This is a genomic window from Rhizobium skierniewicense Ch11, from assembly GCF_023757665.1.
In the GTDB taxonomy this organism is placed as follows: Bacteria; Pseudomonadota; Alphaproteobacteria; order Rhizobiales; family Rhizobiaceae; genus Agrobacterium; species Agrobacterium skierniewicense.
Map to the genome: position 1 here is coordinate 1 of NZ_RXPG01000030.1, position 57671 is coordinate 57671.

At 56.9% G+C, this 57671-nt stretch carries 46 protein-coding genes, 1 tRNA gene and 4 pseudogenes (1 of these 51 running past the window's edge); 26 read left to right on the forward strand and 25 right to left on the reverse strand.

What is annotated here, in order from left to right; translation table 11 throughout:
- From EKM04_RS19965 to EKM04_RS19975, 3 genes and pseudogenes are all read right to left on the reverse strand, one after another.
- Nucleotides 1–826: pseudogene (locus EKM04_RS19965) on the reverse strand (IS3 family transposase); the annotation flags it as partial.
- 528 nt (nt 827–1354) lie between these two features.
- Nucleotides 1355–2359, reverse strand: coding sequence for a substrate-binding domain-containing protein (locus EKM04_RS19970; RefSeq protein WP_183892963.1), 1005 nt, complete (start codon nt 2357–2359; stop codon nt 1355–1357).
- Between the two features lie 9 nt (nt 2360–2368).
- A complete protein-coding gene (locus EKM04_RS19975; RefSeq protein ID WP_183892964.1) occupies nt 2369–3724 on the reverse strand; it encodes an ROK family protein in 1356 nt (451 codons plus the stop codon).
- 188 nt (nt 3725–3912) lie between these two features.
- Here EKM04_RS19975 and EKM04_RS19980 point away from each other — a divergent pair, with 188 nt between their 5' ends.
- The 8 genes and pseudogenes from EKM04_RS19980 to EKM04_RS20015 all read left to right on the forward strand — a co-directional run.
- Entirely contained in the window at nt 3913–4740 is an 828-nt protein-coding gene (locus tag EKM04_RS19980) for a sugar phosphate isomerase/epimerase family protein (protein WP_183892966.1), read from the forward strand.
- A gap of 38 nt (nt 4741–4778) precedes the next feature.
- Nucleotides 4779–5900 (forward strand): substrate-binding domain-containing protein, encoded by a 1122-nt coding sequence (locus EKM04_RS19985; protein WP_183892968.1) that lies wholly within the window; start codon nt 4779–4781, stop codon nt 5898–5900.
- A gap of 121 nt (nt 5901–6021) precedes the next feature.
- A complete protein-coding gene (locus EKM04_RS19990) occupies nt 6022–7188 on the forward strand; it encodes a levoglucosan dehydrogenase (protein WP_183892970.1) in 1167 nt (388 codons plus the stop codon).
- Nucleotides 7185–8759 (forward strand): sugar ABC transporter ATP-binding protein, encoded by a 1575-nt coding sequence (locus EKM04_RS19995; protein ID WP_183892972.1) that lies wholly within the window; start codon nt 7185–7187, stop codon nt 8757–8759. The genes EKM04_RS19990 and EKM04_RS19995 overlap by 4 nt, the downstream gene beginning before the upstream one ends.
- Complete coding sequence (locus tag EKM04_RS20000) at nt 8752–9693, forward strand: ABC transporter permease (RefSeq protein ID WP_112953155.1); 942 nt, start codon at nt 8752–8754, stop codon at nt 9691–9693. The genes EKM04_RS19995 and EKM04_RS20000 overlap by 8 nt, the downstream gene beginning before the upstream one ends.
- Nucleotides 9690–9992, forward strand: coding sequence for a putative quinol monooxygenase (locus EKM04_RS20005; RefSeq protein ID WP_183892974.1), 303 nt, complete (start codon nt 9690–9692; stop codon nt 9990–9992). Before EKM04_RS20000 ends, EKM04_RS20005 begins: the two co-directional genes overlap by 4 nt.
- A gap of 936 nt (nt 9993–10928) precedes the next feature.
- Nucleotides 10929–11663 carry a hypothetical protein gene (locus tag EKM04_RS20010; RefSeq protein ID WP_183892976.1) on the forward strand — a complete coding sequence of 245 codons (735 nt, stop codon included), beginning with the start codon at nt 10929–10931 and terminating at the stop codon, nt 11661–11663.
- A gap of 662 nt (nt 11664–12325) precedes the next feature.
- Nucleotides 12326–13516, forward strand: a pseudogene (locus tag EKM04_RS20015) (hypothetical protein); the annotation flags it as partial.
- 19 nt (nt 13517–13535) lie between these two features.
- Here the strand turns inward: EKM04_RS20015 and EKM04_RS20020 are convergent.
- Nucleotides 13536–15419, reverse strand: coding sequence for a site-specific integrase (locus EKM04_RS20020; RefSeq protein ID WP_252094091.1), 1884 nt, complete (start codon nt 15417–15419; stop codon nt 13536–13538).
- Nucleotides 15420–15934: 515 nt separating this feature from the next.
- On the opposite strand from EKM04_RS20020, the gene EKM04_RS20025 reads away from it, so the two are divergent.
- Both EKM04_RS20025 and EKM04_RS20030 read left to right on the forward strand, forming a co-directional pair.
- A complete protein-coding gene (locus EKM04_RS20025) occupies nt 15935–17302 on the forward strand; it encodes a DUF6538 domain-containing protein (RefSeq protein WP_327786281.1) in 1368 nt (455 codons plus the stop codon).
- 19 nt (nt 17303–17321) lie between these two features.
- A pseudogene (locus EKM04_RS20030) lies at nt 17322–17566 on the forward strand (integrase core domain-containing protein); the annotation flags it as partial.
- A gap of 39 nt (nt 17567–17605) precedes the next feature.
- Here the strand turns inward: EKM04_RS20030 and EKM04_RS20035 are convergent.
- The 4 genes and pseudogenes from EKM04_RS20035 to EKM04_RS20050 form a co-directional block, all read right to left on the reverse strand.
- Nucleotides 17606–19345: an ADP-ribosylglycohydrolase family protein gene (locus EKM04_RS20035; RefSeq protein WP_183892982.1), complete on the reverse strand. Its 1740-nt coding sequence runs from the start codon at nt 19343–19345 to the stop codon at nt 17606–17608.
- Between the two features lie 20 nt (nt 19346–19365).
- The gene (locus EKM04_RS20040; protein ID WP_183892983.1) at nt 19366–20052 is read right to left on the reverse strand and encodes a DarT ssDNA thymidine ADP-ribosyltransferase family protein; all 687 of its coding nucleotides are present in this window, start codon (nt 20050–20052) and stop codon (nt 19366–19368) included.
- On the reverse strand, nt 20049–21440 hold the full coding sequence (locus tag EKM04_RS23090) for a 3'-5' exonuclease (RefSeq protein ID WP_183892985.1): 1392 nt from the start codon (nt 21438–21440) through the stop codon (nt 20049–20051). Before EKM04_RS23090 ends, EKM04_RS20040 begins: the two co-directional genes overlap by 4 nt.
- Nucleotides 21441–21613: 173 nt before the next feature.
- A pseudogene (locus EKM04_RS20050) lies at nt 21614–22173 on the reverse strand (recombinase family protein).
- Nucleotides 22174–22360: 187 nt separating this feature from the next.
- Between EKM04_RS20050 and EKM04_RS20055 the strand changes: the two are divergent.
- Nucleotides 22361–22903: a hypothetical protein gene (locus EKM04_RS20055; RefSeq protein ID WP_183892987.1), complete on the forward strand. Its 543-nt coding sequence runs from the start codon at nt 22361–22363 to the stop codon at nt 22901–22903.
- Here the strand turns inward: EKM04_RS20055 and EKM04_RS20060 are convergent.
- The 8 genes from EKM04_RS20060 to EKM04_RS20095 form a co-directional block, all read right to left on the reverse strand.
- Complete coding sequence (locus EKM04_RS20060) at nt 22897–23259, reverse strand: MarR family winged helix-turn-helix transcriptional regulator (protein WP_183892988.1); 363 nt, start codon at nt 23257–23259, stop codon at nt 22897–22899. The two genes, EKM04_RS20055 and EKM04_RS20060, sit on opposite strands and share 7 nt — an antisense overlap.
- 289 nt (nt 23260–23548) lie before the next feature.
- A complete protein-coding gene (locus EKM04_RS20065) occupies nt 23549–23857 on the reverse strand; it encodes a hypothetical protein (RefSeq protein WP_183892990.1) in 309 nt (102 codons plus the stop codon).
- 58 nt (nt 23858–23915) lie between these two features.
- Nucleotides 23916–24461, reverse strand: coding sequence for a virion core protein, T7 gp14 family (locus tag EKM04_RS20070; RefSeq protein ID WP_183892992.1), 546 nt, complete (start codon nt 24459–24461; stop codon nt 23916–23918).
- A complete protein-coding gene (locus tag EKM04_RS20075) occupies nt 24461–24826 on the reverse strand; it encodes a hypothetical protein (protein WP_183892994.1) in 366 nt (121 codons plus the stop codon). The genes EKM04_RS20070 and EKM04_RS20075 overlap by 1 nt, the downstream gene beginning before the upstream one ends.
- Before the next feature lie 499 nt (nt 24827–25325).
- On the reverse strand, nt 25326–25682 hold the full coding sequence (locus tag EKM04_RS20080) for a hypothetical protein (RefSeq protein WP_183892996.1): 357 nt from the start codon (nt 25680–25682) through the stop codon (nt 25326–25328).
- 731 nt (nt 25683–26413) lie between these two features.
- Nucleotides 26414–26767 carry a Rha family transcriptional regulator gene (locus EKM04_RS20085; RefSeq protein WP_183892998.1) on the reverse strand — a complete coding sequence of 118 codons (354 nt, stop codon included), beginning with the start codon at nt 26765–26767 and terminating at the stop codon, nt 26414–26416.
- 53 nt (nt 26768–26820) lie between these two features.
- Nucleotides 26821–27984: an SH3 domain-containing protein gene (locus EKM04_RS20090; RefSeq protein WP_183893000.1), complete on the reverse strand. Its 1164-nt coding sequence runs from the start codon at nt 27982–27984 to the stop codon at nt 26821–26823.
- 612 nt (nt 27985–28596) lie between these two features.
- Nucleotides 28597–28670 (reverse strand) — tRNA-Gln (locus EKM04_RS20095).
- A gap of 667 nt (nt 28671–29337) precedes the next feature.
- Between EKM04_RS20095 and EKM04_RS20100 the strand changes: the two genes are divergently transcribed.
- Genes EKM04_RS20100 through EKM04_RS20110 form a run of 3 tightly spaced genes read left to right on the forward strand, consistent with a single transcriptional unit; the run spans nt 29338 to nt 34288 of the window.
- Nucleotides 29338–29976 (forward strand): TetR/AcrR family transcriptional regulator, encoded by a 639-nt coding sequence (locus EKM04_RS20100; RefSeq protein ID WP_183893002.1) that lies wholly within the window; start codon nt 29338–29340, stop codon nt 29974–29976.
- 27 nt (nt 29977–30003) lie between these two features.
- Nucleotides 30004–31134: an efflux RND transporter periplasmic adaptor subunit gene (locus tag EKM04_RS20105; RefSeq protein WP_183893004.1), complete on the forward strand. Its 1131-nt coding sequence runs from the start codon at nt 30004–30006 to the stop codon at nt 31132–31134.
- Between the two features lie 22 nt (nt 31135–31156).
- Nucleotides 31157–34288: an efflux RND transporter permease subunit gene (locus tag EKM04_RS20110; protein ID WP_183893006.1), complete on the forward strand. Its 3132-nt coding sequence runs from the start codon at nt 31157–31159 to the stop codon at nt 34286–34288.
- 253 nt (nt 34289–34541) lie between these two features.
- On the opposite strand, the gene EKM04_RS20115 is transcribed toward EKM04_RS20110, so the two are convergent.
- Nucleotides 34542–35075 carry a lipocalin family protein gene (locus EKM04_RS20115; protein WP_183893007.1) on the reverse strand — a complete coding sequence of 178 codons (534 nt, stop codon included), beginning with the start codon at nt 35073–35075 and terminating at the stop codon, nt 34542–34544.
- Between the two features lie 366 nt (nt 35076–35441).
- Between EKM04_RS20115 and EKM04_RS20120 the strand changes: the two genes are divergently transcribed.
- Both EKM04_RS20120 and EKM04_RS20125 read left to right on the forward strand, forming a co-directional pair.
- Nucleotides 35442–36473 carry a GlxA family transcriptional regulator gene (locus EKM04_RS20120; protein WP_183893009.1) on the forward strand — a complete coding sequence of 344 codons (1032 nt, stop codon included), beginning with the start codon at nt 35442–35444 and terminating at the stop codon, nt 36471–36473.
- 168 nt (nt 36474–36641) lie between these two features.
- A complete protein-coding gene (locus EKM04_RS20125) occupies nt 36642–39131 on the forward strand; it encodes a methyl-accepting chemotaxis protein (protein WP_234910828.1) in 2490 nt (829 codons plus the stop codon).
- 53 nt (nt 39132–39184) lie between these two features.
- Here EKM04_RS20125 and EKM04_RS20130 read toward each other — a convergent pair whose 3' ends face one another.
- Both EKM04_RS20130 and EKM04_RS20135 read right to left on the reverse strand, forming a co-directional pair.
- Nucleotides 39185–40195 (reverse strand): Gfo/Idh/MocA family protein, encoded by a 1011-nt coding sequence (locus EKM04_RS20130; protein WP_183893011.1) that lies wholly within the window; start codon nt 40193–40195, stop codon nt 39185–39187.
- On the reverse strand, nt 40188–41240 hold the full coding sequence (locus tag EKM04_RS20135; RefSeq protein WP_183893013.1) for a Gfo/Idh/MocA family protein: 1053 nt from the start codon (nt 41238–41240) through the stop codon (nt 40188–40190). Before EKM04_RS20135 ends, EKM04_RS20130 begins: the two co-directional genes overlap by 8 nt.
- Before the next feature lie 188 nt (nt 41241–41428).
- Here EKM04_RS20135 and EKM04_RS20140 point away from each other — a divergent pair, with 188 nt between their 5' ends.
- On the forward strand, nt 41429–42292 hold the full coding sequence (locus EKM04_RS20140; RefSeq protein WP_183893015.1) for an SDR family oxidoreductase: 864 nt from the start codon (nt 41429–41431) through the stop codon (nt 42290–42292).
- Between the two features lie 68 nt (nt 42293–42360).
- Here EKM04_RS20140 and EKM04_RS20145 read toward each other — a convergent pair whose 3' ends face one another.
- From EKM04_RS20145 to EKM04_RS20165, 5 genes are all read right to left on the reverse strand, one after another.
- Entirely contained in the window at nt 42361–42693 is a 333-nt protein-coding gene (locus EKM04_RS20145; RefSeq protein WP_183893017.1) for a hypothetical protein, read from the reverse strand.
- Nucleotides 42690–43577, reverse strand: coding sequence for an NAD(P)-dependent oxidoreductase (locus EKM04_RS20150; RefSeq protein ID WP_183893019.1), 888 nt, complete (start codon nt 43575–43577; stop codon nt 42690–42692). Before EKM04_RS20150 ends, EKM04_RS20145 begins: the two co-directional genes overlap by 4 nt.
- Nucleotides 43578–43647: 70 nt before the next feature.
- On the reverse strand, nt 43648–44403 hold the full coding sequence (locus EKM04_RS20155) for an SDR family oxidoreductase (RefSeq protein ID WP_183893021.1): 756 nt from the start codon (nt 44401–44403) through the stop codon (nt 43648–43650).
- A 32-nt stretch (nt 44404–44435) separates the two neighbouring features.
- Nucleotides 44436–45467, reverse strand: coding sequence for an L-idonate 5-dehydrogenase (locus tag EKM04_RS20160; RefSeq protein ID WP_183893023.1), 1032 nt, complete (start codon nt 45465–45467; stop codon nt 44436–44438).
- A 10-nt stretch (nt 45468–45477) separates the two neighbouring features.
- A complete protein-coding gene (locus EKM04_RS20165) occupies nt 45478–46425 on the reverse strand; it encodes a 2-hydroxyacid dehydrogenase (protein ID WP_183893025.1) in 948 nt (315 codons plus the stop codon).
- A 187-nt stretch (nt 46426–46612) separates the two neighbouring features.
- Here EKM04_RS20165 and EKM04_RS20170 point away from each other — a divergent pair, with 187 nt between their 5' ends.
- The 5 genes from EKM04_RS20170 to EKM04_RS20190 all read left to right on the forward strand — a co-directional run bounded on the left by EKM04_RS20170 (nt 46613) and on the right by EKM04_RS20190 (nt 52386).
- A complete protein-coding gene (locus EKM04_RS20170; protein WP_183893743.1) occupies nt 46613–48109 on the forward strand; it encodes a sugar ABC transporter ATP-binding protein in 1497 nt (498 codons plus the stop codon).
- 17 nt (nt 48110–48126) lie between these two features.
- The gene (locus tag EKM04_RS20175; protein WP_174155792.1) at nt 48127–49194 is read left to right on the forward strand and encodes an ABC transporter permease; all 1068 of its coding nucleotides are present in this window, start codon (nt 48127–48129) and stop codon (nt 49192–49194) included.
- A 45-nt stretch (nt 49195–49239) separates the two neighbouring features.
- On the forward strand, nt 49240–50340 hold the full coding sequence (locus tag EKM04_RS20180) for an ABC transporter substrate-binding protein (RefSeq protein ID WP_183893027.1): 1101 nt from the start codon (nt 49240–49242) through the stop codon (nt 50338–50340).
- 91 nt (nt 50341–50431) lie between these two features.
- Complete coding sequence (locus EKM04_RS20185; RefSeq protein WP_183893029.1) at nt 50432–51337, forward strand: SMP-30/gluconolactonase/LRE family protein; 906 nt, start codon at nt 50432–50434, stop codon at nt 51335–51337.
- Between the two features lie 62 nt (nt 51338–51399).
- Nucleotides 51400–52386: a LacI family DNA-binding transcriptional regulator gene (locus EKM04_RS20190; RefSeq protein ID WP_174155840.1), complete on the forward strand. Its 987-nt coding sequence runs from the start codon at nt 51400–51402 to the stop codon at nt 52384–52386.
- Nucleotides 52387–52457: 71 nt separating this feature from the next.
- On the opposite strand, the gene EKM04_RS20195 is transcribed toward EKM04_RS20190, so the two are convergent.
- On the reverse strand, nt 52458–53144 hold the full coding sequence (locus EKM04_RS20195; RefSeq protein WP_183893031.1) for a GntR family transcriptional regulator: 687 nt from the start codon (nt 53142–53144) through the stop codon (nt 52458–52460).
- A gap of 315 nt (nt 53145–53459) precedes the next feature.
- Between EKM04_RS20195 and EKM04_RS20200 the strand changes: the two genes are divergently transcribed.
- The 4 genes in view from EKM04_RS20200 to EKM04_RS20215 are tightly spaced (at most 21 nt apart) and all read left to right on the forward strand, a layout consistent with a single transcriptional unit that may run on beyond the window.
- Nucleotides 53460–54587, forward strand: coding sequence for a BMP family ABC transporter substrate-binding protein (locus EKM04_RS20200; RefSeq protein WP_183893033.1), 1128 nt, complete (start codon nt 53460–53462; stop codon nt 54585–54587).
- A 21-nt stretch (nt 54588–54608) separates the two neighbouring features.
- Nucleotides 54609–55736 carry an ABC transporter permease gene (locus tag EKM04_RS20205; RefSeq protein WP_183893035.1) on the forward strand — a complete coding sequence of 376 codons (1128 nt, stop codon included), beginning with the start codon at nt 54609–54611 and terminating at the stop codon, nt 55734–55736.
- 2 nt (nt 55737–55738) lie between these two features.
- Nucleotides 55739–56665, forward strand: a complete 927-nt coding sequence (locus EKM04_RS20210; RefSeq protein ID WP_174155841.1) for an ABC transporter permease — start codon at nt 55739–55741, stop codon at nt 56663–56665.
- A 13-nt stretch (nt 56666–56678) separates the two neighbouring features.
- Nucleotides 56679–57671: the 5' portion of a formamidase gene (locus tag EKM04_RS20215; RefSeq protein WP_183893037.1), read on the forward strand. The gene runs 24 nt beyond the window's last position; only the first 993 of its 1017 coding nucleotides appear in the window; its start codon is at nt 56679–56681; its stop codon lies off the right edge, out of view.

Genomic DNA, 57671 nt, shown 5'->3' on the forward strand with positions numbered 1-57671 from the left:
TTCGGTTTGCCACGTCTTTCGATGATCCGGTCCAACTCAACGGCAACCCGCAAGCCGGAAAGGGACGTATCGGCGACGCGCCCCAAGCATTCTCTTTTACAATCATCGACGACCGTAAGCACCCGGAACCTGCGGCCATCGGTGAGCAGATCTGACACGAAGTCCAGCGACCAGCGATCATTGGCAGCCGTCGGGATCAACATCGGCGCTCGGGTGCCTATCGCCCGCTTACGCCCGCCACGCTTGCGTACCGTCAGCTTCTCTTACCGATAGAGCCGGAAGAGTTTCTTGTGGTTCACAAGATGCCCCTCGCGCCTAAGCAGCACATGAAGGCGTCGATATCCAAAACGGCGGCGTTCATGCGCCAGCGCCTTCATCCGCTCGCGAAGGTCATGGTCATCGCTGCGCCTGGTTTCGTAACGGATCGCCATACGGCAAAAGCCCATGGCTTTACACGCCCGCCCCTCTCAGCGGTGTAAACACCGCCTGCCGGGCAATGGTTCGCTCATCTGGTGATGATCCATCAGATGAGCGACAGCTTTCCGCCTTGCTGCGGGCGTCACCACTTCTTTCCCAAAAGGTCTTTCAAGGCGGCGTTGTCGAGCATGGCGTCTGCCAAAAGCCGTTTCAGCTTCGCGTTCTCGTCCTCCAGCGTCTTCAGCCGCTTGACTTCGGATACGTCCATGCCGCCGAACTTGGCCTTCCACTTGTAGATGCTCGCATCACTGACACCGTGCTTGCGGCAAAGCTCCGAGACCGGCGCGCCCGCCTCGTGCTCCTTCAGAATGCCGATGATCTGTTCGTCTGTAAAACGGTTACGCTTCATTCCCTGGTCCTCTCAATGGGCCAGAGCTTACTTCAAAATGGATTATTTCGACGGGGCAAGGTCAGCTAGAACAAGGCCGACCAAGTAAGCGGTAGTCACGCTTGGCTAAATGATACGGAAATATGCACCGGAACGTTGTTCCGGTTGGCATTTTTCAGTGTTGCCTAAGTGGCTTATTTTATTGAGAAAGAAAGGCGTGGTTGGGGAACCTGGATTCTCACATGATTTCAATGGCTTAGTGGGTGAGCCTTGAAATTCCCTCTGTTTTCCAATCGCGAGCGACCGTGGATGTCACCTTTGTGCCCTGGCTTTGGGCCTCAGTCAACAGGCGCTAAAGCGGCAATTATTTCCGGATCGATGCGCTGAACTTTACGCGCAAAAGGGTGGGATATCACGCAGCACACCGAAGTTGTGCGTGTGGCGGCACGGAGCCCGTCGCATGAGACCAATCCGGGTTCTGGTCTCATCAGTCCAAATTTTGGACCGACGAAGGATCTCCTCACAACAAAATCGTCAGATGAGCCAAACTCAGCGGAGAAGCTTCTGCTGCCTCAAGACTTCTCGAGGCGCCGGAGACCGCCAGATCGTCTGGAACGATTCCACCACATTTGTGGCAGTTACCGCAACGCCGGGTAGGGCTACCCAGGCTGGCGTAAGGCGACTGAGGAGGGCGGTTACCGTTGTCGAGGCGGCCGTCTGCCCCTGCCGGAATGGCTGCTGGGCAGCAATTGTTACAATTGGCCCGCCGCCCGAGAGGCTGATGGCCGCCTCCTTGCCGAGGTCGACTGTGGCGATTGGAACAGACAGGCCAGCGGAGACGAGAGCCGCGGCCGCCGCGATGGCCGGCGTATCCCAGACCACGAACAGCCCTTTTAGGTTCGGAAGCTTTTTTGCTAACGCCGAAGCCGTCGCGCCCGCCTCCGTGAGGGAAGGGAATCGGGCGACATGCAGGTGGTGGCGCGGTCGGTTGATACGCATCCATTTCACAAAGGCGATCTCGCGCTCGTTGGTCGCGAAGAAATCCGATTCGTATCCGAGCACACCGACCTCGGCTTCCTCGCCGAGATAGGGCGCGAGACCTTCTGCCGCCATCTTACCGAGACCGAAGTTGTCTGCTGAAATCAGCGATACGTAATCCTTGCCCGGCAGTAGACCAGTCGGGACATTATCAAGCAGCACGAGCTTGATTCCGGCGGCGGAAACGCGTGCATGGGCCGCGGCGACCTTGGCATTGGCGACCGGGAGCGAAATGATGGCGTCCGGTGCTTCGCGGATCAGGCGGTCCAGCGCCTCGATCTGCACCTCGGGCGTGAAACCGCAGTCGACGACATCGATAACCGCCACACCGCAGTCGCCGAGCGTTCCGACGATACCGGCCAGTTGCTGCTTGGCCCAGTCGCTCGCCAGCGTATGCAGGACGATGGCAATGCGTAAGCCCGCAGCCCGTGCCCGTGCCTTGTCCTCAGGAAGAAGCAAGACCCGCTCTGGTGCGGATGCGCGTTCGCCATGGGGACCAAGTCCTTCAATCACCATCGACACGCCTCAAGTTTTGGGCGGCGGCATGACCGCTGCAACGGCTGCGGTCTGCGCCTCTAACCGGCCGCGAAGGGCCTCGAATTGTGGATGCGCCTGCGGGCGCCCTGCCATAATCCAGTCGCGGAGTACGGCTGGCGAGAACAGGCTTTCCGTCGCCACGATAGCAGCCCCGACGAGGCCGGAGGAACTGCCCATCTGTGAGCGGATGATCTGTAGGTCGCGACTGACCAGCGGGTGGGATGCGCCATAGATGGCCTCGCGAGCGGCTGCCAGCAGTATATCGTTGCTCTGAGCGATCGACCCGGAGAGCACGATCAGTTCCGGGTTCAACATGTTTGCAAGCGTCGCCACGACCTGGCCGATCATACGCCCGCTTTGCGAGAGGATATCGATGGCCGCCGCGTCGCCCATATGCGCCGCCTGCGCCACTTCGATCGCCGTGATCTCGCCGCCGCGCCGGGCATGCTCGGCGAGGATCGGGCTCAAGCCCTTCTCCGCCTGTATCCGGCCGTCACGAATTATCGACTCCGAGCCGGCCATGGTCTCCAGCGTACCGTGCCTCTCACCCGAACTGACCGGCACGGAGCCGATCAAGCCGACCGCGCCTTGTGCGCCCCGGAACAGCGCACCGTCGCTGACCAGCCCGGCGCCGATGCGTTTACCGATCTTGACGAACAGCATCGCCCGGTGGCCGACGCCAGCTCCGGAGTGAAATTCACCCATGGTCATGGTCTCGACGCTGGACCGCAGCCAGACGGGAACGTCGAATCCCTCGATCAGTTTCTCGACCAGCGGAAAGCTCTCCCATCCCGGCAGCACCGGGGGTGTGCCATTCTGAAAAAAGCTTTCGCCAGCGTCGGTCACGACACCAGGCACGGAGATGGAAATGCCCCATAGCTCACCGGCGTCCGGCTGCATATCGAGGATCCAGCGAAACAGCATGGTGAGCCGGTCGAGCAGCGCAGAGACAGGTTGCGTCAGGTCCGCTGCCTCGTGATGTTCCATCCTCAGATGGCCGCCGAGATCGGCAAGGCCGACGCCAAGCGCAGTCTGGTCGAGGGTGGCGACGAGGATGCTGCCGCGATTTGCGGAAAACCGCACGAGCCGCGGCGCCCGGCCGCCTGAGGCCGTGCCAAGTTCGCTCTCATCGACGAGCCTGAGCTCGGTGAGCGTCCCGAGGCGATCTGCCACCACGGCGCGACCAAGTTCGCTTTCCCGCTCCAGTTCTTGACGGGTCGTGGCCTTTTCCGTGCGCACCAGGTTGAGAATTTCCACAAGGCTGGGCGCAGCCGTTTCCGCCGTGCGCGGACGCCCCTTCCGTCGCGGGTGCATATCGGCGTCCATCTTCGCCGTAGCAGGCATATCTATTCCTTTCACCCGAACCAAGCGGATAAGCCTTGATAAATCCTCGCCTTGAGACGTGCAACAACAAACTTTTGTATTAAAACAGCATAAGTTTGCTGATAAATGCATTTTAAATGTTGACATGAGTGGTTTAAAGGCGCACTCAAGTCGATATAAGGTGGAAATGTCTTTAGGAGGAGACGACCATGGAGCGTTGCAAGCTGGCTTATCATGCCAATTGCTGGGGGGAGCTCGGCGGAAGTGCCGTTGGCGTCACCTCGATTACACAGCTCTCCTACCGAACCTTCGGTGACATGCGGCGTGCCTTCGCCGATATTGCAGCGGCAGGATATGAAGGTGTGGAGCTTTTCGATGGCAACCTGCTCGATTTCTCCACGGCGGATATGCGTGCCCTGCTGTCCGACAATGGTTTGAGCCTTGTCGCCGCATATGCTGGCGGAAACTTCATCTTCGACGATATCCTTCCTGAGGAGTTGGCCCGCGTGACGCGCGCCGCGGAACGGGCCGCCGAACTCGGTGCTCCGCATCTCGTTGTCGGCGGCGGCGCAAAGCGTTTCGACGGAACGCGGGAGGCGGATTTTCACAAGCTCGCGGCAGCGCTTGATCGGGTAGGGGAAATTGCGAGCGCACACGGTTTGCGCGGCCATTATCATCCCCACCTCTCCACAATCGTGGAGGGACCTGAGGAGGTCGCAAAGATCTTCGGCCTGACGGGTATCGATTTCTGCCCGGACACGGCGCATCTCGCAGCAGCAGGTGGCGATCCTGCGCAGCTTATACGCGATCACGCGTCCCGTATTTCCTATGTCCACCTCAAGGGCCTGCAGTGCGAGCCGTTTGCCTTCACGCCTCTTGATCGTGGTGACGTGCCGACCGACGGCATTATTGCCGCCTTGCGCGAGATCGGCTTTGCCGGCTGGATCTGCGCGGAACTCGATGCCTGGACCGATCCGCTGGAGGGCGCTCGTGCCAGTATGACTTATCTAAAATCGGCCGATCTCAAGAAGGATTGAAGGCCACCGGGGCTGTGCCCCATCCACGGGAGGAAACCATGATTACCAGACGCATTCTTTTGTGCTCCGCGGCCATCGCGGCAGTGCTGTCCATCGCGGCCCCGACATTTGCCGCCGATCCCGATACCGCGCTCGCCAAGCTGCAGGAATCGGTGCTGTCGAAGGGACCGTCGGGTGAAGACCCGTCGCCCGCCTCCGGCGTCTCGTTGACCGCTGAGGAACTTGCCAAGGTCAAGGCAATGGGTGCCACGGCTGCCATCGTCATGCATTACGGCGGCAATGACTGGTCTCGCGCCCAAATCAACGGCTTGCAGACGCAGTTCGCGGCCATGGGCATCAAGGTCATTGCGGTCACGGATGCCGGCTTCAAGCCCGAAAAGCAGGTGGCCGACCTCGAAACCATCATGGCGCAGAAGCCGAACATCATCGTTTCCATCCCGACCGATCCGACTGCGACCGCATCGGCCTACAAGGCCGCAGCGGATGCTGGCACCAAGCTGGTGTTCATGGATAACGTGCCTACCGGCTTCAAGGCGGGCAAGGACTACGTCTCCGTCGTCTCCGCTGACAATTACGGCAATGGCGTTGCCTCGGCGCATCTGATGGCCAAGGCACTCGATGGCAAGGGCGAGATCGGCCTAGTGTTCCACGCTGCGGATTTCTTCGTTACCAAGCAGCGCTATGACGCCTTCAAGAAGACCATCGCGTCGGACTATCCCGATATCAAGATCGTTGCCGAGCAGGGCATCGGCGGCCCGGATTTCTCCGGTGACGCAGAAAAGGCCGCCGGCGCAATTCTGACGTCCAACCCGAACGTCAAGGGCATCTGGGCGGTCTGGGACGTGCCCGCCGAAGGCGTCATCGCCGCAGCGCGAAATGCCGGACGGGACGACCTGATCATCACCACGATCGACCTCGGCGAAAACGTGGCGATCTCGATGGCGCAGAACGGTTTCGTCAAGGGCCTCGGCGCCCAGCGGCCCTATGATGCGGGCGTCGTAGAAGCCAAACTTGCTGGCTATGCCCTTCTGGGCAAGACGGCCCCAGCCTTTGTCGCCCTGCCGGCTCTACCTGTCACCCGCGACAGTCTGCTAGATGCGTGGAAGACGGTCTATTCGACCGAAGCGACCGCCAACGTCAAGTCCAGCCTAGGCAACTAAACCGCTTACAGCGCGCGGTGCGGAAAATCCGCGCCGCGCCAGGAGAGCCCCGGTAAGGCGATCGCTGATCCCGCCGGCATGTTAAGCAGCGTATCGCTGCACCAAATTAGGAGATACCTCGATGACGAAAGTGATGAACGTCGCCATGATTGGCGGCGGCTTCATGGGCAAGGCGCATGCCATGGCCTATGCCGCTATGCCGATGTTCTTTTGGCCGGCTCCGGCGATCCCGCACCGCAAGGTGATAGTGGATGTGACCGACGGCATGGCCGAGGACGCCCGCCAACGCTTCGGTTTCGAGGAAGCTTCCTCGGATTGGCGCGCCACGGTCAACCGGCCGGATGTTGACGTTGTCGATATCTGCACGCCGAACAATGTCCATGCTGAGATCGCCATAGAGGCGGCAAAGGCCGGCAAGCATATCATCTGCGAGAAGCCGTTGGCTCGCACCGTGGACGAAGCCCGCGCCATGGCCGAAGCGGTCAAACAAGCTGGCGTGATCAACATGGTGGCCTTCAACTACCGTCGCACCCCAGCCGTTGCTCTGGCGAAGAAGTACATCGATGAGGGTCGGATCGGTCGCATCCTCAATTTCCGTGGCACCTATCTGCAGGACTGGTCGGCGGATCCGGATTCACCGCTTTCCTGGCGCTTCCAGAAGAAGATCGCAGGCTCGGGCGCGGTCGGCGATATCGGCACCCATGTGGTCGATCTTGCGCACTATCTGGTAGGGCCGATTGCGGAGGTCATCGCGCTGACCACGACTTACAACAAGACCCGTCCGCTTCAACAGGGCGGTATCGACAAACTTGGTGCGGCGGAAAAAGCGGCCGACGCTGAACGTGGCGACGTGGATGTGGACGACGAAGTCGTATCGATGCTGAAATTTGCCAATGGTGCGATCGGTAGCCTTGAGGCGACCCGTAATGCCTATGGGCGCAACAATTTCATCACGCTCGAAATCCACGGTACGAAGGGCTCGATCCACTTCAACTACGAACGCCGTGACGAGTTGCAGGTCATGTTTGCGGACGACCCGGCTGATGCGCGCGGCTTCCGTACCGTGTATACCGGTCCGGCGCACCCCTATGGTGGCGGTCTCTGGCCGATCCCCGGCCTCGGCATCGGATATTCGGAAACGAAGATCGTCGAGTGCTACGACTTCTTCCAGGCGATCGCGAAGGGTAAGCAGCCGAGCCCCAATTTTGAAGACGGCCTGCTGACCGAACTTGTCGCGGATGCTTTCATCCGCTCCGGTGAGTCGGGAGTATGGGAGAAGGTGGGATGAACGACAGCGCCGCAGCCGTTCGGATGACAGGCATTTCGAAATCCTTCGGGGGCGTTCGCGCCCTTGAAGGCGTCGATCTCGAGGTGTTGCCCGGCGAGGTTCATGCCCTGTTGGGCGGCAACGGCGCTGGCAAATCCACGATCCTGAAGATACTGAACGGGGTTCATCGACCTGATCAGGGTACGGTCGTCGTCGCCGGACGCGCATTGACGGCTCACACGCCGGAAGAATCGCGTGACGCCGGCATTGCCATGAACTACCAGGAAATGAGCCTTATCCCGACGCTGACGGTGGCGCAGAACGTGTTCCTCACGCGTGAAAGCCGCACCGGCACCGGATTGATCGACGATGCGGACGCGGAGCGCCGCGCCGCTGAACTTTTTGCGCGGCTTGAGGTCTCGGTCGATCCCCGCGCCCTGGTCGGCGATCTCGGTGCTGGCCAGAAGCAGTTGACCGAGATCGCCAAGGCGATTTCGCAGGATGCGAAGGTTCTCGTTTTGGATGAGCCCTCGACGGCGCTCGCGGTCTCCGACGTTGAACGCCTCTTCGTCTTCCTTCAAAAGCTGAAGGTCGAGGGGGTCGCAATCATCTATGTCAGCCACCGCATGGACGAGATCGCCCGCATCGCCGACCGCGCCACCATTCTGCGTGACGGCCGGCACGTCGTCACCGCGCCGCTTTCCGAGCTGCCGATCGACACCATGATCGAGCATATCGTCGGCAAGCGCTCGAAAGGACTCTCGGACGTCGTGCGCGGCGCTTCCGTTAGGGGAAAGGTCCTGCTGGAGGTCAGCAATCTCAGCGGTGCACACAAGCCTGAGCATGTGTCCTTCGCGCTCCACGCCGGCGAAGTCCTCGGCCTGGCTGGGCTTCTGGGTTCTGGACGGTCTTCGCTTGCGCGGCTGCTCGCCGGTATCGATCCTGCTGCAAGCGGCACGATCAGCATCAAGGGCAGGGAGGTCTCGATCCGTAAGCCCGGCGATGCGATCGACAACGGCGTGGCGCTGGTTCCAGAGGCGCGGGCCACCCAGGGCATCATTCCTGCGCATTCGGTGGCATCGAACATGGTGCTCGCGGTCATCGAACGGCTGTCGCGTGCCGGTGTGGTCGACCGCAAGGCCGTGGTCGACCTCACGGACAGGCAGATTGCGCGGCTTTCGATCAAAACGGCGAGCCGCGACCACGCCGTGGCCACGCTATCCGGCGGCAACCAGCAGAAGGTGGTGATCGGCAAGTGGCTGGCCACAGATCCCGACATACTCATTCTCGACGAACCGACAGCCGGAATAGACATCGGCTCGAAGTCGGAGATCATTCGTCTGGTGCGGGATCTTGCCGCCTCCGGCAAGGCCATCATCATGATCTCCTCGGAGCTTTCGGAACTGCTGACCGCTTGCGACCGCATTCTTGTCATGGCGGATGGACTCGTTCACTCGGACCTTCCCCGCGAGGCTTTCGACGATCCGGCAGTGGCGGTGGACGACCCGGCGCATCGCCTGCAGGCAGCGGAGCAAAAGCTCCAGACCGAAATACAGCGGGCGCTCGCAGCCCAGGAGACGATCAATGCTTAAGGCTTTCGCCGCCAACTGGCGCCAGAACATCATCTATATCGGCTTCATCGCCATCTTCGTCGTGTTCGCAGTGACGCTGAACGACAAGGGCTTCCTGACAGCCAACAATCTTCTCAACATCGTGCGCCAGACGGCGATGATCGCCGTCATGGCGATAGCCATCACCTTCGTGCTGTCGGCGGGCGAGATCGATCTCTCGGTCGGCGCGGTGGCAGGCCTGACGACGGTAACCGTCGCCATGGCGATAGCCGTCGGCGGACCTTTTGCAGGCGTGCTGGCAGGGATTGCCACAGGCCTTGCCGTCGGGTCCTTCAACGGCTGGCTGACCACGCGCATCGGTATTCCATCCTTTCTCACGACGCTGGCGATGATGGGCATCGCCAAGGGCGTCGCCATGTGGATTTCCGCGACCGCTGCGGTTCCGATCCTTTCGCCCGGCTATTCGTGGCTGTTCGGCGGTGGCAATCTTGGTCGGATTCCCGTGCTGCTGGTGTGGATGCTCGTGCTTGGCGTCATCGGCCATATGGTGCTGCGGCGCACAGGATTTGGTCGCCGTGTGCTCGCGACCGGCGGCGGCGAAACCGCTGCACGCTATTCCGGCATCGATACCCGCAACATCAAATTCAAGGTTCTGGTAATGTCGTCCTGTGCGGCGGCTCTGGCAGGCATGCTGTATGCAGGGCGTCTGCAATCAGGCCGCTTCCAGCTTGGCGAGGGTGACGAACTCTCGGTCATCGCAGCGGCGGTGCTTGGTGGCACCAGCCTGTTCGGCGGGAAGGGCACCGTGGTCGGTACCATCGTCGGGGCCTTGATGATCGGGCTTATCAACAACGGCCTCATTCTGATGGGTCTGGAATTCAGCCAGCAGTTGATCGCCCGCGGCGGCATCATCATCCTGGCCGTCGCCCTCAGCCAGAAGAAGTCGGCATCATGACCGTCACCATTATCGGAACCGTAACGGCTCGCCCCGAATACCGGGATGAGCTACAGGCTATCCTCAGTCGTCAGGTAGCCCCGACACGGGCGGAAGGCGGCTGCATCAACTACGACCTCCATGTGGATGCGGCAGATGACTGTGTATTCGTTTTCTACGAGAACTGGAGAAGCCAGGAGGATCTCGACCAGCACATGGAAATGCCGCATCTCGTACCGCTTCTATCGCAGATAGACAGACTGCTGGCAAAGCCGGTCGAAATCCGACACCTGCGGATGATCGGCAACCCGGCCACGTGAGCGAGCATTCAGGGCACCGGCCCTCTTGATTAGGCTAAAAGCGGCCTGGTTCTCCTGGCTCCCTTGTCTTCTTCCATAGTGGCAAATGTCGAAACCGACTATATCGGTGAGTACACAGATACGCCCGTCAATTTCCGCGGCGATGTGCCGGAAGGGTTTACGGGGACGGAGAAGTAGCTATCGACATCGGACCAATGTGAGGCACATCATCTGGATAGATGGCAAACGGTCGGCCTCATTGCAAGAAGTCCGCGATGAAGCAGATAGCGGACGACAAGACCTGCTTCAACGTCAGCGTGGTCTTTTTCCAACGCAATATTCGACAGTCAGATCCTGGCCCCGTTGCTTGCGGATCCCCAGCCAATTTTCTGGCCGCCTTAGAATGCGACGGATGCTCCAATGACTGCGGCCGAGATCGCCCAACTCATTGAAAGGAAGCCACTTTTCCGTGCGGGAGATGTGAGCCGATTTAGATCGAAAAATTGGTCAAAAACGACTTTCCTGGGAGGCCTGGATTCTCACACGATTTCAATGGCTTAGTAGGAAAGCCTTGAAATTCCCTTTGTTTCCCATCGCGAGCGACCGTGGATGCCACCTTTGTGCCCTGGCTTTGGGCATCAGTCAACCGGACGGGCGAGCGGCAATAATTTCCGCTCTAGTGGCGAATTCGCGAGCAGGTCACAAACCACATAGACGTCCGCTTTGCGCGAACATTTCTGTCGTTCAAGTCATGCAATTCAGTTATCTTAGCGGTCACCGAAAAGAGCAGGGAGCGTCGGGCCCGTTGTGGGCGTGAGGATGATTTCGAGAGGGAAAGGCATGGACTGTCAGGACCGCAATGTTATCAAATGCCGATACGGGAAATATGTGTGAAAAAATTGGTCGCTCGTTCTGTGGCAGGCATGCAGAGATGTCAGTGTCCCGAGGAGGTTGCCGATGAAGAACAAGAAAATACCCAGTGATATTACTGCTGCCATCAGGCAGTCGGCAATCGATGGCTGGGACGATGATGCCGTTATGGTTGCCCACACTATCGAAACCGAAAAAGCCGCCTATCTTGAGCTTGAAGCGCTGGACTTCGGGACTGCTGCCGGCTTTCGTGAAAGCATCATTGCCGCTGTCTCTGAGATTTCCGAGGGCTGGGACGAGCGTCTGTCCATGGCCAAACTTGAAATCGAAGCTTTTCAAGAACTGCATGCCGCCAGGTTCGACGGTGTGCCCGCCAAAGAAATCTCCCAACTGAAAAATGAAGCCGAGCAGTCATTCCCCGATGACTTCACGGGGCAGCGCGATCATGTCGTGGCAGGCGCCCGGCGATTTATTTACGTCAGGGAACTTCGGGCTAGGATCGAGCCGATCAAGAATCTGCTGATCGATATGGAAGGGATCATCGGAGACGAATGCTACAACGCCAATATCCAGAACTACGGCGCAGGGGGCATCTGGGAAGGTGAAGGGCGGTCGTTCCGATATCCCGTGAAATTCGACAAGGGCGACGAGAGCTTAAAGCGCCGATACGTCCCTGCGGACATCGATCCGGAGGTGCTGATGACGGGACGCTATCAGTTCGGCAGCAACGAGCTGGGCATCTTCCGGGCGCTGGTCAAAGTTGTCGAAATGCTGGAGCGTGACTACGGTCTTCGCATCACGGACGCCAACCGCAACAAGTGAGGCGGGCCTGCGCGGGTTATTCGAGCCGAGGCCAGGCGACGGGGAAAATCGGGTTGAGCGGGTGAAGGCTGGCCGAGCGGCGGGCGGTCACGTTTGAATGGCCGGATCATCGGTTGCTTGAGACGCAGGCCGGGCCCGGATCGTTCGGGTGACGATCAGGAGCTTACCAACGATGAATGCCCCGCTGCCCCCATGCGCTGGTGGATCGAACACAAGAACCAATTCTTCTACAATTGTGATCTTTCCCGGTCTATTTGTACCGTTGAGAACGGTACGGTGTGAAAACGGATAACGCCTTCATCGACGCCACAAATAATTTCGATCCTAGTCTGTGATTTGAATGAATCTTCGCCCAAATGAGCATCGAATTTTTACTTGTCCTGTGACAGATAAAAATGAATTCGTTTCCCTCAACGTGTGCCTTGTTTGCGCGAAGGTCGCGTCTAACAAGCGAGATAACATGACAAGCACACGAGAACTGCGGATTAAAGCATTCAACAACTGGCCGGCTGAAACGGGTTTTCCAGTTCAACAGCAGTATACCGAACTGTTGGCTCGAGCGAACGTGCAAGCCCCTATTGTCCACTGCAATCTAGGGATCATCGACGACAGAGAGTTTCACATTCTCGTTGCTTTTCTCTTGGACGGGCTAGATGCGCTGCCGCATCGGCCATCTGGGTCTGATGTTCGGCGCTTTAGCTGCAGCGCAAGATGGAGAGGTGAAGGGTTTCGGCGTGCCGCTGCGGCAATTGACATTTGGGCTTTTGCTGTTTCCAGGCGTCTGGGATTGGTATCTGCAGTGGCGCGAGAAACGAAGAGGCTTCTTTACCGCATGGGAGGTCGATATGTTGCGGATCGCCTTATCTCTCACCAAAGAAGATACCGGGTGGCTTCGACAGCATCCGGAGCTTCTAGCTAGAGTCCAACCGATCGACGGCCTCGTCTCTCAAAATGAGATCGATTTTGCGAACGAGGACTGGCATGCTGCCTGTGAAAAATTCCACAAGCATGCAGCTCAGCGAGCCAAGGAAATACAGCGGATTGCTCGCGTCCATCGTGATCCTTTCGAACCAATCATGCCGGTTCTCGAGGCGGCGAGTCCTGTTGGTGAGTATCGCAAGATCACCGAGGAGATTATCCGCCTCATGCCAGATGAACATCGCTACCCCCAACCGGCTGCGGAAGCTGTTCGGTCATTCCTGATGCTTAGGCTTGGTTTACATTTAGGGCTGCGGCAGAAGAACCTCAGGCAACTGATGCTCAATCCGAAAGGCTCGATGCCGCGTTCGGAACGCGCGTTGGAGAAGATGAAGCGTGGCGAAATCCGTTGGAGTGATCGCGAAGGCGGTTGGGAAGTTTTCATCCCTGCCATCGCCTTCAAGAACGCGCACTCGTCCTTCTTTGGCGACAAGCCCTTTCGACTGGTGCTTCCAGATCTCTTGGATCTCTACAGGTATATCGAGGCCTATGTTGATCGGCATCGATCGGTGCTGCTGAAATCGGCCGCCGATCCCGGTACATTCTTCGTCAAGACGGTTAAGACGACCAGCACGGACGCAGCGTATGATACGACCAGCTTCTACGAGGCATGGCGTCTGACCATCCAGCGTTATGGGATTTACAATCCCTACACCGGGCGAGGCGCGATCAAAGGTCTTTTACCTCACGGTCCTCATAATGTCCGGGACGTGCTCGCGACCCATATCCTGAAGCAAACTGGCTCGTATGAGCAGGCGAGCTACGCCATCCAGGACACCGCCGACATGGTCGCAAAGCACTATGGGCGCTTCTTGCCCCAGGACAAGGCGGCTCTTGCTGCGCGTATCCTGAACCAGGTCTGGGAGGCTGCTTAACGAGGCGAGACGTCGGAAATCATTTCCGGCGTCTCGCATCATTCTTTGCCTCCCGCGCCCAAGGCGGCGGCAGTCGCTTCTCGATCCATGGCAATAGTTTGATCGGCTTCGGTTCAATGCCGGACGTGATGATCGGATATTTGCTCAGAGCATCGCGCATCAACGGTACGCGGGCAGGATTTGTGTAGCGAAGGCTGGTCTCACTGCCCTGACTGAGCCTTCCCGAGATATCGTCGATGACCAAGGGTGGCACACCTGCCTGTAGGAGAGTATCTGCCATGCCGTGACGCAGCGCGTGGAAAGCGCGATCCCACATTTTCTCTCCTAGCGACTGTTTCATGATGGGAAGGAAGACGTCGTAGAAGCGGTCCCCCGGATCGTTCGTGGTCTTGTCTGAGAATAGGTCAGGAAATACGGCCTCATATCCCAAGTCCTGGAGAGCGGCGCAATACCCCAAGAAGCCTAGGCGAACCAGTTCATCGGGAAGCGGTAGCAGCCTCTCCGATTGCTCAGTCTTTAATCCTCTAAACTTATTGGTACGCAGGATGAGCACCAGGCCATCATCGTCTTCGGCGATGTCGTTCAATGCAAGCCCGGCGAACTCGCTTCGACGCGCACCGAGATAGGAAAACATAACGGGCAGGAAATAGGCTGCATCATGGAAGACATGCGGTCCTGGTTTCTTGCGTCCGCGATCATTATTCAAGGACCCAGTATAGATCGGGCTGGAAAAGATTGGTTTGATTTCGTCCGGTTTCGGCTTGTGCTGCTGTTTGCGAATGGAGCCAAGCTTCGGTTTCTTTGGCCTCAAGCCTTCAAACGTCCAATCTTCAAGTTCAAACCCGTGCCCACGCACATGCTTCAAAAAGTGATTCAGGTTTCCAAAATGCTTACGGATCGTTGCGGCGCTCAAACCCACCGCCGCGACCGCGCCTTCAGTCTCGGCTTGCTCGCGTAGCTTTTGCCCTTCGGCTCGTAATTCGGCGGCGGACATCGCCCTCATTCTGGCGCCCTGCCCCCAACGCGTCGGAATGTCATTGAAGTGCTGACGAAGCTTGCCGATGTGGTACTGGGTAATCCGCCCGGTATGTTCCACACCGTGTTCTTCGAGCACGCCCTTGAAGATGCGAACCAGCGCACGAGCATCACGTGCGGTGGTCTCATCCCAAGAGTCCTTCATGTTCTGCGCGAGCTTTTCGCACTCGGTCTCGAAGTCTGCAACTTGGATCACAGGACGTGTCTTGCCCTCAACCGGCTGATCGATGGCTGCTGCCTGCTGTGATGGAGTACCGTCAAGCTTCTTGATCGGCGGATCTTCCAGCTCGGGCGGCGCGACAATGTCATTGTCGGGAGCTGCAGTCACCGAAGATGATGACGTCGTTTCAAGAAATGTACCTTCGATGAAATTGGGCTGTGGCCTAGATGCCGCACCGCCTGTAAGCTCGCTGAGGTCGCGATCGGCGAGCGGGTGCCTTTCGGCGACGTCAAACAGAGCTGCTGCCCGTCCGTTGAAATAGGCCTTCATGGCCTTTTCCTCGTTGAGCGCGTTTGGATTGATGTCGAACAAGTACATCAATCTGTGAAGCCCCTCCTGAAAGCCGCGCGAGGTCGCCTCTTGACGAAGTTCGAGATAGTTCGAGCGGATTGAGAAGAAGTGAGAGGCTCGGACGCCTTGCTTTCGAAGATAGGCATGGCCGGGGCAATCAGCATCCAGCGTCAGGCGATGGCGATTTCCGAACATTTCAAGAAGGCGATACGCCCATCCATTTTCTAGATCCATCTCCAGCTCTGAAATATCGGCAGGACGGCCGTAGCGCCGCGCCACCATCGAGACGTCGTCCAGATGCATGAGCATCATGTCCCGTTCGTGTTCGCAAAGCTTTTGGAGCTGCGCCTTGGACATGGGTTCCTTCCGCTTCAACTTCAGTTCGGCGACCAGCATGTTCAGCTTGCGGCCGATCGCCTGCGCTTTCTTATGATCAGAACAGTGAAGGCTCAATGAAAGCCGGCTGCCTGGTTGGCATTTCCCGAAGGCGCTTGGGACGCGCGCACGCCAATAAAAAATATTGCCGCGGCGGGTGAGATTCTCGACGTCGTGGCGGACCGCCATGAGGTTTTGCCCTTGCCTGCCACCTGAAATGCCGGCGCGCGTATTTCGCGTGGGCATCATCTGTGGGCTACAGTTCTGGGCATCAGGTCGCCAATGATGCCAAAACGATATCCGGCACGACTGGAAAATCAAGGAATTAAGGGCATTTAGGGAGAATTGGCTGGGGAACCTGGACCCTCAAAAGGTACGACCCTAACAATTTGATGTTGCAAAAGAATAAGTAGTTTCATAGGGGTAGGGTACATATCGCATGCCATTTTGAGGTACATTCCTTGTCTCGAACCCGTGCTCCAGCATACCTTGAAAAGATGAATAACGGCGGTTGGAGGGTGTCTGTCCCTGTCCCTCGAGACATGGTCAAGATCATCGGCAAGACACGTCTGAAGCGCTCACTTGAGACTCATAGCCAAGCAGAGGCCGAGCGGCGCAAACACGCGATTGTTGCCGAGTTCCTCGTCATGATCGAAGCGGCCCGAGCCGGGAGGCTTCCAAAGGCGTTGGTTACCGGCATCGCTGCAGCGCCCTCCATGTCGAGTAAGGAACTGACTAGCCTTGCCCTCGACTTGCGAGCCAACCTCCAGTCACAAGAGGGGGACAGTGAGGCAGTCGAGCTGGAGACCGAGGGCATTTATCAGGTTGCCGACAAGATCAGGGGCCAAGAGGTTGGAGTAGATGAGGAGACGGACAACCCTATCTTCGACCGCCAGAGCGCGGAAAAGGCTGGGCAGTTTCTTCGGGTAGCTCTCGGCAAGGAAACCCCAGTCCGTGAACCTCTCGACCTATTCCATGCTCAGGTGAAGTGGTCGCCTCGTACCAAAAGCGACAGCAGCAGAGCGATCACGGCACTGGAGGACTGGTGTGAGGAAAGCCGTGTGCCGTTCGTGATCGAGGCCATCACACGGAGAAGAGCGGGCCAATTCATTGGCGACCTCGCGGCCAGCACCGAACGCCCGCTCACAAACAGGACCATCAATAAGTATCTGTCCTGTCTGTCGCAGTTTTGGGTTTGGCTTGAAAAACGAGGGTACATCGAACTCGATAGTTCGCCGTGGTCTCGTCAGTCCTTGCCGAAGGTTCAGCCCTCGGAGGACGAAAAGGAGCGCCCGTTCACCGATGATGAGGTGATCAGGTTGTTTAAGGCAGAACCCAACCAGCCCTACCTCAAAGACGTTATGCTGATCGGAGCGCTCACCGGTGCGCGTATTGATGCGATTGTCAGTCTTAGGCGGAAGGACATTGGCGATGAAGGTACCATTCGTTTCAAACGTCAGAAGCGGGAGAGATACTCTAGGCAGGTTCCAATCCATAGTGCGTTGAAGTCAACGATTGATCGTCTCGTAAAAGGTAAACAGATGGATGACGCCTTGTTTCCCGAGTGTCCGCCAATCCCTCCTGACACGGTGCAGGAGCGATCCATGCCTGCAGTCAAGGCATTCACCTATTTCCGCAGAAGTCAGGGTGTAGTGGACGCTGTTGAAGGGAAGAGAAGGGAGCGTGTGAACTTCCATTCCTTCCGCCGCTGGTTCATTACCAAAGCCATTCAAGCGGGCCAGCAGGAACTTGTAGTCCAGATCGTGGTAGGGCAGAAGCCGCAGAGTGTTGCCGCGAGCGTCTACCTAGGCGGGCTCACTATGGAACAAATGGCCCAATGCGTAGAGGCTGTGAAGCTGCCGTGATTTGCGGCAATCGGGACGAATGGGCGACCACGGCATCACCTGCTGGATGAGCCGTTCTGGAAATGTCTCGGACAACGCCGCAATGGAGAGTCTTTTCTCGCCACTGAAAACGGAGAGAACAGCACGGAGGTTCAACACACGAGGAACGATGTCAGAGCAGATGTGTTCGATTATATCTAGGGCGTCTACAACCCGAAAAGACGCCACTCGACACTGGGCTATCTCAGCCCCAATGACTCCGAAACCAAGGTGGTATTAGCTTAGCCTTGTGTCCGATAAACCGGCAGCAAAGCGAATGTAGGCTCATTTGCTACCTAGCACGGCTTCAATAAGTTCTACCGTCCTGCCATCAGGATCGACGCATGTGATCTTTCGCTTATCGCCCTTACCAGAATCAGATGCTTCTATACCGCTGGCGGCCAGCCGCTTAACGCACCCGTCCAAATCGCGATGGCGGATAAACACTATTGTACCGCTGCCGGCAGGCTCGTTTCTCTCGCTTCGACGCAGTACTAAATGATGATCCAGCCGAACTTGACTCTGGGTTCTGCTCAAAACTGGCAACCCGAGGATCAAATTGTAAAATTCGACCGAGCGATCCAAATCGATCGAAACAAGGCAGATTCCCGCTAATACCGCATTGACCTCTTGGTGTTGCGGTGGACTTCCAAACTGAAGCTGTGGCAGGTTTACATTATCCTCGCTCGATTGCGGTGCCTTAGAGAGCTTTTTGATAACGATTGTTGGCGCATCGGGTGTCTCCAACTGCCAAGATTGCGATCTTAGACCTCGGCTCTTCGACCGAACAAGATTTGCGGGGCGAGCGCTCGTCGGAAAACCGCGCGGTAACGGTACGTTTTTTTTTCCATTGCTCAACTCCGCGATTATCTTCGCCAGTATTTTGGCATTGATCATCTCGAACCCATCAGTCTTTTTACTTCGGTTGGCAGCAAGTTCCTGAGCCAGTTGGTTGAGATAGCGGGTATCCTGAACTTCTTGCAATATAGCACCGATCCAGTCTGTTCCGCTTGTAGCACCGCAAAGCGCCCCCGTCATAGATGCGATTGTGTCCGTGTCAGACCCTTTTGCGAAGGCAGCTGTCAGTACACCTTCCATAGGCCCCGCTGCGTGACGGGACGCTAGGTAGATCGCAGCCGCAGCGGCGACCGTTCCAGCACCCAAGATAGCTTTGTCAAAGCAGCCAAGCCGCTGCATAGTTTCCCCGTCGAGACTAAGGGCACCTGCTTCTAAGCTGTCAGCGCCAACCCTCAAGCGCTCAATCATATTTGATACCGCATCACCCCATCTGGTCTCAAAGCCGTGCTCCTGCGCTTTATCTATCCAAGCGGGCCACATCGCATCAATGTCAGGCCATGTTGCCCACTGCGCCTGATGCTTTAGTAGCGCACTCAGCAACTCGCCGTAATCAAGCGTTCGATTGATACGTACAGCGTACCAAAGTGCAAAGGCATAAGCCAAAGCCCCAACCAAAGCCTCAGGGTGACCATGGGTGATAACGCCATCTGCGATGACCGCCTGAGCAACTGAGTCGAATCGCTCATCACGAACTCCCAGCAGTACGTGCGGAGCCACTCTCATCGCGACTCCGTTGCCCCCTGCTTGATAGTAACGATCTCTGTCAGAAGACCCAGCCTCCCATGGAGGAGAACCCTTGAGCCAAAGTCTTGCAGCCCTAAGGCTGGCACCGCCACCACCACGTTCATAAATCGTCCATAGAGGCAGCTCAACTCTCGCCAAGTACTGCCACCAAGCTACATAATTCAGACGCGCTCTCGCTCCAGCAATAATGAGCTGGGTATCGTCACTATAGGTGCCCGCCGGTATCACCTCTTCATGGGGCTGAAAGCGTCCGCCGGAGCGCTTGACCCAGTCATAGAAACTGAGTGCAGCCTTTTTTGAGGAAGACGAGTTTTGTGCGCGCCCTTCTTGCGGCCAGCCGAGAGCGTCACCGAAAGCAGCACCCAGAATAACGCCCTGAAATTTTATCTCGCTAACGTTGGCTGCGTTACGTTCAACCGACATATCGATTACTCCCAAACGCTTTAAAGCCAAATTTCAGCGGCACGGTTGCCGCTCGTGATCAGATTACTCAGCGCAAACTTATTAAACAAATCGGGAGCTACAACAAACTTGAAGCCCTCTGCGTCGATGTTGTTGATTTTTAATCGTACCTTCTCGGTTTTTGCTTGGTCTTCGGATTGCACGGCGACCCCTACTATGTCTGCCATGTTTATGCGATCAAAAATCAGAACTTCAGCCTGTTGATCAGTCGGACACGGAGAGAGGTGCGCAGCGCTTCGGACGTAAGTTTTATTGTAGGCCCCTTTTATACGATTAGCGTACATAGCCTCAAATCCAGCTAGTCCTTGTAAGATGTTTCGCCCGCCATTGGCAGCGGCATTACGAGGACAAAACAGTGTTGTCTCTGCCAAAAGATAATTAGGTCTTATCAACAGAACCACCCAATCAGGAAACAGCTTCTCATTTCCCCTCGCCTTATCAAAGTACCACGCATTTGGATACTCGATCGAGCAGCATATGTGCGTGGTACGCCCATCGAGGCGTGCTAGGTCCGTAGGATTGAAAGTCCCTCGTTCTGGCTCTGAGAGGTGAGCGGTGCTTAGAACACCAACCCTTCCAGCGGCGATATGCTGTAAATTACGCGAGGGAGTGAAATGGCACAGCCGACTAACCCCGCGCTGTGCGATAGCTTCAGCGATGTCAGTCATTTGGCAAGCACCGTATACAGTGAGGCGTCTGGTGGAAGGAGGTGTGTTCTGTCACCAACGTGCGTTATAATAAGCGCAGTCTTCGCTCGGGTGACGCCTACATACAGCAGGCGACCATCGTTTGCATCCGCCTCTTCTTGACCGAAGTCTTCAACTTGAGATGGGTCAGGAAAACGATCTTTGTCCATAAAAGGTAAGATCACAGTTTCGAATTCGAGGCCTTTTGCTGAATGATAGGTCCCCAAGTAGATATTCGGTCCGTCGATCCAAGTAGCGTTCTCATCTTTAAGATCGATCACGTTTCGAGGCAAATACGGCTTCAATTCTCGTTTCTGCGCAGCGGTCCTCACAAGTATCGCAGTAGCTCGTGTCCCCGCCATGGCCTTGGCTTGGCTCGCCACGAACTGCATCTCATCGGACGTCTTCTTAAACGAAACCAATGTTGGTCTTGGCCCTGCTGCCTTGGGCGTAGTTGGCGCCACCATGTCAGGTGTGCCAGCGTAGTAATCCATTTTTGCAATGGCCAATCCCAACGCCGCAATTTGTTGACTGTTCCTATAGTTCTCGGAAAACTGCCACACCTTCTGTGGTTGCAGCCCTGCCGAGCGCCAAGACATCCTGTGGCCATAAATTTGCTGGGCGACATCGCCGAAGAATGTAATTGACCCTTCAGGGGGCACTGCCTTGGCGAGGGACCTCAGCATTTGGGGAGATAGGTCCTGCCCCTCATCGATTACGATATGTCTATATTTCCGCTTTGTGACATCGGCCTCGAGAGCGCTTAGCACGGAAGAGGATATGTCATCCCAATCATATCGAAACCCCATTTCAGCGCGGCTCTTTAAATATGAAGCTCGAATTTGCCAGATAATTTTACGAAAATTACTAACTAGGCCATCTCCGCGACCAATGCGCTTAACGTCTAAGTAATCGGCCAGATCGCTAATGCCATTCTTGGCTATCCAGCCTACCTCGCTGTCAAAAAAGCCAATCGTTTTATCGAAGAAGGTATTCGACTTGTGTGTCCCTTCGATCTGTTCGACGGCATCTTTTATCAGGTTTCTGCGGGCGTCATTCCCGATTATGTCATTGTAGCTTATAAGCCGCCTGAAGTTCAGATAGCCTCGTGCGAAGAGGTGGTAGTGCTCGACCGTGACATTCTTCAAGCGTTTTTCCGAGATGCTCCGAATATAGCCACTTAACGCCTTATTGTAGGTGATAAGGAGTACTTTGCCATTTCCCGGAAGATCAGGGTCTCCCAGATAAGCTGCTCTGAGAATAGCCATAGTGGTTTTTCCACTTCCCGCTGTACCCAAGACAACCTGATGGCCGGAAGCTGGGAGGCAGACGACCTCCCGTTGACGTTCTACTGGAATGGGAAAAGGCACGATTTTGATCCGGCGAAAAAACTATGACTTCCTATTTCTAGTTGCACGAAATCACGGGAGTCAATTCCTATGCAATGCTTTTCTTCCGATGCCATAAGGCCGTTCGTAAAATACTGTGGAACAGTCTGTCAGAACCAAAATACATAATCACCCCCAATCAATTAAATGGCTGACTATTCTACCCGAAGAGCCCTGAAGACACTCGAGCGACTAATCCCTAATTCCACAACTATTTGTTCGACGTCTTGCCCGCACGCTTCATCCTTCTTACGTCATCAGCTTTTCGTTGAGCGGTCGGAGCGCGGCCTCTGTATTTGCCGTCAGCTTTCGCCCTGGCAATACCCTCGCGCTGCCGCTCCAGCATGATGTCGCGCTCGAACTCAGCGATGGAACCCAGTAGGCTGAGCATCAGCTTGCCGGTGGGCGTCGAGGTGTCGATGTTGAGATTGAGGATTTTGAGCGTGACGCCTTTGCTTTCCAGCGCATCCTTCAGGCGCACAAGGTCGGCCATAGAGCGGGCCAGACGGTCCAGCTTGGTGACCACGAACACATCACCCTCACGGGCATAGTCCAGCGCACGGGTTAGCTCAGGACGCTCCTTATCGACTGAAGAGAGCTGCTCCTTGAACACCTTCTCGCAGCCAGCCAACTCAAGATCGCGAAGCTGAGCGTCTAGACCATAGGTCTGATCGAGGGTCGATGTGCGGGCATAGCCAATGATGGTCGAAGGCATATGGGAAACTCCAGTGGTGTCAATAAAGTTTAAGAGCTTCTGGCACTATATGTGCCAAATGTTAAATACCATTCATGTGGCACTCTTTGACCAAGTCTTTTCGGAGGTCATTAGACCTCGGTCTATTGGCACTGCCAGAGATCATTGGTCGGTGATATCTAGCAAAGGTAGTTGGATGAGGAATGACATGGACAACGACGAAATTACGGAGCGCATTATAGTGCGATCAGCAGCAGAGGCCGATGAGCGGCTAACGAGGCTGGAAGAGTCGGCGGCTCGCGTAGCCGAATGGGTGCTAGCCTTTAACGGCAAGCCGCTTGAGCTCATTCGACACATGAAGTTCGATCTGGTCGGCTTCCACCCGGTTACCCACAGTCCTCTGAATGTCATTGAGCAGGTCAATCAAACGTGGACCTACGCTGCCGCCTTACTCGGGACAAGAATGCTGTTCGAGCTTCATCCAGATGTTGCCGCGTTTCATCTTGCCCCCGGCGCTTACGCATCTCAGCCGCTAGATATAATGAGTGAGGTGCCGGGGCTGGTCGGTGCAGAAACCTTTGCGGCAGTGCGACCGCAGAACAACAGGAAGTTGTCGAAAGACCTTGACAAGCTGGCTGCCCGCCAAGAGCAACATCGCTATGTGTTCTTCATGTCTCCTGCGTTCCCCGGCACTAAGCGATTAGAGCAGTTCGAGCGAAGTGGGGTTCAGGTCTGGTCGGTCGATCATTGAAGCTTTGCGATTGGCAAGAGCTGCGCAAGCAAAGCATTTCCTTCGGTTGTCACGTACAGCATGCTGTTGCGGGCATCGACCGGATTGCGGTGCTGAGCGATCAGGTTCAATCCCGGCTTCCCATGCCGGTCGATCGCCGTTAGAGCGGAGATGTCGCGGGAAAGGGTGGCTTGGCTGATGTCTAGAAGCCCGAGTAAGTCCCGCTGAGCTATCCCCGGCTTCATTGCCACTAGAAGGAAAACAGAGGCCGTGTGCATCTGGATGTCAGGACGCAACTCACGGAATGCTTCTACAAAACTGAAGGCATTTAGAAGCGATCTTTTGAATGCCGTGGTGGTGTCATCTAGCCTGCGCATGACATTACTCTCCTGTGAATATCTTTTGTTTGCAGAGGGTTATCGTCGCGTCAAGCTTCTCTGTTGCGCGAAAATGTGGACGGGTGGCCTACCCGGGGGAAGCCGGGAAAGCCGATTATCTGATTGGGTTCTCGGAATTTTTCACCAAAACATTCCGGCAGTAGCTCCAGAACGCCAGTCCGATTTATCGTTCACTTGCGTTGACCCTAGTGCGCGTTTGGAAGACGGACGAAGGTGTACGACCAGCCAAGGCCGAACGCGCTGTAATCGTTGATACGTGATGCCACCGCTAAAGCGATGCACGGTGGTCGGCAGCTCGCACGGCTAGCTTGCGATAATCCGGCTCTGTGATCAGGCCGACAGGGCCTATGACCTTGCCGCGATCAGTAACGGTCTCCTGGACGAATGGCACACCCCAGTGTTCCAGTATCTCAAGGCAGTCGTTGGTGTCGGTGTTGTTCAGCTCCAAAAACTTTCCCACGTCACTGGTCAGGAAGTAGGAGGAGCCGTCTGGCTTCATTACGAAACGAAGACGGATAACGGGAACGTCCTCGTCGTGGGCGTCGATGGTCATGGTGCGGGTAGCAAGAAGCTTCATATCGTTTCTCTTCATTTAGGTGGTGGTGAGGCTGTAAACTGATGGGCTTTGGCCGGGTTTAGGACTGGTTCTTGGCTTTGGACTTTCGGTCTTCGGAAGCCGTGTAGGAGTCGATGCCAACGCCTGCTATGCGAAGACCCGCGTCGAAGAATGAAGGCTTAGCTGCTCGCTGAACGGAATTAATGCGATCTTCGGCGTTGGCCCTGATGCCCTTCATCTCGTTGTTGAGCTGAGTCATGGTCCAATCGGTGTTTTGATCGATACGGCCCTTACCTTCGGCAGCTCGACCGTCGAACTCAGCCAATAGGGCATCGACCGAGAGACCACTAACTCCGCTTTCACCGGCAGCCGCTATGGCCGTGGCTTTGGCAGACCGAGCTTCGCGCTCAATATCGATCTTGTCGTTGCTAGCAGCGATCTGTTCTTGCAGCATCCTCTGCTGCGTCTGGAACTGCTGATCTTGAGCGTTGCGTGTGGCCCTTGCAGCGTTCTCGGCGTAGAGTCGGTTCTGTTCGTTTGCTGCATCAACTTGGCCAGCGTAGCTGAATGCTTGCTGTGCAGCCCCGATGGTGAACCCAATCATGGAGATGGGATCAGCGCACATCAGGCTACCTCCTTGAAACTCTGGGCAATGAAGGGCTGGTAGGCGGTGACCCTTGGGCCATGAGCGATGTTCTCGGAGACCGTCAGGCAGGCTGCGGTTTCGATATCGCGAATGATGAGCCGAGCGAAATGCTCACCACTGCCCCAAACCTCGAGCCGACCGGAATGACCGAGAGCGACCAAGCGGCGGCAGGCATTGGCTGTGGGGTTGCGAGTCTTGGAGATGATGGTCTTGCCTTGAAAGACGACCGAGTAATTCTGACCGAGCTTATCGAGACTGACGGGTAGGATAATAATTTTCATGGTCGAGGCGGCTGAAGGCATAGCTGCGCCATCATCCCGACCAAGGGATGTTTCGTTGTGCATGATAATTTCTCAGGGTTTTGTGGTGGTGGTTGCGGGGCGGTGAAATGCAAACGGCCCTCTCGTCTGCTGACCACGAGGCTAAGCCTTGAAGTCGCCACAAGAGGGCCGAGGGTCACCACACCCATGAGAACGGCTGATGTTTATGTTGAAAGGCCAGCTTGCGCACTCTCGGAAATCGAGTGTCCATGAGTGGACCGTGCGGGGTTGGAGGTCGTCCGGGTTTCGCTGTTAAAGAAACCTCTATGTGAACATCAAGGAAGACTAGAGGTGGATTGAGGTTTTCATCACCATCATCAATTCATGAAATACCAGATAGAGATCATCCTGATTTCATCAGTCATCCTCTATTCCCTTTCATTCAAGATGTTGGTCTTCCTCTCCGGTCTTCTCCTAAAGTGCGTGGTAATTACTGGTTGCTGAGAAGAGTGCATAACAACCATTTTTCAGATTGCATTCAAGGTGTGGCCTTACACTTCGACATCGTATGAGGTGGTGGTCCTCAATTATCATTGCCGATGTTTGGACCACTGATAGCCACATTCCCATCACGGATTAAATCCGCCACACTTATCACGGCATGAGCATCTTCACGCGACATGCCATGTTCCGCAACGTTCTCGAGCATGTCCGCAACGCTGGCATAAAACTGAATGCCGTAGGCCTGTTCTAACAGCCCTCTGAGGGCTTCAACGACTGTTAGCCCTAGCGGCATGTTGGGGTTCGTTTCCATCAGTCCTTTACGCTCAGAATTATAATCTTCGGCCAAACGGCGGGCTTTCGGGTGACCCCCTTTCACAATTTGGGTGATAATGTCGTTGATGACGAATGCGGCGGATTTTTCGTGGTAGTCGGTCATGGGAAATCCTCAACGCATCTGCGCGTTCTCTCTTGATGTTTGTGGAGATGCAAAACACCGTGCCGTCCGCTGACGGAGCGCGCTGCTTTGCTTAAGTGCGTGGTAATCGAATGACAGGGATGTTTTCCAATACCCCGTCCCCGCCATTCAGCGCGATCCAGTGCGCTGCGCATACAACATCAAGTCAAAGCCCGCATCTCGAAATCACGGGGACGAGGAAGGAAAGAACGCACTCTGATGTTAGGGCGTGTCGTGCCGAACAATTAAAGAGTTCGTCTCGCTCTCGAACTGTAGCGGCGCACCATCATGGCCTGCCTCAACCGAACTGTGAGCGCGTCGATAGAGGCAGAACTGGACACTCATCGTGAAGCGGCGTTCCGAGGTGCGAATAGCTGCCTCTTCTCAATCACCCAATGCCGCCACTTACCGCATGGATGCTCGAACCATTCAGTTTTGCTCCATGCAAATTCATGGCTGCTGGTAAACACGTAAAGTGCATGCGGAAGGCGGCTGTCGATCTCAATATGGTGGCCGAATGCGGCGAGCTTGATAGGCATAGGGTAGGTCCATGATAAGGGTTGAAGCGAAGCGTTCTGGCCAGAACAATGCCGTTAGACTCCGCCACGTGAGTCTCGTCAAGATGGACAAAATCTCTATTTTTCAATATCTTATCCCGATGTAAATACATTCCAGCCAAGACGTTGAAGAGACAGGGAAAACTCTGCGCATTTTTATTCACAGCTCTTGTGTGATGATGTCTCCTGCATCTCGGCCATGTACTTGGCCATCATCGTAGACACTTCAGTTGCCGTGATCGTAGCCACCTGCGTCTTCGCCTGCTGCTCTTCCAGTTCCATCCAACGGTCGATGATGCGGGCGCGAAGTTCGACCGAATAACCCGAGACGAGGATGAGGGTCTCACGCTTGGGGAGATTGAAGCATGGGAGCTGTCGGCAAGTGCTATCGGTATAGCTACCTACGAAATCTCTCGGCTCAGATTTGAGCCCAGTGAGCATCGTTCGAATGTCGCGGATGACATTGGTGTGCCGCTTGCCGGTCAGCTTGGCGATTTCGCGGCTAGACATGGTGAGCGTGGAGGCGGTTCTTGGGTGGGCAGCGGCCCAGCAAAAAATGCAGTTTACTGCGCGCAGCACACGTCTTTGACGTAGGTATTCCCTACCGTCATAAATGCATCATCAGGCACAGCACCACGCGATTTCAATTCCTTGAGCAGTTCCGAAGCTCCTGATGCTGGCAACGACCGGGACAGCGTAACGGCATACCATTTGTTTGTCGCGAGGTAGGCCGTCAACGGCAGACTCGAACCGCGAACGAAAGCCTCGGCTTCATGAAAATTATCGAAGCTCTTGATCTGGATGTATCGGTTCTCGAAGGGCTGCGTCAGAAACTGGTCCACCTTGACCCAGTTGTGATGGAGATAGCCTTCGCGACCCTTTGCACGCACCTTGTACCAGCGGTCCCCCACCGCCAATATCTCGACACGGTCACCGTTGCTCATGCTGATAAGCTTTCCTGAGGCCTGATCTTCACCGCTCCGTAAGAACTCCTTACCCTTAGGAACCCGAAGCGCTCCCGCCCTCGCCGTGGGGATTTGGAAACGCGGATCATCATCGGCAATACGATAGCTAGGCAGAGCGCTGGTCGTGGGATGAGGGGCAGGAACTGCAGCAACACGCGGCGGCTCACTAGGGGTAGCTCCGCTCCCATCGACGTTTGTAACCCGAAATTGGGCCATCTCGCTCTTAGACAGGTAACGCATGTCATCGCGTTCATATCGAAGGGAAAGCTGTAGCAGACCCGGATCGACTCCCATCTCGGTCATGTAGCTTATCGTTTCAGCCGTCTGATGCTGGATGAATGAGACCGCGTCATCAACGGACAAAGCCGTACTGTCCGAGAACGACGTTTTATGGACGCCGATGGCACCCGTCTCGGCAATACGCTTGGAGCCACCCATAAATGCCAAAGCGCAGGCAGACTCGCATTGCATCTCTCTCGGCTGGATAACCGGTAAATCCATCGCCCGAATAAGCCGACCCAGACGCATGGCTGTAGTGGGGTTACCGCCAGGACTTTTGAAAATCACAAAGATCGACTTCCCGCCAACGCTAGAAACCTTGGATGTAAATTCGCTCAGATTTTCAGATGGGCTGAAGACCCCGGACACGATAATAGCAGTGGCGCTGCCATCGAGCGGAGCAGTCTCGAAGGTTAGGGCCGAGGCATCCATCGTGAAAGCCAGCAAAGCTGCAGAAACGGAAACACACTTTATGAACGACAACTCTTTACACCCCAGCTAGATCGAGAAGATCATACCTCAACGGCAGATTTGGGCTAGGGGGAGCAGAGGGTATTGCCAACACGTTTCCCTCCCTCTCGACCTACAATCGTGGAGAATCTCGTTTGCAAGAAGATCAACCGCACCACGGTCGCGGCGTTGGAGGGTAGTCAGCGGCCCACAAGCAAACGGCGCAGCCACCCCCCTGCGATGAGAATGTCGCCCACATTACGACCATCGGCACGAAGAATGCCGCGTCTGACCTGCTGATGCAGCTTGCTGGTCAGCCCAGCGATCTCGCAGGCTGGATATGGTGAACGTGGAGGCGGGGCGCTATAATCAATTGGTTTGCCATTGCGTCCTCTCTCCTTTCGCTCGCTGCATTCGCGTACGGGATTTTCGTGATCGCTATCACGGTGCCTTTTTAAAAAAGCAGTCGAAGCAGTATTTGAAGGCTCAGACTTCACGCCCGCGAATGCAGATTACGCCGCAATCCGAATGAGTCGCACGTAGGTGTATGAGAGGGAAGGCCCGGGGTACCGAGGTACATAACGCGGTACGTATTGAGGTACGCAGTACACGCTAAGAAATTGATAAATCAAATGAAATAGAAATTGGCTGGGGAACCTGGATTCGAACCAAGATTAACGGAGTCAGAGTCCGTCGTTCTACCGTTGAACTATTCCCCAACGCAAGAAAAGTGGCTGTGCCGCTTTGCTAGGCGTCATATAAATGATTTGATCGGCTATGCAAGTCGTAAAATGCGATCTTGGGCAGTTATTCTCGTGAAGGGTGGCGGGGCGGGCGTCAGCGAGTGGTGTTTGGGTCGAACGAAGGAAATGATGACACAGGCACTGAGCGACGATCCTTGGATACGCGCTTGGAGACATCTGCGCAGGCATGACGCCGCGACAGGGAGCCTCCCGTTTCGGCACTGGGGTTCTGATAGCCCTCTGATATTTCGCACAAATGGACGCTTGCATCCCGGTTGAGACCCAAACCGCGAATAACTATCCCCTCGATGAGCCGCTCTCTGCTTGGCGTTATCTGGTCGTGTGTTGATGTTTAAAGTCGGGGGGAATTTTGGCATATCGCCCCCTGATACGAAAGACAGCCCGCAATGATCAAGCCGTGTTCGCTTTGGTCCCGACGATCCCGTGGCTCAAATCTCTGCCAACACCTTACAGCGCTATCGCTGACCGCCCGCGTTCAAGGCTGTCACGAACCCCGATCCGGTCTGGTTTTTTAGGGGCAGCTCGATACGACATCTGACGCCGTTACCCTTGACGAATAATGATGTATGGCTTACGAATGACGAAATTCGAAAATCGTCATTCGTAAGAAAAGTTGATTGCCATGCCCCATCGCGCTTTGGAAAAGACCGCTGAAGACCCGAGAGAAGAGAACATATCTCGCATTCTTGATGCGGCGGAACGCGCGTTCCGTCATTTTGGTTATGGCAAGACGACTGTCGCGGACATCGCCAGTGACCTTGGGATGTCCACTGCCAATATCTACCGCTTCTTCGCCTCCAAAGTGGAAATCCATCAAGCAGTCTGTTCTCGCATGTTGGGAGAATGCAAAGCGCGGGCGCATGACGTCCGCGATATGCCTCTCAGCGCGGAACATCGGCTTCGCCTCTATGTCAAGGCCCACCACGAGTGGACCGTGGAGACAATGTTGGACGAAGCGAAAGTCCACGAGATGATTGTCGTGGCGATTGAGCGCGACTGGGACGTGATCGAAAAACACATTGATTATATTCAAGACATCATTGCGGACATTATTAGAGACGGCATCGAGGCCGGCGAATTTCCGCAGCAAGATCCCAGGGTTGCGTCGCAGTGCTTTGGTGCGGCGACAGTTACGTTGTGCCACCCCCAGATGGTCGCCCAGTGCCGGTCAAAAGACAACCGGGCTCCCGTAGATGATCTCATTGGGTTTGCGATCGGAGCCTTGAAAACCACGAGCTTCCGTCAAGACGACAGCATTTGATACCCACCGGCCCTAAAGGTTACGAAAATGATATCCGATAAAACGATAAGATCGCCGTTTGCTCTCGTTGTCTTGAGCGTCCTTGTTTTCGGTCTCGCTGGCTGCAGCGACGAACAAAAGGAGGAGGTCAAAGATGTTACGCGTCCGGTCAAAACCATTGAGATCTCTGATCATCAAAGTCAAAAGACGCTGGTGTATTCTGGCGCCGTAAGGGCACGGGTGGAGTCCAGTCTCGGCTTTCGCGTGGCCGGAAAAATCGTGGAACGATCGGTCAATATCGGTGATCGCATCAAGCCCGGCGACGTGCTGGCAAGGCTGGATTCCAAAGATCTCGAGCTGAGCTTGCGAACTGCCGAAGCAAACTTGAAAGCAGCAGAAAAGGGTGTCGCTACGGCCGACCTCGCCAGCAGGCGTGCTCAGCAACTCTATGAAAAAAATGCGGTGGCTCAGTCGCAGCTTGAACAGGCCCTGCTGACCTACGATCAGGCGGTTTCAACCCGCGACGCAGCCGAAGCCGCTTTTGACCAAGCCAGAAATCAGGTTGATTACGCGAAACTCCGGTCAGACGTGAGGGGGATTGTGACGGCAATTGCCGCTGATGCGGGAACCGTGGTCGCTGCCGGTACGACGGTTGTCACCGTCGCGCTGGACGACGAGAAAGAAGTGCAAATCGCTGTTCCTGAAAACGAGATTACAGAGTTTCGTCCCGGTGCCGCGGTCAAGGCAAGTTTCTGGTCCGACGCCGCCCTGATTCTGGAAGGAAAGGTGCGTGAAGTCTCCGGAAGCGCAGATCCGCAATCACGCACCTTTTCCGTACGCGTCAGTCTGCCCGAAGATTCCCGTGTCCTGCTGGGCATGACGGCCACAATCGAGAAGAACACGCATGATACGAACGGCAGTTACGTCATCCCTCTTTCGGCGCTTGCCGAAAAGAACGGGCAGAAGATTGTGTGGGTTGTCGACACGCAAACCTCGACGGTGAATGCGCGTGAAATCGGCGTTGGCGACTTTACAGCCGATGGTATCAACATCGCGACCGGACTTGGCGTCGGCGATGTCGTTGTCGTCGCTGGTACGCAGTTCATGACCGATAATCTCAAGGTGAAGATGCAAGCGCAGCATGCGGCTCAGCTACAGTCCGCTGCACCCATCCGTTAGGCCCAATCAAGGAAGAATTCTTATGGAAAAGTCGAATGAGGGGAAACATCCCTTCAACCTGTCGCGTTGGGCGATCGGTCATCCAAGCATTGCGCGCTTCCTGTTCGGGCTGATTCTGATTACCGGTGTGCTTGGGCTAACCCGGATGGGTCAGAAGGAAGATCCGGACTTTACCTTCCGGGTAATGGTGGTTCAAGCCATTTGGCCGGGGTCGTCCATTCAGGAGATGCAGGATCAGGTTGTCAACAGGATCGAGCGAAAGCTCCAGGAGACACCGCATCTGGATTGGGTAAAATCCTACACGCGTGAAGGAAGCGCAATCATCACGCTCCAGGTGAAAGGCGACACCAATGCGGCTGAAGTCGCCGATGCCTTTTATCAGGTCCGAAAGAAGGTCGGCGACATATCCAACGAGCTCCCGGAGGGTTTGCTCGGCCCGTATTTCAATGACGAATTCGGTGATACATTCATCACACTGCATTCGATCAGTGGTGAAGGGTTCAGCTATCCTGAACTGAAGAAGCTGGCCATTCAGGCTCGTGATATGCTGCTGACCACGCCGGGCGTTGAAAAGGCTGTGATCATTGGTGACCAGCCCGAGAAAATCTTCATCGATGTGTCTTCAAAGTCGCTTGCCGAGCGTGGACTGACCCTCACGGATCTTCAGAATGCCATTAGAGGCCAAAACAGGGTTGATCCTGCGGGCACCGTCGATACCGGCCTGCGGTCTGTTCGTATTTCAGTCGAGGGAGATGTTAAAAAAGCCGAGGATATCCGAGAGTTGCGGTTGCGAGCCGGCGGGCAGATCACTCGTCTAGGGGACATTGCCACCGTTACCGCAGGCCTTGAAGACCCCTATCAGCGCAAATTCCGCTTCAATGGCTCAGACAGCGTGCAAGTCGGCGTGGTCATGGCGAAGGGATTCAACGTTATCGACGTTGGAAAGGCGGTGGCTAAGACATACCGCAACTTTGAGAACGCTGTTCCATACGGCGTCCAAGTCGGTCAGATATCAAACCAGCCAGAGGTTGTTACCGAGGCCGTCGGCGAATTCATGAAGGCATTGGTCGAAGCACTCGTCATCGTCCTTGTCGTTTCTTTCCTGTCGATCGGGTGGCGCTCCGGTCTGGTCATCGCCATCACCATTCCACTCGTTCTCGCCGCAACCTTTGCGATTATGTATGAGCTCGGTATTGATCTACAGCGAATTTCTCTCGGCGCACTGATTATTGCGCTCGGACTGCTGGTCGATGACGCTATGATCGTTGTGGAAATGATGGAGCGCAAGCTCGAAGAGGGATTGATCAAGGTAGAGGCGGCGAGCTTCGCCTACACCTCGACCGCCTTCCCGATGTTGACCGGCACATTGATTACCATCGCCGGCTTTATTCCGGTGGGATTTGCGGAATCGACCGCTGGTGAGTATGTCAGCTCGCTCTTTTATGTCGTTGGTATTGCGCTTGTCACGTCCTGGTTCGTGGCCGTTTATTTCACGCCCTGGCTGGGAAACATGATCCTCAAGCAAAGAGCCCATGCCGGCGGACACCACGACGTCTTCGATACCCGGTTCTACCGAACTCTGGGTGCATCCGTGGCCTGGGCGGTACGGCATCGGATCATCGTTCTGGCCATGACGTTCGGCGTTTTCGCGGGCAGCATATGGGCTTTCCAGTTCATTCCGCAGAACTTTTTTCCGCAGTCATCACGCCCGGAGATTCTCGTCGACCTCTGGCTGCCTGAGGGCACGAGCATCAAGGAAGTTGAAGTTCAGGCAAAAGCGCTCGAACAAAAAATTATTGGCGACACCGACAAGCAGTTCATCGCGACCTATATCGGTGAAGGCGTACCGCGTTTCTTCCTTCCGCTTGATCAGCAACTGCGTAATCCCAATTTTGCGCAGCTTCTCGTCATGGCCAAAGACGAGGCAGCGCGCGAGCGCCTCATCATCAAGCTTCGCGGCATTTTGGCCGAAGACTTTCCATCCGTCAGAGGCAAGGTCGACCGGCTTTTCCTGGGGCCACCCACAGGCTGGCCCGTGCAGATGCGCGTGCAGGGACCGGACCGCCAGGAAGTTCGACGAATTGCCGATGAGGTCAAAGCAATTTTTGCCAAAAATCCTGCGCTCAGTGCCATTCATGACGATTGGCTGGAGCAGATCCCCGCGATGAAGCTGGTGATTGATCAGGACCGCGCCCGCGCGCTCGGTGTCACATCCCAACGTGTTCGCCAGATGCTGCAGGCGGCCATGACGGGCGTCCCGATCGATGACTTCCGCTCGGGCGAGGAAACCGTCTCCATCGTTGTTCGGGAGCAGGATAAGACCAGGTTGCTGCTATCAGCAGTCAACTCGGTCTACGTACCCACGGATTTTGGTGGCTTCGTGCCCGTCTCGCAAGTTGCCAAGGTTGTTCCCATCCTTGAGCAGGGTATCGAATGGCGTCGCGACCGGTTGCCTACGATTACGGTGCGCGCCACCTTGCCTGACGGTGTGCAGCCAAACGATGTTGTCCTGAAAATGTATGCCGATATGCAGGCGATGCGTGACAATCTGCCCACGGGTTATAAAATCGAAATTCAGGGCGGCGCTGAGGATGCCGCCGAAAGCCAGGCGTCGATCGCCGCGAAAGCACCGATCATGCTTCTTGTCATCGTTGTGCTCCTGATGGTGCAATTGCAGCATTTCGGTAAGGCCATGCTCGTTCTGGCAACGGGGCCACTTGGCATCATCGGTGCGGCTGCCGCGTTGCTGATCAGCGGCGCACCCTTCGGCTTCGTCGCCATTCTTGGCGTTATCGCGCTGCTGGGTATCATCATCCGAAATTCGATTATCCTGGTGGACCAGATTGATCAGGATATTGAAGCCGGATTGCCTCGCCACGAGGCAATCGTGGGGGCTGCGGTGCGACGTTTTCGTCCTATCGCGCTGACCGCGCTCACGGCCGTCCTCGCGCTCATCCCGATTTCCCGCGGGGTCTTCTGGGGGCCGCTCGCCTTCGCTATGATGGGCGGCATCCTCGTTGCCACGGTGTTGACCGTTTTCGTTCTTCCGGCTGCGTATGCACTGTTCTTTGGCAAGGACCGTAAGACGAACGCCACCGATCAAGACAAGAAGCTCTTGGATAAAGGCGTTGAGGGTCATGGCGCCGCAACATAGGGTGCCTGACCATTGATGCTATTTGCATAGGCGAGCATCAGTACATTTGATTGACGCAGCAGGCCGCGTCGTTCGCGGCCTGTTTTTTATGTGCTCGACACGGCGTTCAATCTCAGGCAGGCGACCGCGCGTGAAACCATGGTGTGACGCCGATCTGGTGCGCGCCGACACCATACTTGAGAGCTTGGAGGCATCGCACCAGAGCGTGGACCGACAATGCGCGACAAACTCGCTATTAAGGTGTGATCTGGCGTCAGTGCCGGGTCCATCGGAGAAGGCCAGTATCGTATCCCAGAGACCGCGCCTTGCCGACAAGCATTTTGCGCGTTTGCTCCGAGGGTTTCGCCGTTCTCGTCAGGATCCACAAATATCGTCCGGAGGGTTCGCCGACGATCGACCAGGTGTAATCCGGCGCGTGGTCGAGAATCCAGTAGTCGCCGTAAAAGGGTCCGAAGAACGATACCTTAAGCTTGGCGTTGCCGCTGCCCGGTACAATCTTGGCGCGGCCCGCAACCGCCTTTCGGGCGCCATCGATCCGGCCCTTCCGGCAGGTGTTCATGACATTGATCATGCCGCCGTCTCCCAGCGTGTAGTCGGCTGTGACGCCTTCGCAATCGGTCTCGAAGCGGTTTTCGTACCGCGCTAGCTCAAACCATTGACCCACATAACGGTTCAGTTCGACGGTTCTGGCGGGCTCGGGAACAGATCTGTTGCCGACAGGTCCAACGGGACTGCAGGAAGCCAGAACAGCGCCAGCAAAGAGGGCAAGAATAGACGTGGTTTTCATGAAGCATGAAATGAAGCGATCTTCATAAAGTTCCGGTCGTAGATCGGATAATGCATCCAACCCACGCGATCAGTTGTGCCGCCCGTTGAAATTCTGTCTGCCAAAATCGCGCTCGACCGTTATCGCAATCACCAGTCCCTACATCTAAGCAAGGCTCGAGCTGGACATTTTCGATCTGGTTATGCGCAAGCGTGCGGGTGGCCTTCGTCTGAAGCCCTTCCCAGAAAGCGCCGGCTTTTCCCATGCAGTCAAAGGACGTGCATCATTCTTGATTGCCGCATAAGCATAAGAAACTTGCAGATCCCAAGGTTGCTGGCAGATTGAGCCTGTCACTGAATGCATCGACAAAAATCGGAACGACGAACCATGCCATCGCGAAGCAAGCATTCCCCATCCAAATCATCGGCGCTGCTGAAGGTCGGGTTCGTTCTGGGGCGCTCTTTCACGCTCTCTCCCTTTGCGCTTTTCGTCGACACGTTGCGGCTTGCAGGCGATGAGTTGGATCATTCGGGCAGAATACTGACCGATTGGGATGTGCTGGGTGACACGAGGCATCTCATACGGTCAAGTTGTGGCGTCAGTATCGCGCCAACGAGCGATCTCGTCGCGCCCGAACGGTTCGACGTGCTGGTTGTCGTTGGCGGGCTGCTTGGTCAGGAAGTCGCCTGCAGCGACCGAACGCTCGACTATCTCAGACAAGCCGCCGCACTGGGCATTCCTCTGATCGGCGTTTGCACAGGTTCCTTTATTCTGGCTGAGGCCGGTCTCCTGACAGATCACGAAGCCTGCGTCAGCTGGCTCCATTTCGAGGCGTTCAGGGAAAGATTTCCGGAGTTGAGCGTGCGACCGGACCGGCTTTTCAATTTCGATGGCAAGCGAGGGTCCTGCGCGGGTGGCGCCAGCGCTGCGGATCTCGCCGCCTTCATCGTTCGCAGCTGGGTCGGTCGCGACGCCGAGCGCAATGCCCTCGATATCCTGCAGATCGCCTCGCCGCGCAAGGCGGATGACAGTCAATCCAGAGCACCTCTACAACAGAAAGATCCGGCCATCGAAATGGACCGACGCGTCAATGCCGCGCTTCTGCTCATGGAGCAGCATGTGGCGGAGCCTATCAGTATCGAACGTCTCGCGCAGGCTGTCCAGCTGTCACGCCGGCAGCTCGAGCGTCTGTTTCACGACGTCATGGGCCATTCACCAGCGGAAGCATACAAAATACTTAGGCTCAGGCGAGCCAATCACCTCATCGTCAGTACGAACAGGCCTTTGATCGACATTGCGCTCGATGTGGGTTTTGGTAGCGCATCCAACATGGGACGATCGTTTCGCAGGGTTTATGGAACATCTCCCGGTACGCTGAGAGGGAAGGCCCTGCCGCCATTCGACCCTGCCGCTGGATAGCTTCAATAACAGCGAACCTCGCCAGTAAACCGACGATGTGGCCCGCAGGGCTCTCAGTAAACCGGGGTGCTCCAAGGATTTGGTTGGATTTAAGCAGTTTTTTATTCATTTCCTCCTAATGTTTTTTCGAAAGTCGGGCGGCGTCACGCTGCGGGGAGAGATGAGAACATGAAATTGTCCCAGAAGGTGAAATCCATCGGTTTCAGAACATCGAGCGGGATGGCTTTGCTGCTCATGTCGGTCGTGCTGGTCGCATTTGTCGGGATCAGTGGCATTGGAAGCCTGACGGGTGCTGTCTCTCAAACCGTGGATACGTCCAAGGTTCTGATTGGAGCCAACCAGGCTGAAGGCGCCATTATCCAGTATCTCGTCAGCAAGGAGCCCCAGCGGATTGATCAGGCCGCCAGTGCTCTTGAAACAGCGCAAGCGACACTCACCTCTCTCCCCTTATCGGCAGACGAAAGAACGCGGCTGCTGGATGGCATCACGAGGATGTCAAACGCGGTCCGCGCTCTTGGAGTGTCTCAGGATGCTATCCAGAAAACAGGTATCGCGCTGCGCGATGTCACCGGTAGCATGGTTACCCTGGCTGACCAGACGGAAAAGTCTGCACAGGATATCGCCAACCAGGCCGAAACAAACTCGAACAATGCTCTCATCAGCCTCAACACCATCCGTATTCTGATCCAGAATGCGAGCACTTTCAGCGATGGAATCAATGGGGTCGAGTTGGCGCTGGTCAAAGCCTCGACGCAGGTTGGACAGATATCGGCCGATCAGATCGCAGAACCGATGGCTCGTGCTCAAGCGGGCCTGACTGAAGTTGTCAAGCTGGGAGGAGCACCGAACATCCAGCCGATCGTCAGCAGCATGGAGGGGACTTTTGCTCAGATCCAGACGACCATGTCAAAAGATAATGGCGCGGCTTTGGCCGCGACACAGGACTATTCCCTGTTCGCCAAGGTTTTGACCGCGTCTCACAAGCTGGACGAGGTGCTTCGTAAATCCGCAGAAACGGAACTGACGGCCAAAAGCGAAACAGACAAGGATCGGTCTAAGGCGCGTATCGTTTCCGGCACCGCGCGCAACTTCAGCAATGTCTTGAAAGACATTCTGGTTCAGGTCGAACGCTATCGTCTTCAACCCTCTGCCGACGCTGATACCACCGTGAAAGCAGGCCTGAAGAAAGCAGCAGCGCTGGGCGGCATGCTGGCAAAGACGACGGGCACTGACATGACCGCAAGTGTTGCGCAACTGGGCCAGACTTTCGATGCCATGAAGGCGAATTTGGCATCGTTCGATCAGCAGGCGTCGCTGGTCGTGTCGACATCGCAGAGCGTCACGAACGGTATTGTCGAGATCGCAGGCAAGATTGCGTCGGAATCGGAACTTCAGGGCAGCCAGGGTACGTCGTGGATGTGGGGTGCCGGTTCGTTCAGCCTTCTTCTGGCGATAGCCATTGCGCTCTTTATGGTCCGCTCCGTTGCGCGGCCGATGGTGCAGGTTGCGCAGGCCATGGCGCGTCTGGCGAAGGGGGAACCGGATGCGCATCTGAAACTGGCAAAGACCGACAACGAAATCGGGGAGATGATCGGCGCGCTGCAGGTGTTTCAGGATAACGACCGCGCCCGCATCCATGCAGAAGCCGAGGCGGGTCGCGAACGGCAGCAAGCGGAAAGTCTGCGGCTTGAACGCGAGGCCGAGCGTGTGACGGAAGCGCAAGCCATGGAGCATGCGTTCCGGCAGATCTCGGGCGGTCTGGACGCCCTGTCCAAGGGGGATCTGACGGCGCGCATCGGAGCGGTCGATTCCCGGTACGAGCGTATCAGAGATCACTTCAACAGCGCGGTTTCCGCGTTGGAAGACGCCATCGGCGCTGTTATCGTGAGCGTTGGGACAATCCAGTCGGGCTTGTCGGAAATATCGAGCGCATCCAACGATCTTGCTCGCCGCACGGAACAGCAGGCGGCCTCCCTCGAAGAAACCGTTGCTGCTTTGGGCGACGTGGCCAGTGGGATAAACAGCACGGCCGATGGCGCGGACCACGCACAAAAGACTGTCGCACTCGCCAAGACGAACGCCGAAAGCGGTGGCGTTGTTGTGGAGCGCGCTATCAACGCGATGAGCGAAATTCAGACTTCATCGGTAAAGATCGGCAACATCATCGGTGTGATCGACGAAATTGCATTTCAGACGAACCTGCTTGCGCTCAACGCAGGGGTCGAGGCGGCGCGTGCCGGGGAAGCCGGCAAAGGCTTTGCCGTCGTCGCACAGGAGGTGCGCGAGCTTGCGCAGAGATCCGCAAATGCTGCGCGCGAAATCAAGGGTTTGATTTCGACCTCGACAGCGCAGGTGACGGCAGGCGTCAAGCTCGTTGATGAAACGGGGATATCACTCAGGGACATCTGTGAGCAGGTCGGCGGGATCAGTGCCATCATCGACAAGATTGCGATGGCGGCAAGAGAGCAGGCCGCAAGTCTGCGCGAGGTATCCGCAGCAGGCGACGCGATGGACAAGGTCACTCAGCAGAATGCAGCGATGGTCGAGGAGACAACCGCCGCGTCTCAAACCCTCCTGCATGAGACTGAAACGCTGGCCCAGATGGTGGAGCATTTCGCAACCCGTCGTTCAACGGGCGTCGGTCTGCGAGCCGCTTAAAGCTTGTCGTCTGATGATCGTGGTGCCCTGTGGGAAGGCTGACCTCCAAAAGGTCAGCCTTCCTCGGCTTTTGCCTGTGCCTGAAGCGCCAGTTCGCACACTTTGAAAACGTGGTCCTGCTTCATCGCCGTGTCCGTGCGGTTGCGGATATCGGCGCAGATTTTGCCGAAATAGGGGAGACCCGCATCGGAGGCGTCGATATATTCGCAGCGGTCGCCATTGACGAGAATGAGCCGATCGGTTCCTTGCGTGTTTCCGATATCGACATATTTGCGAAGCTCCACATATCCGTCCGTCCCCAGGATCGTCAGGCGGCCATCACCCCAGGTGGGCAGGGCGTCGGGCGTGTACCAGTCGACGCGAATATAGCCATGGCCGCGGTCGCCGTGGAGAAGGATTTCGCCGAAGTCCTGAAGACCGGGATCACCGGGGTTGTTGTAGTTTGCAACGGTCGCCGAGACGATGTCGACCTCGGTGGATCCGGTGAAGAACATGAACTGATCGATCTGATGGCTCGCAATATCGGTCAATATGCCGCCATAGGCTTCCCGTTCAAAAAACCAGCTCGGTCGTGTTGCGCGGTTGAGGCGATGCGGACCCATGCCGATTGTCTGGATGACACGGCCGATTGCACCCTCGGCCACAAGCTCGGACGCCTTCGTGACGCTTGGAACTTCGAAGCGTTCTGAAAAATCGATCGTCCAGATGCGCTCGGTGCGGGCCACGGTTTCGTGCAGGCGGGTCAGTTGTTCAAATGTCGTGCAGCCCGGTTTGTCGGACATCACATCCTTGCCAGCCTCCATCGCGCTGATGGCGAGATCAGCCCGCTTTGCGGGAATGTCTGCGATGAGGACAAGATCGACAGCTGCGTCGGCCAGCAGGTCATCTTTTGACGCGGCGCGCGGCACGCCGGGAAACCGCTTGATGAATCCCTCGACGATATCGGGTTCGCCTTCGGTCCACCATCCAGCGAATTCTGCTCCTGCATCGAGCATGTTTTGCGCCATGCCGAAAATATGGCGATGTTCGATACCCAGAGCCACGAACTTGATGGATTTATGCATACGATAGTTCCACATCCTTGCGATGTTCGGCAGACTGGACGATGGCGTCGATCAATTGATGCGACAAAAGGGCGGCTTCACCGGTGACCAGCGGCTCGCGACCTGAAGAGATAGCATCGACAAAATCCTCAAAGACGGCCTGATGCCAGTCAGGGGTGAAGGCCATCGGGTCTGCGCCTCCGCCTGTGCCTGACGCTGCGCCACCAAAGGTTTCTTCACGGCCATCGCGCCAGCTTACATGCAGCAATCCAGAGGCAAGTCTGAGACTGCCTTGCTCGAAATGCAGCTCGATCTTTTCCGCAGACCCAGGAAAGCTTGCCGTACTCGCAACCAGGGAACCGACGGCACCGCTTTTGAATCGCAAGCCCGCGCTGACATAGTCCTCCGTTTCCATGATGTGGAACCGTGTTGTCGCGGCCATTGCCTGTACGAACGAAACCGGCCCTGTCATGCTGAGGGCAAGGTCTATGGTGTGAATGGCCTGAGATATCAGTACGCCGCCGCCATCTCTTGCCAGTGTTCCGCGACCCGGTTCGTCGTAATAGGACTGAGGACGCCACCACGGCACTGAAATTTCGCAAATGCCCAGCTTGCCCAACAGGCCGGAGGCGACCAGGTCCATCGCTTTACGGGAGGCGTCACGCATACGATGTTGAAAAATAACGCCGAGAGTCACGCCAGCCTGTCGACACATGTCGACGATCAATCGGGCTTCGGCGGCGTTTCGCGCAACGGGTTTTTCCAGAAGGATATGCTTGCCTGCTTCCACCAACGGCTTGATGATGTCTGCGCGTATGTTGGGAGGGGTGGCGATGATCGCAAAATCAATGTCGCGATCTTTGGCGGCATCGTCAACGGACGCGTAGACGGAGACAGTCTGGCCCGTGCGCTCCGATGCCTCGCGTGCCAGCGCCACCGCACGGCCTGAGCCACTGTCAACGAAGCCTTTGAGCCTGATCTTAGTCGAACTTGCCGCACAGGCGAGCATATGCGTTTTGGCAACCATTCCGGCACCGACGATAACGCCGGTTTTGATATCATGCATTCGCGAGCCTCCCTTCTCACAAGAGGGGACCATTGCATGAGGGCGTAGGCTCGTCAACGAAGGGTGGCAGGGAATGACCAGCCTGCGGCGTCGTTATTTCAGGACATCTAAAGTAGAATTCGAAAAAGTTAGGAACTCACACGGCTTGGGTTGGTTAGTCTTACACCATCCTCAATCTGGAGATATTGATGACCGACGTAAAACGTCCCACGCCACCATACGCATCGCAGGCCCAATCGCCACCCGGTACGACAGACGCAATGCAGCCACGGCCAGACCACGGCGAAGATTCCTATAAGGGCAGCGGTCGGCTCGAAGGCAAGGTCGCTCTCATCACCGGCGGGGACTCCGGCATTGGCAAAGCCGTCGCCATCGCATTCGCACGCGAGGGAGCGGATGTCGTCATATCCTACCTGAACGAAGACGAAGATGCCAAGGATACCGCAGAATGGGTGACGAAGGCTGGCCGAAAGGCGGTCGTCATTCCGGGCGATATCAAATCTGAAGAGCATTGCCAATCGTTGGTTCAGAGAACGGTCGATGAGTTTGGCCGCGTCGATATTCTCGTCAACAATGCAGCGTTCCAGCGTACCTATGACGATATTTCCGATATCACCGCTGAAGAATGGGATGAAACATATCGGACGAATATCTATGCCCCGTTCTTCCTTTCCAAGGCCGCAATTGGACATATGAAGCCGGGAAGTACGATCATCAACACGACGTCCATTCAGTCCCGTCAGCCCTCTCCGCAGTTGCTCGCCTATGCGTCCACAAAGGGCGCCGTCTCGAATTTCACAGCGGGTCTCGCTGCAATGGTTTCGGAAAAAGGTATCCGGGTAAATGCCGTCGCCCCGGGACCAATCTGGACGCCGTTGATACCATCAACGATGCCTGCCGATAAAACCGAGAGTTTTGGAGAAAAGACACTGATCGGTCGGGCAGGTCAGCCCGCAGAACTGGCTGGAGCCTATGTCCTTCTGGCGTCAGAACTCAGCAGCTACATGACGGGAGCGGTCATTCCCGTGACCGGCGGCGAGATCATGATCTAAAGATATGGATTGAGAGGAGGCTTCCATTGCTGGCAGCCTCCTCTGACCTTTCCGGCACGTGTGTCGGCTTAAAGCTGGAATTCGTTGGCAAGTGTCACGTGATGATGAATGCGACCTTCGAAAAATTCCGACAAGACAGCCTCTGTCGCCGCACGGGCCTCGATGCGCACAGGGCTGGCAAGCGCTGCTTCAACGGCTTCCAAATTCGGATAGTTGATTGCCAGGATCATCGGCAGTTCGGGCGCGCCTTCGTCGCGTGCCTCTGCAAAGGAAACACGCACATCGCTCGCCTGTGGAAATTGCTTCCATTTCGGCAAGATACGCTCGATGACGGCTTTGCGAAATGCGTCTGTCTGGCCATCTTTCACTTTGCCCTCGAACAGAGCGTAGCGGGTAATCATTCTGAAATCTCCTTGTTTGGTCCCTTGAAAAATTCCATCAGTGCCGCCTGATCCTCACCACCGAGGCCTGCTGCCGTCAGCATGCGGTGGATTTCGGCGCAGAGCGCCGTGAGCGGCATGGCCGTGTTTGTCCGTCGCGCCAGATCCTGCGCGCCACTCAGGTCCTTGACCATGTTGTCGATACGGCCGGTGCGGCGATAATCCTTCGAGACATAACGCGGCATGTATTCCTGCAAAATCGCGCTGTCGGCTCGCCCGCCCTTCAGCGCCTGTGGAATTTTTGCAGCATCCACCCCGGCATCGAGGGCCAATTGCGTGGCCTCGGCAACGGCAAGGAAACCAAGGCCGCACAGGACCTGATTGATGAGTTTGGTCGTCTGCCCAGCACCGACCGGGCCCATATGCGTGTAGTTGCTGGCAACGTCTTTCAGCACATGATGGGCATCGTCGACATCGCCCTGCGTTCCGCCCGCCATCAGCGTCAATTGACCGATGAGAGCCTTCGGCGCGCCGCCGGACAAAGGACTATCGACCCAGCGCAGGCCTTTTTCAGCGGCATCCGCACCGAGTTGTCTGGTCGCCTCAGGGTCGATTGACGACATGTCGATCAGCAACGTCCCCGGTTTAGCGCCGGCCGCCACACCGGCCTCACCGAACACGGCGCGACGGATGATGCCGGGCGAATTGAGACTGAGAATAACGTAGTCGCTGACAGAAGCGGCGTCCGCTGCGGTTTTGGCAGACGATGCACCCTTATCTACAAGGATCTGGACCTTCTGCTGGTCGAGATCGAAGACCGTAAGGTGATTGCCGGTTTCGAGCAGGCGGGTTCCGATTGCCCCACCCATGGCGCCTGCACCGATCAACGCGATCCTGTTGCCCATACTCAATCCCCTCCCGGTTGCTGATGATACTCGAAAGTGCTGTTTTCAGTGGTGGTGCTTGCCGGCTTTGTCAGAGCGAAGCGGTGATCCCGCCATCCACATAAAGAATGTGCCCGTTGACGAAGGACGATGCGTTCGATGAGAGGAAGATGCAGGCGCCGACGAGTTCCTCGACTTTGCCCCAGCGTCCTGCCGGCGTACGTTTTTCAAGCCAGGCGGAAAAATCAGGGTCGGCGACAAGGGCTGCGTTGAGCGGCGTATCGAAATAGCCGGGTGCAATGGCGTTGCATTGCAGACCGTACTTCGCCCAATCGGTTGCCATGCCCTTGGTCAGGTTGCCGACAGCACCCTTGGTTGCAGTGTAGGGCGCTATTCCCGGTCGGGCGAGCGCCGTTTGCACGCTGGCGATATTGATGATTTTGCCTGTGCCACGTTTGATCATGTGGCGGGCAACCGCCTGGCCGACATTGAAAACGGTGGAAATGTTGGTCTTGAGCAGCATCTCGAATGCATCTGCTGGAAAGTCTTCCAGCGGTGTCCGGTGCTGCATGCCAGCGTTGTTGACGAGAATGTCGATAGGGCCGATATCACTCTCGAACGTATCAACGGCTTGGCGAACGCGTGCATGATCCGTGGCGTCGAAGGCAAGCATATGGCGTGTACCGAGGGCATCCGCTGCCGCTTTGAGTTTCGTCTCATCACGGCCGTTCAAGATGACGTCCGCACCGGCCGCAGCGAGGCCTTGCGCCAAGGCATATCCGATGCCCTGGGATGAACCGGTGACGAGGGCACGCTTGCCTGTGAGGTCGAAAAGTTGAGTGCTCATGTTTACTCCCGAAACGATCGCGGCTTTATCGGTCAGCGGAATGCGATCTGCGTCTTCATCGATTGCCCCTTGTCGGAAGCGATTTCAAAGGCTTTGAGCGCATCCGACAAAGGCAAGGTATGGGTTATCAAGGGTTTGACGTCGATCAGTCCGCCTTGCATGAGTTGAACGGCAGTGGCGAATTCCTCGTGAAAGCGGAAGGAACCGCGAAGGTCCAGCTCTTTGGCGGTGATCGCCATCATCGGCAGGGTCATGTCGCCGCCAAGGCCGAGCTGCATGATAATGCCGCGTGGGCGCAAGGCGTGAATGCCGCTGACGAGCGCAGGCTGCGCGCCCGAGCATTCGTAGAGAATATCGAAATAGCCCTTGTTCTGGCTGAAGGGCGCCAGACCATCAGGGTTCTCGGAAAGGTTGATCGTGCGGTCCGCGCCGACGGTGCGCGCAAAGCCGAGTGCGCGTTCGGAAAGATCGGCCGCGACGATTTCGCCGGCACCGGCACGGCGAGCGGCGAGAATGGAGAGCGTGCCGATGGGCCCGCATCCTGTGACCAGAACGCGCTTGCCCAGCAATTCGCCAGCACGGCGCGTCGCATGCAATGTCACCGACAAAGGTTCAGCCATGGCGGCCTCTCCCGCGCTGAGGCCATGGGCCTTGACGCATTGTTCTGCTTTGGCAATCAGACGTTCTCTAAACGCGCCCTGGATGTGCGGAAACGGCATCGCAGAGCCATAAAAGCGCATGTTGAAACAATGGTTCTGCATGCCCTTGAGGCAATATTCGCAGGCACCACAGGGACGCGATGGGGAGATGGCAACGAGATCGCCGATTGCGAGATGGGACACGCCTTCGCCCAGACTGGCTATATGGCCGGACACTTCATGACCCAGGATCATCGGCTCCTTGAGGCGCACGGTGCCGAAGCCACCATGGGCGTAGTAATGCAAGTCGGAGCCGCAAATACCTCCGCTGGCAAGACGTATCTCGACCTCGCCGGGACCGGGGGCCTCGACGGTCGCCTCGTCGATCCGCAAATCTTTCGGAGCGTGAATAACAAGTGCTTTCATCTGATGTCTCTCACAAAACCGGGGTCGGCAAGGGGCGGCCTTCGAAGTGGGCCGACAGATTGTCATAGACGAGCGCGCCCATCGCCTTACGCGTCTCGACCGTACCGGATGCCATATGCGGCTGCAACAACACGTTGTCGAGTGCCACGAAACGGGGGTTCAGTTTTGGCTCGCCTTCGAAAACATCGAGCGCTGCGGAGCCGAGTGCCTTGTTCTCGAGCGCGTCCAGCAGAGCATCCTCGTCTATATTGGATGCCCGTGAAATATTGATCAACATGCCCTGCGGCCCGAGCGCTTCGATCACATTACGACTGACGATGTGGCGTGTCGCGCTGGATGCCGAAAGGGTAACAAACAGAAAATCGGAGCGTGCGGCCAGTTCGGTCGGGTCAGCGATGAACGTCCAGTCTTTGGTGAAGTCTTTTGGGCCTGTCGAGCTGTAGGCAATATCCATGTCGAAGCCGGAAAGTCGCCTGGCGACTTCAAACCCGATACGCCCCAGGCCGAGGATGCCCACGCGCCTGCCGTGAACGCGCGACTTCAAGGGATAAAGGCCCTTCGTTGCCCAGTCGCCGCTCCTGACCCAGGCTTCGCCACCCATCATCCCACGCGCCTGCGCCAGCATCATGCCCACGCCAAGGTCCGCTACATCCTTGGTCAGAACGTCGGGCGTATTGGTGACGCGGATGCCGCGTTCGCGGGCAGCGTTCAAGTCCACCGCATCATAGCCAACGCCATATACGCTGATGATTTCCAGTTTCGGCAGAGCCTCGATCATGGCGCGATTGGCGCCCAGTTCTCCGCGGGTCGCAATGCCCCGGATTGCCGCACCATTGCTGCTTAAAAACGAAGCCTTTTCAGTGGCTTCGAAATAGCGGTGCATGGTGAAGCCGGCGTTCAGACGCTCTTCGTCCCATGCCGGATAGGGGCCGACTTGAAGAATTTCGATTTTGCTCACGACATCTCCTCCGATGCGTTGTTATCGATAACATAGGTTTGTGCAATGTCGTTGTCCAGTCCGAATTTGAGATTTGTCAGACCACCTGACGGACCCGGAATGAGACGTCCGGATAACTTTCAAAATGAAACTTGACTTTTATGTTATCGATATCATAGCCTCGGATATCAGGCTTTGGGAGGAGCGAATGGAAGCGGAAAAATTCCTGGAATTTCGTTCCGTGTCGAAGGAGTTCGGCGGCACGAAGGCAATCACCGATGTTTCCCTTGAGTTGAAACGCGGAGAGATTCTGGCGCTTCTGGGGGAGAACGGCGCGGGCAAATCGACGCTGATCAAGACGTTGGCCGGTATCTACAAACCCGATGCCGGCGAAATCCTGTTTCGCGGCGTGCCCTATCATCATCGTCCACCCAAGCCCAACCAGCGCCAGCCGGTCGCGTTCATTCATCAGGATCTCGGTCTCATCGAGTGGATGACGGTGGCCGAAAATGTCGGGCTGGCACAGGGCTTTTCCATGCGCCGCCAACTGATCGATTGGAAGACGACCGCAAAGCGTACCGCTGACGCCTTGAAACTGGTTGGCTGTGATTTCGATCCGACAACGCGTGTTCAGAACCTGACGCGAACCGAAAAATCGCTTGTCGCAATCGCTAGGGCCCTGGCTGTCGAGGCAGACGTGCTCGTGCTGGATGAGCCGACTGCCAGTCTTCCGGCAGACGAGGTTGAGCGGCTGTTCAATGCCATCAGGCCTTTGAAAGAGCGTGGGGTCGCGATGATCTACGTTTCTCACCGGCTCGATGAAATCTTCCGTATTGCTGACCGGGTTGCCGTCCTGCGCGATGGTCTTCTCGTGGGTGAAACAGCTGTTACCGATACCAACCCCGACGAACTCATTCGCATGATCGTCGGTCGAAAGGCCGACCAGCTTTTTGTAAAGGCGCACACCGCGCCGGGTGAAACTCTGGTTACCGTGGAAAAGCTGACGTGCCGTGGCGCCGGGCCGGTTTCCTTTGCTTTGCGACAGGGTGAACTTCTGGGCCTGGTGGGCCTGCGCGGTGCCGGTCAGGAACTGATCGGCCGGGCGTTGTTCGGCGTCGAACCGGCGACCGGTCAGGTCACGATCCGTGGCAAGACGCCCGATCTTCGCAGCCCTGAAACGGCGATCGCATCCGGCATTGGGTTGATCGCGCGTGATCGAACGGAGGAATCCGTGGCCATGTCACTCTCGCTGCGAGAAAACACCTTTCTCAATCCGGGTGCGTCTGGCAGGCCCCTGTTGAATTTTCTGTCGCCTTCGAAAGAGGCCGATCTGGCATGGTCTATTGGTGAGAAAGTCGGTCTTCGGCCCAATGAACAGTCATTGGCAATCGAGGCGCTTTCGGGTGGCAACCAGCAAAAGGTCGTCGTCGGGCGCTGGCTGGCGACGGGCCGCAAACTGCTCATTGCGGAAGACCCGACAGCCGGTGTCGATGTCGGTGCCAAAGCCGATATCTACCGATTGATTGCGGCTGCGGTAGAGGAGGGGCTCGCCGTGATCGTCATCTCGACGGATTTCGAGGAAATTGCCCATATCTGCCACCGGGCGCTTGTCTTTTCGCGCGGACAAATCGTGCGGGAATTGACCGGCGACGCATTGACCACATCCGCTGTCATTGCTGCAGCATCCGCCTCCGAAGCGGCCTGATTATCTGGAGAACGAAGATGCAATCCATCCAGTCCACCGCACTTGAGCCAACGAAAGCGGAGTTAAAGGGCCTGTCGACCGGCGATAGACTGCGGCGCTTTTTGCCGGTCTACGGTCTGGTGATCCTGACGGTTTTATTGATCTTGATCTTTTCCGTGATGCTGCCGGATACGTTCCCGACAGCGCTCAACCTTCGCTCGATCATCGCCAACAAGACGATCATCGCCATCCTGTCGCTTGCGGCGATGATCCCCATGGCCTGCGGGCGTATCGATCTCACCATCGGCTACGGCATCGTTCTCTGGCACATTCTCGCAATTAGCCTCCAGACGATGTACGGTTTTCCATGGCCCATTGCCGTGCTGACCGTGTTGATCCTGGGTGGCTTGACCGGTCTGTTGAACGGCGTGCTGGTGGAGATCGCCAAGATCGACAGCTTCATCGCGACGCTTGGCACCGGGACGGTCATTTATGCGATTGCGCTTTGGCACACCGGCGGTCGCCAGGTCGTGGGTGTTTTGCCGGATGGCTTCCTGGCTTTGAACGGCACCTTCGTCCTGGGTCTGCCTATCACCGGCTTTTACGTGGCTGCGCTTGCGCTGGTCATGTGGGTCGTCCTCGAATATCTGCCGATTGGCCGCTACACCTATGCCATCGGGGCAAATCCGAAGGCTGCGGCACTGAACGGGATTCCGGTGCGCCGCTTCGTGGTAAGTGCCTTCGTCATCTCCGGCCTGCTGTCAGCTCTGGCCGGTGTTCTGCTGGCATCGCGGTTGCGGATCGGACAGGCCAGTGTCGGGCTTGAATATCTCTTGCCGGCCCTGGTCGGCGCCTTCCTGGGTTCGACCACCATCAAGCCCGGGCGCGTTAACGTTTGGGGCACGATGATCGGCGTCATCATTCTGGCCGTTGGCATCGCCGGTATCCAGCAATTCGGTGGTTCGTTCTTTGTCGAACCCCTGTTCAACGGCGTCACGCTGCTCGTTGCCATCGGTATTGCCGGTTATGCCCAGCGGCGCCGAGGCGTGGCGGGCCTCATGAAGCCGAAAGGCATGCCCGAAAAGACGCTCGAAGAAAAAACCTGAGTGCATGCATCGTCGAAAACAGTGATTTCAATGGGAGGAAATACCATGAGACGCAGACAGTTACTCGCAAGCGCAGCATCCGCCGTGTTCGCCATCGTCATAGCCGGTCCGGCCTTTGCTGATGCAATGACCGACGCCAGGGCCGTCGTTGCCAAATATGCCAGCAAGGTCGAGAAATGGGATGGCCCGACGACCGGGCCAAAGGCGGCGGCCGACAAGTCGGTGGTCATCGTTGCGGCGGACATGAAGAACGGTGGCATTCTGGGCGTCGTCAACGGCATCGAAGAAGCTGCGAAGGCCATCGGCTGGAAAGTCAACGTGCTGGACAGCGCCGGTTCTGTCGAAGGCCGGACGGCCTCGTTCGGACAGGCGCTGACGCTGAAGCCGAACGGTATCATCATTGCCGGTTTCGATGCGGTCGAGCAGAAACCTGCCATGGCAGAAGCCAAGAAGGCCAATATTCCGATGGTGGCCTGGCATGCGGCACCTGCCGTTGGCCCGGTCGATGAGGTCGGCGTTTTCGCCAATGTCACGACGGATGCGATGGAAGTGTCCAAGGCCGCCGCCGATTACGCTTTCGTTGATGCGGGTGGCAAGCCCGGCGTGGTGATCTTTACCGATTCGACCTATGCCATCGCCATTGCCAAGGCCGACAAGATGAAAGCGGAAATCGAAGCGCTTGGCGGCACCGTGCTCGAATATGTCGATACGCCCATTGCCGAGACCTCTCAGCGCATGCCGCAGCTGACCACGACGCTGTTGCAAAAATACGGGGAGAAGTGGACGCATTCACTGGCGATCAACGACATCTATTTCGATTTCATGGGCCCTGCTTTGTCATCTGCTGGCATTCCGGGCGACGGAGCGCCCAAGAGCGTGGCGGCCGGGGATGGTTCGGAAAGTGCCTATCAGCGCATCCGTGCCAAGCAGTACCAATCGGTTACGGTGGCAGAACCTCTCAACCTTCAGGGCTGGCAACTGGTCGATGAGCTCAACCGCGCCTTTTCGGGTGAAAAGTGGTCTGGATACGTATCGCCATTGCATGTCGTGACCGTCGACAATGTCGAGTTCGACGGCGGACCGAAGAACTCGTTTGATCCGGATAATGGCTATCGCGACGCCTACAAGGCAATCTGGAGCAAATAAAATCAGCGGACGGTTGGTGTGCGGCCTTGCTGCAGACCAACCGATCGTTATCTTTGCGCAAAGTCTAAACAAGAGAGAAGGCGCCGATCAGATGTCATTCTTCGAAGTCGAAGACCCGGTCTTTTCCACGTTCGTGCTGGGGAATGCGCCACTCAAGAAACTTGGCACCGGCTTTGATTGGGTCGAAGGGCCGGTCTGGTTCGGAGATCATGATTGTCTCCTGTTTTCCGATATTCCCAACAACCGCATCATGCGCTGGAGCCCGTCTGCTGGCGTTTCCGTTTTTCGCGAGCCCTCGAATTTTTCGAATGGCCATACGCGTGACGGGCAAGGCAGGCTGGTCAGCTGCGAGCATGGCACGCGGCGGGTTTCACGGACGGAACATGACGGGACGATCACGGTCATTGCCGACAGCTATCAAGGGAAACGGCTCAACTCCCCCAATGATGTGATCGTGGCGTCGGATGGTGCCATCTGGTTTTCCGATCCACATTACGGCATTTCGACCGACTATGAGGGCTTCCGCGCAGAGCAGGAGCTGCCTTGCAACGTGTATCGTGTCGATCCCCTGTCAGGCGAAATCTGTGCGGTCCTGACGGATTTCAACTGCCCGAACGGTCTCGCCTTCAGCCCTGACGAGACGCGCCTCTATGTGGCTGACACCGGCCGGATGTTCTCCGATGACCCACGTCATATCCGCGTGTTCAACGTTGACGCGGGCTGGGGTTTGAGCGGCGGTGGCGTTTTTCACTCCATCGAGCCAGGCAGCGCGGATGGAATGCGTGTCGATGTGGCAGGCAATCTCTGGTCGTCTGCTGCCGATGGCGTCCACTGCATTGCGCCGGATGGGCGTCGGCTCGGCAAAATACTGGTGCCAGAGACCGTTTCCAACGTGTGTTTCGGCGGGCGGAACGGACATAGGCTGTTTATCACCGCGACCACGTCGATCTATTCGGTGTCACTTGCCATTCGCGGCCATACGCGCGGGCGTCACTAAGACCGCAGGTGCGGCAACGAAGAGTGGGGTAGGGGTGCATGCCAAACGACAGGACGCCGACGATGGCCGATATCGCGCGCGCGACAGGCGTGTCACCGATGACCGTCTCTCGCGCTTTCAAGGCGGGTGGCCTGGTCAATACCGAAACCCGTGACGCCATCTTGAAGGCGGCGGAAGAGCTCGGTTATGTCTTCGATTCCACAGCGTCGAATCTTCGCTCGAAAAAAACCGACTTTATCGCCGTCACGATACCGTCGATCAACAACGCCAATTTTGCAGATACGGTTGGCGGATTGTCCGATGTGCTGAGCGCGCAAGGTTTTCAGATCCTGCTTGGTTACACCAATTACGACATGCAGGAGGAAGAGCGCCTGATCGAGAATCTTCTGCGCCGTAAACCGCAGGCAATTGCCGTGACAGGTGGAAAGCATACGCGACGCGCACAAAAATTACTGGAGAATGCCAATATCCCGGTCATCGAAACCTGGGATGTCCCGGCAGAGCCAATTGGCCATTATGTCGGCTTTTCAAACGCGGATGCCGTGCGCAGCATGGTCGATCACTTCATAGAGGTTGGATATCGCCGCATCGCCTTTATCGGCGGCGATGCCAGCCGAGATACACGCGGCACCAACCGCCGCCACGGCTTCATCTCGGCATTGCGCGACCACGGGCTTGATCCCTTCCGGCTGATCGACGCAGGCCCGCCGCCGATTTCCATGCGGGAAGGCGCCAATGCCATGGCACGGCTTCTGGACGAATTTCGCGATACCGAGGCGGTGATCTGTGTCTCCGACCTCTCCGCCTTCGGGGCTTTGACAGAATGTCAGCGCCGGGAAATCTCAGTACCGGAGCAAATCGCCATCGGCGGGTTCGGCGACTACGAGATCGGCGGTATTTCGGTCCCAGCGCTCACCACCATCAATGCACACGCCCGCATGATTGGTGAGCGGACGGGGTCCCTTATCCTTGACCTCTTGTCGGGCAAGGACAGCGTTCCGCACGTAACCATTCAGCCGCAGCTGATTGTTCGGGAAAGCAGCTTGTAGGTGGTCGTCCCGTAGCGCCGTGATTCAATGGGATTCAATTGCAGAACGCGCCCCTTGAACAAGGAAGCGCTTCAGGCGGGATGAGGTGGCTGATGTGCAATGAAGACTGAGCTTGCGTCGCTGACGATTTCGACATGGAGATAGGCGGATTGGCCGGCTTTGACGCTATCGCCGTTCAGGATCGCAGCGACGATGGTCGCATGTTCCTCATAGGATTTGGCAAGGCGCCCGGGCAGGCGGAATTGGGCACGGCGGAAGGGGGCGAGACGCGCGCGCGTCTGCATGACCATGTCCGCAATGTGATCGTTATGAGCGCCCCGATAGAGGCGGTTGTGAAATTCGATGTTGTAGGTCGCATAATCTTCGTCCGCTTCGGCAGAAACGATATGCTTCGACTGGTGATGCTCGACTTCCAATAAATGCCGTTCTTCCGCTGTCATCCGTTCCGCACATAGCCGAGCGCAGATCGCCTCCAGTTCGGCCATCGCCTCGAACATGGAATGCAGATAGACACCGGTCACGTTGGTGACGACCGCGCTGCGGTTCGGTTCGCGCTCAACGAGACCCATCGCGCCCAGCTCTCTCAAAGCTTCGCGTACCGGTGTTCTGGAGACTTCGAAACGGGCAGCCAAAGACCCTTCGTCCAGTTTCGTTCCGGGCGGCACTTTGCCGGTGACGATCATGTCGGCAATCGAGCGCGTCATCTGCTCGACGGTGGTTCCGGTTCGAATGACCTCTTTGCGTCTGATCTGTTTCACGAGATTCGCCTGCCTTCCCTCTGGGCACACACATGAAGCCCGCTACCTGAGATGTCAAATCTGATCCGGGCATCGACGAGGTTGCACGCAAAACCAAACCAGTTCGGCGCATTGGGCGCCCAGGTTTTTGCGGCGCGTTGAACCAGGGCGGCGCCTAATTATTCATCTTCGACCATGATTAATCTGTATGCACTTTTTGCATTCGGAGCAATCTATAGAAATTTATCCATCAATTTCAGGTATTTGGATTCTGGCACGCACATTGCATGCACTTTTATGCGTATGCAATTCGCCGTAGCCCCAGGGAGCATCTCGATGACCAAATTCCTGCCCATCAATCGCCGCCACTTTCTCCAGACCTCGGTTGCCGGCGCTGTCGCCGGGCTGGCACCGGGCTTTCTTGGCACCCGTGCCTTTGCCCAGACCGCATTGACCGTCGGTTTCATCTATGTCGGTCCGAAGGACGACTATGGCTACAACCAGGCCCATGCCGAAGGCGCTGCGGTCGTAAAGGCAATGCCTGGCGTCACACTGATCGAAGAGGAAAACGTTCCGGAAACCGTCGATGTTCAAAAGACCATGGAGTCGATGATCAATCTCGATGGTGCCACGCTTCTCTTCCCGACATCCTTTGGTTATTTCGACCCACATATGTTGGCTATGGCTGCAAAATATCCTGATGTTCAGTTCCGCCATTGCGGCGGTTTGTGGCAGGAGGGCAAACATCCCAAGAATACCGGCTCCTTTTTTGGCTATATCAGTCAGGGCCAGTATTTGAACGGCATTGCGGCTGGCCACGCCACAAAGAGCAAGAAGATCGGTTTCGTCGCTGCCAAGCCCATCCCGCAGGTGGTGCAGAACATCAATTCCTTCCTTCTGGGAGCACGGTCCGTCGATCCGGCGATCACCTGCCAGGTCATTTTCACGGGCGAGTGGTCACTTGCCATCAAAGAGGCGGAAGCAACCAACGCTCTGATCGATCAGGGCGCCGATGTCGTGACCTGCCATGTCGACAGTCCGAAGGTCGTCGTCGAGACGGCTGCGGGACGTGGCGCCTTCATCTGCGGCTACCATGCCAACCAAAGCCCGCTGGCCCCGGAAAAATACCTGACCGGTGCCGAATGGGCCTGGGGCAACGTCTACAGCAAATTCATTGAGCAGGCGCAGGCCGGCCAACCGCTCGGCAACTTCGTGCGCGGTGGCCTCAAGGACGGTTTCGTCAAGATGAGCCCGCTCGGCCCCGGCGTTTCGGAAAAAGCGAGGGCTCAATTCGAAGCAACACTTGCCGAGATGAAGACGGGCAAATTCTCCGTGTTCAAGGGGCCGTTGAAGGACAACAAGGGCAACGAGGTCGTCGGCGCCGGAAAAGCCTTTGCCGAGGATGCAATCGAGCTGGAAAGCATGGCCTATCTGGTGGAAGGCGTTATCGGCTCCACCTCCTGATTGGCAAGCGGGGAAAGCACCATGACTTTAGAGGCGAACCATCGGGCTGTCTCCACAACGCCCGAACATCCCTCCACGCTGCGGCCGCTTCTCGCCTGGTTGGCGCGAAGTGCCGAGCCCGTGGCGATTACCGTCTGTGCGGTTGTTGCCGGGCTGGCGCTTTTCTCGCTTTTCATTCTCGCGATCGGCAAATCGCCGCTCGTGCTCTTTCAGCTGATGTATACCGGCGGTTTCGGCAGCTGGTTTTCGGTTCAAAACAGCCTCAGTCGCGCAGCGCCGCTGCTTTTGACGGCGCTCTGCGTGGCGCTGCCCGCCCGGTTGGGGCTGACCATCATCGGGGGTGAGGGGGCGGTCGTTCTGGGTGGCGTGGCGGCGGCTGCCGCGGCCTTGCCACTCATAGGGGTCGCACCACCCGCCGTCGTGCTTTCGGCAATGGCGATCGCCGCCATGGCCATGGGCGGCTTGTGGATTGGTTTCGCCGGCTTCCTGCGCCACTATCGCGGCGTCAACGAGACGATCTCATCGCTGCTTCTCGCCTATATCGCGATTGCGCTGATGAACCAGTTCGTCGAGGGGCCGTTGCGCGATCCGGCAAGCCTCAACAAACCTTCGACTGCTCCTCTGCCAGCCGAATACATGATGGGACATATTCCGGGCATGGACGTTCACTGGGGGCTCGTCATTGGCGTCGTCGCCTGTATCGTTTCCTGGGTTCTCATTGAAATCACAAGCGTCGGTTTCGCCGCCCGCATTGCCGGGGGAAATGTGCGGGCCGCGCAAATTCAAGGCCTGCCTGTCGGCAAACTCATCGTTGGCTTTACCGCTATTGCCGGTTCCCTGGCTGGTCTTGCCGGGATGATCGAGGTCGCAGCGGTTCAAGGTAGCGCCAATGCCACGATTGCTGCCGGCTATGGCTATACCGGCATCCTCGTTGCCTTCCTCGCCCGCCACAACCCTTTGGCGATCATACCGGTTGCGATTTTGCTGGGCGGCATCGATGCGTCAGGCGGCTTGATCCAGCGGCGCATGGGGCTGCCGGATGCCACGGTTCTCGTTTTGCAGGGGACACTCTTCGTCGTGATCCTATTGTGCGAAATGTTTTACGGCCGCTTCAAAGTCTTCAATCCCGACCTCTGGAAAAGGAGCTGATGATGGACGACACAGGTATCGGCATATGGGGTGTGCCACTGGCCATCCTCTCGGGGGCGATCCGTGTCTCGACGCCCTTCATCTTCGTCAGCCTCGGCGAGACGATCACCGAACGCTCCGGTCGCATCAATCTGGGTCTTGAGGGCACACTCGTCTTCAGCGCCATGACCGCCTATGGCGTGGCCGTCATGACCGGCTCGGCATGGCTTGGTGTTCTCGCCGCCATGGCAGCCGGTGCCATGTTCGGCCTGCTGCACGGCTGGATCTGCAAATTTCCCAAGGTCAACGACATCGCCATCGGTATCGCGATGATGCAGTTCGGGCTTGGGCTGGCATTTTTCCTGGGTAAATCCTTCATTCAGCCCGTTGCGCCAAAACTGCCGTCGATCCCGTTGGGCGGCTGGTCGTCGCTGGGGCAGGTACAGGCGGCACTCAACATCAACGTCCTCTTCTTCATCGGTGCAGCGCTTGCCCTTTTTCTTCACTGGGCTCTCAAGAACACGAAGACAGGCCTCATCCTGCGCGTCGTCGGCGACAGCACCGATGCCGCCCGCGCCATGGGGATCAACCCGGATCGTGTCCGCCTGCTTGCGACAGCTGCGGGCGGAGCACTGGCGGCCATCGGCGGCGCGTATCTCTCACTGTTTTATCCCGGCTCCTGGAACGAGGGGATTTCGTCCGGGCAGGGCCTCATGGCCGTTGCTCTGGTCATCTTTGCCCGATGGAACCCGATGGGCTGCTTTCTGGCGTCCCTCCTGTTCGGCGGCGCGGGCGCGTTGGGCCCGGCGCTGCAATCGGTGGGGGTCACACAAGGCTACTATCTGTTTTACGCCGCTCCCTACGTCCTCACACTCGTCATTCTGATCGTCACATCGTCGCCCGTGCGGTCCATGGTCGGTGCGCCGGGTGCGTTATCCCTGACAAAATGAAAGGAACACGATCATGAACGGTCTTGGTGGTCTCAATAAATCCGAACACGGCGTCGGCATTGGCCTTGTCCAGTTGCAGCTGCCCCTCACGGTGACGAAGGCGGATCTTGCCGCGCAAACACAGGTGATCGTCGATCTCGTCGCCAAGGCCCGACGAAACCAGCCGGGCATGGATCTGGTGGTGTTCCCTGAATATGCCCTGCACGGCCTGTCGATGGATATCAATCCCGATATCATGTGCACGCTTGACGGCCCGGAGGTCGCGGCCTTCAAGCAAGCCTGCCGCGACAATGCGATTTGGGGCTGCTTTTCCATCATGGAACTGAACCCCGGCGGCATGCCCTATAATTCCGGCATCGTGATCGATGATACCGGTGAGGTGAAGCTCTATTATCGCAAGATGCACCCCTGGGTGCCGGTCGAGCCCTGGGAGCCGGGTGATCTCGGAATTCCGGTCATCGACGGTCCCAAGGGTGCCAAGCTGGCGCTGATCATCTGCCACGATGGCATGTTCCCGGAAATGGCCCGCGAATGCGCCTACAAGGGCGCCGAGATCATGATCCGCACGGCGGGCTATACAGCCCCGATCCGCGACAGCTGGCGTTTCACAAACCAGTCCAATGCCTTCTGCAACCTGATGGTCACAGCCAATGTCTGCATGTGCGGCTCTGACGGCACCTTCGATTCCATGGGTGAGGGCATGATCTGCAATTTCGACGGTTCGATCATCGCCCACGGCACGTCCGGCCGCGTCAACGAGATCATTACGGCGGAGGTTCGACCGGACCTCGTGCGCGAGGCGCGGCTGGGCTGGGGGGTGGAAAACAACCTCTACCAGTTCGGGCATCGCGGCTATGTGGCCGTTGCGGGCGGCGCGCAGGATGCGCCCTACACCTACATGCACGACCTCATCGCCGGACAATACCGCCTTCCCTACGAGGCCGCCGTGAAAGTGACGGATGGCACCTCCTGCGGTTTTGACAAGCCCGTCAGGCGCTATGGCGAA

Coding starts and splice junctions, on each gene's coding strand:
- EKM04_RS20085 (WP_183892998.1), bottom strand. CDS start 26,767: ATGTCTAGCCGCGAAATCGCCAAGCTGACCGGCAAGCGGCACACCAAT.
- EKM04_RS20060 (WP_183892988.1), bottom strand. CDS start 23,259: ATGCGCAGGCTAGATGACACCACCACGGCATTCAAAAGATCGCTTCTA.
- EKM04_RS19980 (WP_183892966.1), top strand. CDS start 3,913: ATGGAGCGTTGCAAGCTGGCTTATCATGCCAATTGCTGGGGGGAGCTC.
- EKM04_RS19995 (WP_183892972.1), top strand. CDS start 7,185: ATGAACGACAGCGCCGCAGCCGTTCGGATGACAGGCATTTCGAAATCC.
- EKM04_RS20160 (WP_183893023.1), bottom strand. CDS start 45,467: ATGAAAGCACTTGTTATTCACGCTCCGAAAGATTTGCGGATCGACGAG.
- EKM04_RS20065 (WP_183892990.1), bottom strand. CDS start 23,857: ATGAAGCTTCTTGCTACCCGCACCATGACCATCGACGCCCACGACGAG.
- EKM04_RS20110 (WP_183893006.1), top strand. CDS start 31,157: ATGGAAAAGTCGAATGAGGGGAAACATCCCTTCAACCTGTCGCGTTGG.
- EKM04_RS20150 (WP_183893019.1), bottom strand. CDS start 43,577: ATGGGCAACAGGATCGCGTTGATCGGTGCAGGCGCCATGGGTGGGGCA.
- EKM04_RS20175 (WP_174155792.1), top strand. CDS start 48,127: ATGCAATCCATCCAGTCCACCGCACTTGAGCCAACGAAAGCGGAGTTA.
- EKM04_RS20105 (WP_183893004.1), top strand. CDS start 30,004: ATGATATCCGATAAAACGATAAGATCGCCGTTTGCTCTCGTTGTCTTG.
- EKM04_RS20000 (WP_112953155.1), top strand. CDS start 8,752: ATGCTTAAGGCTTTCGCCGCCAACTGGCGCCAGAACATCATCTATATC.
- EKM04_RS19985 (WP_183892968.1), top strand. CDS start 4,779: ATGATTACCAGACGCATTCTTTTGTGCTCCGCGGCCATCGCGGCAGTG.
- EKM04_RS19990 (WP_183892970.1), top strand. CDS start 6,022: ATGACGAAAGTGATGAACGTCGCCATGATTGGCGGCGGCTTCATGGGC.
- EKM04_RS20145 (WP_183893017.1), bottom strand. CDS start 42,693: ATGATTACCCGCTACGCTCTGTTCGAGGGCAAAGTGAAAGATGGCCAG.
- EKM04_RS20210 (WP_174155841.1), top strand. CDS start 55,739: ATGGACGACACAGGTATCGGCATATGGGGTGTGCCACTGGCCATCCTC.
- EKM04_RS20005 (WP_183892974.1), top strand. CDS start 9,690: ATGACCGTCACCATTATCGGAACCGTAACGGCTCGCCCCGAATACCGG.
- EKM04_RS20120 (WP_183893009.1), top strand. CDS start 35,442: ATGCCATCGCGAAGCAAGCATTCCCCATCCAAATCATCGGCGCTGCTG.
- EKM04_RS20010 (WP_183892976.1), top strand. CDS start 10,929: ATGAAGAACAAGAAAATACCCAGTGATATTACTGCTGCCATCAGGCAG.
- EKM04_RS20135 (WP_183893013.1), bottom strand. CDS start 41,240: ATGCATGATATCAAAACCGGCGTTATCGTCGGTGCCGGAATGGTTGCC.
- EKM04_RS19970 (WP_183892963.1), bottom strand. CDS start 2,359: ATGGTGATTGAAGGACTTGGTCCCCATGGCGAACGCGCATCCGCACCA.
- EKM04_RS20020 (WP_252094091.1), bottom strand. CDS start 15,419: ATGTCCAAGGCGCAGCTCCAAAAGCTTTGCGAACACGAACGGGACATG.
- EKM04_RS20040 (WP_183892983.1), bottom strand. CDS start 20,052: ATGACTGACATCGCTGAAGCTATCGCACAGCGCGGGGTTAGTCGGCTG.
- EKM04_RS20170 (WP_183893743.1), top strand. CDS start 46,613: ATGGAAGCGGAAAAATTCCTGGAATTTCGTTCCGTGTCGAAGGAGTTC.
- EKM04_RS20075 (WP_183892994.1), bottom strand. CDS start 24,826: ATGCACAACGAAACATCCCTTGGTCGGGATGATGGCGCAGCTATGCCT.
- EKM04_RS20080 (WP_183892996.1), bottom strand. CDS start 25,682: ATGACCGACTACCACGAAAAATCCGCCGCATTCGTCATCAACGACATT.
- EKM04_RS20070 (WP_183892992.1), bottom strand. CDS start 24,461: ATGTGCGCTGATCCCATCTCCATGATTGGGTTCACCATCGGGGCTGCA.
- EKM04_RS20035 (WP_183892982.1), bottom strand. CDS start 19,345: ATGTCGGTTGAACGTAACGCAGCCAACGTTAGCGAGATAAAATTTCAG.
- EKM04_RS20190 (WP_174155840.1), top strand. CDS start 51,400: ATGGCCGATATCGCGCGCGCGACAGGCGTGTCACCGATGACCGTCTCT.
- EKM04_RS20055 (WP_183892987.1), top strand. CDS start 22,361: ATGGACAACGACGAAATTACGGAGCGCATTATAGTGCGATCAGCAGCA.
- EKM04_RS20115 (WP_183893007.1), bottom strand. CDS start 35,075: ATGAAAACCACGTCTATTCTTGCCCTCTTTGCTGGCGCTGTTCTGGCT.
- EKM04_RS20200 (WP_183893033.1), top strand. CDS start 53,460: ATGACCAAATTCCTGCCCATCAATCGCCGCCACTTTCTCCAGACCTCG.
- EKM04_RS20180 (WP_183893027.1), top strand. CDS start 49,240: ATGAGACGCAGACAGTTACTCGCAAGCGCAGCATCCGCCGTGTTCGCC.
- EKM04_RS20205 (WP_183893035.1), top strand. CDS start 54,609: ATGACTTTAGAGGCGAACCATCGGGCTGTCTCCACAACGCCCGAACAT.
- EKM04_RS20155 (WP_183893021.1), bottom strand. CDS start 44,403: ATGAGCACTCAACTTTTCGACCTCACAGGCAAGCGTGCCCTCGTCACC.
- EKM04_RS20130 (WP_183893011.1), bottom strand. CDS start 40,195: ATGCATAAATCCATCAAGTTCGTGGCTCTGGGTATCGAACATCGCCAT.
- EKM04_RS20025 (WP_327786281.1), top strand. CDS start 15,935: ATGAATAACGGCGGTTGGAGGGTGTCTGTCCCTGTCCCTCGAGACATG.
- EKM04_RS19975 (WP_183892964.1), bottom strand. CDS start 3,724: ATGCCTGCTACGGCGAAGATGGACGCCGATATGCACCCGCGACGGAAG.
- EKM04_RS20185 (WP_183893029.1), top strand. CDS start 50,432: ATGTCATTCTTCGAAGTCGAAGACCCGGTCTTTTCCACGTTCGTGCTG.
- EKM04_RS20140 (WP_183893015.1), top strand. CDS start 41,429: ATGACCGACGTAAAACGTCCCACGCCACCATACGCATCGCAGGCCCAA.
- EKM04_RS20100 (WP_183893002.1), top strand. CDS start 29,338: ATGCCCCATCGCGCTTTGGAAAAGACCGCTGAAGACCCGAGAGAAGAG.
- EKM04_RS20125 (WP_234910828.1), top strand. CDS start 36,642: ATGAAATTGTCCCAGAAGGTGAAATCCATCGGTTTCAGAACATCGAGC.